The organism is Roseinatronobacter sp. NSM, from assembly GCF_052379845.1.
GTDB lineage: Bacteria > Pseudomonadota > Alphaproteobacteria > Rhodobacterales > Rhodobacteraceae > Roseinatronobacter.
On the sequence record NZ_JBQTCF010000029.1, the window covers coordinates 1 to 56,489 of the forward strand.

Sequence of the window (56,489 nt, forward strand, 5' to 3'; positions counted from 1 at the left end):
CTCGAAAACGCTTCCCAATCTTGAGAAATCAGCTTTAGAAGCTGCCCGCAGCAACTCCTCACAGACGCTTTGCCCGTCAGGTTTTGGCAGCAGTTGAACACAGACGACAGGTAAGCCCATGACACCTAGACTGCCTAAGCAAGCGGAATTTCGTGCTTTTTCGCTTTGGCCCTTATATGTTTTGTGCCGATGAGTGCCGCCAACGACACGAACACGCTACAAATGCACGCAAAAGGACGCTTGAAATGGCCGAGATCGGGCTTGTAACACCGCTTGTCGATGATATGCAGATAACCGCCGCGTCCTTTATCGTAACAGTTTATGGCGATGTCGTTGTGCCGCGTGGCGAGGTGCTGTGGATGGGCAGCCTGATAGAGATCTGCAACCGCATCGGGATCCGTGAAAACCTTGTCCGTACGGCGGTTTCACGCCTGGTGGTGGCAGGGCGTTTGCAGGGCGAACGACAGGGCAGGCGCAGCTTTTACCGCTTGGCACCAACTGCGCGAGCCGAATTTGCACAAGCTACGGCGCGCCTTTACACACATGGTGCACGCCCTGTTGGTTGGCAGTTGCTTTCGGTAGACGAGCTACCGGATGAAACACGGCGGCAATTTCATATGGCGCAGGTCGGCGGCGGGTGCTGGCTGGCCCCTGATTGGGGCCAGATGCCTGATGGCGCGCGTCTGATTATGCGCGTGCCCGATTCTCAGCCCGACGCCATGCCCGGCATAGCGGCATTTTGGGAACTGAAACCACTGCAAGATAGATATGACACATTTTTGGCACGGTTTCTGCCTGTCGCAAACGCGCTTGAACAAGGTCATACCCTTGCCCCTGCGGATGCCCTGACGCTGCGGTTATTGCTGGTCCATAGCTATCGCGCTGCGGTGTTGCGTGATCCGTTCCTGCCGGCGTCGCTATTGCCACAGGATTGGTCAGGCACGCGCGCGCGCGAATTGTTCCGCGATTTATACTTGGCGCTGACCCCTGCCGCTGAACTGGACATCGCTACGATGCTGGATTCTTCGGGCTTCCTTCCTGCATCAACGCCAGAAAGCATGCAACAAATTAACAGGTTACGCTGATTCCAAACGATTAACCCAAAAGCATTATCGCAAACATTACAGAAATTTCAAAAATACCTTTGAACTGTAATGTATTCGATGTTATACCATTCCTATGGTTACGGCGCTGCAACGCATCCGCAACCGGAGGAAGATTCGGGGGAATTCGGGAATGCAGGACGCGTTTATCTGCGATGCAGTTCGCACGCCAATTGGCCGTTATGGCGGGGCACTATCTACAGTACGCGCGGATGATCTGGCAGCGGTGCCACTGGCCGCGCTGATGAACCGCAATCCTGGTGTGGATTGGTCGGCGGTCGATGATCTGATCTTCGGTTGTGCCAATCAGGCGGGCGAGGATAATCGCAATGTGGGCCGGATGGCCGTGCTTCTGGCGGGAATGCCTGTCGATGTTCCGGGCACCACAATCAATCGTTTATGCGGGTCGGGCATGGATGCCGTTGGCATGGCGGCCCGCGCGATCAAGGCTGGTGATTGTGATTTCGTTCTGGCCGGTGGTGTCGAGAGCATGAGCCGCGCGCCCTTTGTGATGCCAAAAGCTGAAACCGCATTTTCGCGGACAAATGCGATTTACGACACCACCATCGGTTGGCGGTTCGTGAACCCCGTGATGAAAGCGCGGTTTGGTGTGGATAGCATGCCGCAAACTGCTGATAACGTGGCAAGCGATTACACAATCAGCCGCGAAGATCAGGACGCATTCGCAGCCCGTAGTCAGGCCCGATGGGCGGCAGCCCAACAGGCCGGACTTTTTGCAGATGAAATTGTCCCTGTCACGATCGCCCGCAAAAAGGGGGATCCACTGATCGTGGATACTGATGAACACCCCCGGCCCGGCACATCTGCAGAACAACTGGCCAAATTGCGCGGCGTGAACGGCCCTGATCTAAGCGTGACCGCAGGGAATGCATCGGGTGTCAATGATGGCGCTTGCGCTCTGGCAATCCTGTCGGGCCGCGCAGCACAGGCGCATGGCCTGACGCCCAAGGCGCGTATTGTTGCAATGGCCGCCGCCGGTGTGGCCCCGCGCATAATGGGGATCGGCCCGTCGCCCGCCGCCAGCAAGGTTCTGGCCCGCGCGGGGCTGACGATCGACCAGATGGACGTCATCGAACTGAACGAAGCATTCGCCGCGCAGGCGCTGGCCACATTGCGCGAATTGGGCCTGCCCGATGACGCGCCCCATGTAAACCCGAATGGCGGCGCGATTGCGCTGGGGCATCCCTTGGGCATGTCCGGCGCGCGCTTGGTCACCACGGCTATGTATCAGCTACACCGCACCGGTGGCCGTTACGCGCTTTGCACAATGTGCATCGGCGTGGGTCAGGGCATCGCACTTATCATTGAACGAGTCTGAAAGGAAAACTTGCCATGTATGCACAGCTTGTAAAATCCGAAGGCGCCAAATCCCGCGAACAGATGTCGCCCGAGGAAATCGCATTTCAGGACCGTATCGACCGGAATGAAAAAATCGAACCCAAGGAATGGATGCCCGAAGGCTATCGTAAAACGCTGATCCGCCAGATCGGTCAGCATGCGCATTCTGAAATCGTGGGTCAATTGCCCGAAGGCAATTGGATCACCCGCGCACCGACACTGGAACGCAAGGCGATCCTGCTGGCCAAGGTTCAGGATGAGGCGGGACATGGCCTCTACCTCTACTCTGCCGCCGAAACATTGGGCGTCAGCCGTGATGAATTGCTGGAAGGGCTTCATTCCGGTCGAATGAAATATTCCAGCATTTTTAATTATCCAACCCTGACTTGGGCCGATATGGGCGCAGTTGGCTGGCTGGTTGATGGGGCCGCGATTATGAATCAAGTGCCGCTGCAACGTACCAGCTATGGCCCCTATAGCCGCGCGATGATCCGGATCTGCAAAGAGGAATCGTTTCATCAGCGGCAGGGCTATGACATCATGATGAAGATGTGCGCGGGCACGCCTGAACAAAAAGCCATGGCGCAGGATGCGCTGAACCGCTTCTGGTATCCGTCGCTGATGATGTTTGGACCTTCGGACAAAGACTCTGTCCATTCCGCGCAATCAATGGCGTGGAAGATCAAAATGAACACCAATGATGAATTGCGCCAGAAGTTTGTGGATCAGACCGTTCCACAAGCCGAGTATCTGGGCCTGAGCATTCCCGACGAAAACCTGAAATGGAATGAAGAAAAAGGCGGCTATGATTTCAGCGAACCCGATTGGTCGGAATTCTTTGCTGTGATCGCGGGCAACGGCCCATGCAACGCAGAGCGTCTGGGCGCACGCGTCAAGGCATGGGAAGACGGCGCGTGGTATCGTGACGGCCTGATGGCGCATGCCCAAAAAGCCGAGGCACGTCGCCGCAGCGCGCGGATTGCTGCTGAATAAATATCCAATGATCCTTGGGTGGGGGCATGCGCCGCCCACCCCAGCCAGACCTATGAAATGGGAGGAAGGGCATTATGTCCAGCGAATGGCCCCTTTGGGAAATCTTTATCCGTGGCCAACATGGCCTGAACCATCGCCATGTTGGCAGCCTGCACGCACCTGATGCAGAAATGGCGATCAACAATGCCCGCGATGTTTACACCCGCCGGAACGAGGGCGTGTCGATCTGGGTTGTGCCGTCCAATATGATCACGGCATCCTCGCCATCACAGAAGGGGCCCTTGTTCGAGCCGTCAAATGCCAAAGTGTACCGCCATCCGACATTTTTCGACATTCCTGAAGAAGTGGGGCATATGTGATGCCGTCGCTACCGGATGTGATGACCCCCGATGTCGAAAAACTGGCCGCCGATCAGGCCGACGCGCGGGACAAATCCGACGCCGCACCCGCGGTTATGCCCCATCGCGATGCGCTGTTTGAATGGCTGCTGCGCACAGGCGATAATGCCCTGATCCTGGGCCACCGTGTATCCGAGTGGTGTGGTCTGGCCCCTGTTCTGGAAGAAGATATTGCGCTGGCAAATCAGGCGCTGGATCTGATTGGCCAATGCCAGCTATGGCTGGAATACGCAGGTGAGATCGAAGGTGCGGGCCGCACCGCTGACAATCTCGCCTATCTGCGCGATGCTGGTGCGTTTCGCAACCTCCTGCTGGTCGAGCGCCCCAATGGTGATTTTGGCAACACTTTGATGCGGCAATTCCTGTTTGATGTGTTCCATCTGGAACTCCTGACCGCCGCGCGCGATTCCGGCGATGCGCGCGTCGCTGAAATCGCGGCCAAGGCATGGAAGGAAGCCGCCTATCATCTGGAACGGTCTGCCGATCTGGTGGTGCGTTTGGGTGACGGCACTGCCGAGAGCCACGAGCGGATGCAAAACGCGCTGAACGGTCTGTGGTCCTATACTGGTGAAATGTTCACTGATGACCTGCATGATGTGGCCTTGGCGGATGCGGGCATTGTGCCTCTGCCGTCCAGTCTGCGCGCACCATGGGAGCGGACCGTTGCACAAGTGCTGGAGGAAGCCACGCTAAAGCATCCTGGCGCTGTCTGGCAACAGGGCGTCAGTGGGATGGGCGGCGGGAAACGCGGCGTGCATAGCGAACATCTGGGGTTCATTCTGGCCCAGATGCAGTTTTTGCAACGCGCCTATCCCGGTGCGCGCTGGTAACATCATGCAAACGCGACCCAATACCGCGCAGGTCTGGGATTGGCTGGCAGAAGTCCCAGACCCTGAAATCCCTGCGATTTCGCTGACCGATCTGGGCATCATCCGCGATGTCGCATGGCAGGGTGACACGCTGGTTGTGACGGTAACGCCCACCTATTCGGGCTGTCCCGCGACCGGCGTGATCAATCTGGATATCGAAACCGCCCTGCGCAACCATGGCATTGAAAAGCTGGAACTGAAACGCCAGTTATCGCCGCCATGGACAACAGACTGGATCACGGATGTGGGGCGCGAAAAGCTGCGCGCCTATGGCATCGCGCCGCCTGTTGACGGAACGGCAGCCGACGGTCAACTGGCGGGTCGGATCTCGCGTTTGGCGGGCAATTCCAATCTGGTAATCGCATGCCCGCGCTGCGGATCGAATGCGACTGAAAAGGTCAGTCAATTCGGTTCGACCCCGTGCAAGGCCAGCTATCGCTGCACGGACTGCCTTGAACCCTTCGACTATTTCAAATGCATCTAGGCATGCAAAGGACACCCGCAATGGCACGATTTCACCCCCTGACAGTTACAGAAGTGCGACGCGAAACACGCGATGCTGTGGTCGTTACTCTGGCCCCGCGCGAGGAAGACAGCGCCCTTTTTGATTTCATCCAAGGGCAGTATCTGACATTCCGCCGTGATTTTGACGGTGAAGAATTGCGCCGCAGCTATTCTATTTGCGCCGGCAAGGACGAGGGATTTTTGCGTGTTGGAATAAAGCGTGTCGATGGCGGAGCATTTTCCACATGGGCCAATGAAAATTTGGCCCCGGGGGACCAGATTGATGCGATGCCGCCCATGGGCCGTTTCTTCACACCGCTGAATGCCGATTCCGCACGTCATTATCTGGGATTTGCAGGTGGGTCGGGTATCACGCCGGTATTGTCGATTATCAAGACCGTTCTGACCCGCGAACCCAAATCGCGGTTCACGCTGGTCTATGCCAACCGCCAGATCAACACCATCATGTTTCGTGAAGAACTGGAGGATTTGAAAAACACATATCTGGGTCGGTTATCTGTTATTCATGTGCTTGAACAGGAAGGACAGGAAATCGATCTGTTCACGGGCCGTATTGACGCTGATAAAATGGCGCATCTGTTCAGCGGCTGGATTGATCCTGCATCAGTCGATACCGCCTATATTTGTGGCCCCGAACCCATGATGCTGACAATCGCGGCCTCTCTGCGCGAACATGGGCTGAGCGATGAGCAGATCAAATTTGAACTCTTTGCCAGCAGTCAGCCGGGCCGCGCCAAAGCGCGCGCTGTGTCTGCTATGGCAATCCCCGAAGGCGCAGGCGTGCAGGCCACAGTTACGCTTGATGGCACGACCCGCAATCTGACTTTGCCGCGCGAGGGGCAATCCATTCTCGAGGCCGCACTGGCGGCCGACATGGATGCCCCCTATTCATGCAAGGCTGGCGTCTGCTCTACCTGCCGCTGCAAAGTGTTGGAGGGCGAGGTGGAAATGGCCATCAACCACGCCCTTGAAGATTACGAAGTGCGCGCAGGCTATGTTTTGTCATGTCAGGCCTTCCCAATCAGTCAGAAAGTGGTGGTCAGCTATGACGAATGATACAATTCCCGTAGAGGAATATCTGGCACAGGGCGGTGTCCTGACTGCGCCCGGCAATGTCCCCCCGCGCTATCGTGGCGAGCTGTTGCGCCTGATGGGCTCATTCGTGGACAGTGAATTGGCAGCTTCTGCCGGGTTTGCCAGTGCGATAAATTGGGCGCCAGGTATAAAGGAACGGATCGCAGCCTGCCGCATCACCTTGGAAAAGGCTGATCATGCCGAACGTGTTCTGGCGGTGATGGCTGAGTTTGGCACCGCAACTGCGCGATATCAAGCTCAGCATGACTGGGCCGCGCGTGTATCGCGGGTCGATGATCTGGGCCAAGCGCGCCAATCGGGCGATATGCGCCTGTCAGTGTTTCATTACCCGATCACCGACTGGACAGATGCTGTTGTGATGAATGTGTTGCAAGGGCTGGCAACCACTGTGCAGATGACCGAGCTGTCGCAGATTTCCTATGCACCGCTTGCCGATACATTCCGCCAGATCGCCCCGCGTGAAGCACGTCATGCCGAATTGGGTCTGGAGGGCTTGGCGCGGCTGGTCGTATCCGACCCCGGTGGCGTGCGCGATAGTATCAGCTACTGGATGCCCCGCGTGGCCGCCGGTTTCGGTATGGCGCATTCACCGCGTTTCGATCTGCAGGCCCGGTTTGGTTTGCGCCGCCGCCCGAATGAGGCTTTGCGCGACGCATGGCAGAGTTTGGCCAACACCCGATTGGCCGCCTGCGGCCTCTGAACGGCCACGGCTGCAGCCCGCTAAAGCATGTCGCGCAAAAATGGGAACCGGTTTTGCGCAAAAAGACACGTGACAACATAAGGTTAGTGTGGGTCGTGTGAATGCGAATGAACGCGACACCGTCTAGAATAACAGGAATATTATGACCATGACCGCCTCACCGGCCCCGCGCCGTCTTGAAAGTCTGATTTGTGGGCGCTGGATACGCGGCGACCGCGACGGCCAGCCCCTGCTGGATGCAGCAACAGGTGAATTGGTCGCTCATATTGATGCCACTGGCATTGATATGGCGGCAGCATTGGATTGGGGGCGAAAAACCGGCGGTCTTGCCTTGCGGGCCATGTCATTTCACGACCGCGCCCTGATGCTCAAGGCGCTGGGCTTGGCGCTGATGGAACATAAGGAAGAGTTTTACACCGAAAGCTTCCGCACAGGCGCCACGCGCGCGGATGGTTGGGTTGATATCGAGGGCGGCATCGGCACGATGTTGGCCTATGCCTCCAAGGGGCGGCGCGAATTGCCCAATACCCGCGTCCTGACAGAGGGTGATGTCGAATTGCTGTCGCGCGATGACAGCTTTTCGGCACAGCACATCCTGTCGCCCTTGCGGGGTGTAGCCGTGCATATCAATGCGTATAATTTCCCTGTCTGGGGGATGCTGGAGAAAATCGCACCCACCTTGCTTGCGGGGGTACCGTGTATCGTTAAGCCAGCTTCGCAAACGGCCTATCTGACCGAACTGGTCGTGCGCCGGATAATGGATACGGGAATATTGCCTGATGGGGCGCTTCAGCTGATCTGCGGGTCAGTGGGGGATCTTCTCGATCATGTCACGGGGCAGGATGCGGTGACATTTACCGGATCGGCATGGACCGGGCGCAAATTGCGCGCCCATCGCGCAATTGTTGAAAACTCGACGCGCTTCACAATGGAGGCGGACAGCCTGAACGCATCGATACTGGGGGCCGATGCGGCGCCGGGCACGCCAGAATTCGACCTGTTTGTCAAAGAGGTTGCGCGCGAAATAACCGCAAAGGCCGGACAGAAATGCACAGCCATTCGCCGTGTCATGGCACCGGCTGGTTATATCGAACCGCTGATTGCCGCACTCAGAACCCGTCTCGAGGCGGCAACTCCCGGCTTACCCGCAGATAGCGCTACACGTCTTGGGCCGCTCGCCAGTATGGATCAACGCGAAGAGGTACGCGCGCGCATCAGCGAGTTGCAAACTGTGGCGCGTATTGTTGTGGGTGATCCTGATGTCACCCCGGACGGGTTTGACCAAGGGGCCTATCTGAACCCGGTTCTGTTGCTGGCCGATGACCCCATGAATGCAGCCGCCGTGCATGATTGCGAGGCCTTCGGTCCCGTAGCTACGCTGATACCCTATGAGGACGCAGATCAAGCGGTCGCGCTGGCCGCGATGGGCAAAGGGTCGCTGGTGTCCTCCGTATTCACGAATGATCCCGATATCGCACGGAACATGGTTCTGGGGCTGGCCCCCTATCACGGTCGTATCTTGATCGGGAACCGCGCCTCGGCCAAAAGCTCTACCGGGCATGGCTCGCCGCTGGCCGGTCTGGTGCATGGCGGGCCGGGTCGCGCTGGCGGCGGCGAGGAAATGGGCGGCATGCGCGGGGTCAAACACTATATGCAACGCACAGCGGTTCAGGGCGCGCCCGGACTGCTGTCTGCTGTCACAGGCCGCTGGATCGAGGGCGCGCCCGCGCAATCGGACATCCATCCTTTTCGCAAATCCTTGGCGGAATTGCGCATCGGTGATCAACTGGTCACAGCCAGCCGCCAGATCACGCAAGCGGATGTCGAACATTTCGCAGAATTTACCGGCGACACATTCTACGCACATATGGACAGCGAGGCCGCGCGCGCAAATCCGTTTTTCGAGGATCGCGTGGCGCATGGCTATCTGATTGCCTCATTTGCGGCGGGGCTGTTTGTCGATCCGGCCCCCGGCCCGGTTCTGGCCAATTACGGTGTTGACAACATGCGCTTTCTGACGCCGGTCTATTTTGGGGATACATTGCAAGTGCGGCTGACCTGCAAAGACATAAACCCGCGCGCAAATGCCGAACATGGTGAGGTGCGCTGGGATTGTCAGGTCTCCAACCAGAATTCCGAAATCGTAGCGCAATATGATGTTTTGACCATGGTTGCCAAAACGCAAGAGGCCGCAGAATGAGCATATGGTCATGGGATGGCATCCGCCCGGTGATCGACCCTGCCGCATTCGTTCATCCAGACGCTACAATCATTGGGGATGTAATTGTAGGGCCTGCGGTCTATGTGGGGCCGGGGGCAGTGCTGCGGGGTGATTTTGGGCGCATTATGCTGCATCGAGGCTGCAATGTGCAGGAAACCTGCGTTGTTCACAGCTTTCCTGACAAGGATGTCGTGATCGAGGAAGGCGGCCATATAGGACATGGCGCGGTGCTGCATGGCTGCCATGTGGGCCGCAATGCGATGGTGGGAATGAACGCAGTTGTCATGGATGAATGCGTGATCGGTGAAAACACCATCATTGCGGCAATGACCTTCGTCAAGGCGGGGGAAAACATTCCCGCAGGCGCGCTGGTGGTGGGGGCGCCCGCACGCGTTGTGCGGATGCTGACAGCGGATGAGATTGACTGGAAACGCCGTGGAACCGCAATTTATCAGCGCTTGGCGCTAGAAGCACGCGACCGGTTGGCACCGACAGAGGCGCTAGACGCACCAGAACCCGAACGCCCCCGTGCGCAGGCCCCACAATACAGCCCGCTGGTGCTTGAGCGGGCAGGTATCACCGCACCGATTTGATGCCTTCCAGAATCAGCGTCGTGGCGACATCGGCATAATCCTCTCGGGAGATGCGCCCCCCGTCCTTGAACCACATATAAACCCAGTTCATCATCCCGAATAAAGACATGGTGACCGGCATCAAAAGGGGACGTTCCGTCGAGTTCAGATCAGGGTTGATCTGTTCCAGCACAGCTGCAAAACGCCGCACAATCCTGCGCTCCAAAGCCGTGATCTGGGTTTTCTGTTCATCCGACAGGGCTGCAGTCGCATTCAGCTGAACCTTGTGCTCGTTGTCGGCGCCACGATAGCTTTCCAGCACGGCCCCCACCAGACGACGCAAGCGTTGGTCGGGCGCAAGATGGGGGTCATCGTCGACGTCTTCGATGACGGTATCCAACTCTTCCAGATGCGTGGTGATGATGGCAAAAATCAAGGCATCTTTGCTGGGATAGTAATGATACAGCAGCGGTTTTGACACCTGCGCGCGCGCCGCCACTTGCGCCATTGATGCTTTCTCCATGCCCTGTTCGGCAAAGACTTCGGCGGCACTGTCTAAGATAACGCGTTGTTTTTCTTCAAAATCCTGTGCGCGTGTTCGGGCCATGGTATGCTTCCTGTTGTCAGGACGAATTCAATTTACTCCGCGAAAAGGCGCATTTCTGCGCCTTTCCTCGATATAAGTGCTGCACACAGGCTTGTCACCTGCCCTGTGCCAGAGCAGCCTATTCCTTGGGTCGATTGTCGATCACCCGTTTGGCTTTGCCCTCGGAGCGAGCAATTCCTGCAGGATCGCAAACCTCGACGCGCGTCGAAACACCGACCACCGATTTGATGTGATGCGCCAGTTCCTTCGCGGATTTCGCGCGCGCGTCATCATTCGCCATATCGGGGGTGCATTCGACATGGACTGTCATGTTATCCATGCGCCCCGACCGCCCCAATTCTATCTGAAAATGCGCTGAAAGACCCGCACATTTCAGGATCTGTTCCTCGATCTGGGTTGGAAACACGTTGACACCGCGCAGAATAATCATGTCATCGCTGCGCCCGGTGATCTTTTCGATCCGGCGCATAGATCGCGCCGTTCCGGGCAAGAGGCGCGTCAGGTCGCGGGTGCGATAGCGAACCATCGGCAGCCCCTCTTTGGTCAGGGTGGTGAATACCAATTCGCCCATCTGGCCGTCGGGTAATACCTCGCCAGTGACGGGGTCTATGATTTCTGGATAGAAATGATCTTCCCAGATGTGCAGTCCGTCTTTGGTTTCAACACATTCTTGCGCCACGCCCGGTCCCATAACCTCGGACAGGCCATAGATATCTACGGCCTGCATATTGAACGCCTGTTCTATTTCCTCGCGCATGGCATTTGTCCATGGCTCGGCTCCGAAAATCCCGACCTCCAGACTGCTTTCGCGCGGATCAATCCCCTGACGACGAAATTCATCCAGAATCGACAGCATATAGCTTGGCGTCACCATGATGACGCGCGGCTTGAAATCGTCGATCAATGAAACCTGCCGTTCGGTCATACCGCCTGAAATCGGCACGACAGTACATCCCAGACGTTCAGCGCCGTAATGCGCGCCCAGCCCGCCGGTGAACAAACCGTAACCATAGGCATTATGCAAGATATCACCGCGCCGCCCGCCTGCTGCCCGGATAGAGCGCGCAACCAGATTTGCCCAGTTGTCAATATCGCTTGCGGTATAGCCCACAACAGTAGGTTTCCCGGTGGTCCCTGAAGATCCGTGAATCCGCACCAGTTTTTCGCGCGGGACCGCAAACATGCCAAAAGGATAGGTTTCGCGCAGGTCCTGTTTCACCGTGAAGGGGAATTTTGCGATATCGGCCAGTGTTTTCAACTCTTCCGGGTGGACGTCATATTCGATGAAGCGTTTCCGATAGAAGGGCGAATTTTCATAAGCGTGTTTCAGGGAACGCTTCATGCGGTGAAATTGCAGCGCCTCGATTTCATCGCGCGAAGCGATTTCGATAGGGTCGAGGCTTTGCTTTGATGGGGTAAGATTGTCCAAGATTTCCTCCCTCGGATTGTCGGTCTGGGGCTAGTTACCCAACAGACGGCCCTTGACTGTGCGGGAATGCCCGCGAAATTCTGCGATAAGCGCGCCGTTTTGGTTAGTGACTGTGACATCATAGAGGCCACTGCGGGTCTGTCGGGTGCGCTCGGTCGCGCTGGCAGTCAGCACATCCCCGCAAAATGCCGGTGCCAGATAGGTGATGGACGCCTGCTGGCCCACTGACCGCTGATCGACAGTGTTGCACGCAAATGCAAATGCACTATCGGCGAGTGTAAAAATATACCCGCCATGGGCCGTGCCGTGACCGTTGACCATTGCAGACGTGATTTCCATGCGCATCACCGCTTGCCCCGGTCTGGCATGTTCCAGCACCATCCCCAAATTCTGCGAGGCCAGGTCTTCGCCCCACATCGCAGCGGCGCAGGCTTGCGCGAGTTCCAGAGCATTCATGTCATTCCCCCCAGAATTGTGCAGGCCGCTTTTCCAGAAACGCTGTCACGCCTTCGGCATAGTCGCGGGTGCACCCCGCCTCTCGCTGAGCATCGCGTTCCATATCAAGCTGTTCATCCAGGCTGTTGGTGGCGGCGGCCTGTATCAGGCGTTTGGTCAATCCCAGCCCGCGCGTTGGCCCAAGCGCGAGGGATTGCGCCAGTTCGCGCGCGTCAGTCAACAGGGTTTCATCCTCTACAGCTTTCCAGATCAGGCCCCAGTCAGCGGCCTGTTGCGCGCTCAGCGCTTCAGCGGTAAAGGCAAGCGCCTTGGCGCGTGGCTCGCCCAGAATATGGGTCAGCGACCAGCTGCCACCTGCATCGGGCACCAGCCCAATTTTGGAAAATGCCTGAATGAAGCGCGCCTTTTGTGACGCCAGCACGATATCACAGGCCAGTGCGATATTCGCCCCTGCCCCGGCCGCCACACCATTCACCGCGCAGATAACCGGCTTCTCCAATGCCCGAATCAGACGTAGCGTAGGATTATAAAACCGCTCCAGCGTGGCCCCCAGATCAGGTGTGCCAGTGCCCTTGCGCGGATCACGGTCGCCCAGATCCTGCCCCGCACAAAAGGCCCGGCCTGCGCCCGTTAGCAAAATCGCGCGCACATCGGCATCTTCAATCGCACGCTGAATTGCTGCGCGCAGCGCCAGATGCATCTCCTCATTGAAGGCATTCAGCTTGTCAGGACGGTTGAGCACGATTGTAAGCACGCCCGCGGCCAAGTCCGTCAAAACAGTGTCCGTCATAAGATTCTCCATTCCAGCAGGGGTTCCTACGCAATAAGCGGAAAAATTTCGGCAGCTTCAAAAAATATGTTGCATAAATCGACCGGTCGGTCAATGTTATTAAGTATGTCGAGAGGACGGCCATCGCGGTTGCGGCAGGGGGAACAAATGACAGAGTTTTTTGATCGTCACATAGGGCTTCTGGATGCAGCACAGGCTGCACTGGGCGCGCGCGGATATTGGGCGCCGTTTCAAGAAATTCCAAGTGAAAAGCTTTATGGCGAGGGATCGCGCGCAGCGGGCCAGGCCGCGTTTGATGCGCTGCTGGGGCAGCGCTTTGAACTGGATGGCCATCCCGAATCATACCGTTTAGGCGCTGAAGAATCGCCCTATGGTCTGGCGCTTGATATCTGCTACCCGGCAGCGAGCCCGACAGATCTGATCACCGCCGCCCAGGCAGCGGCCCCCGCCCTCGCTGCAGCAAGCCCCGCCGCGCGAGTAGGTGCGCTGATAGAGGCCCTGGTGCGATTGAACGCACAATCCTTTCTGATCGCACACGCGACACAGCATACCACTGGGCAGGCATTCGCCATGGCCTTTCAGGCTGGTGGTCCCCATGCACAGGATCGCGCGCTGGAGGCCGTCGCGCTGGCATGGCAGGAAATGAAACGCTATCCGCAAAGCGCGATCTGGGAAAAGCCACAGGGCAAGGCCGCGCCGCTACGTCTGGAAAAACACTGGGCCTTGGTGCCCGCAGGTGTGGCGCTAAGCATCGGGTGCAACACATTCCCGACATGGAACAGCTACCCCGGCCTGTTTGCCAGCCTTGCAACAGGCAATCCGGTCATCATCAAACCGCACCCGCGCGCAATCCTGCCGCTGGCACTGACAGTTGCCACGCTCAGGCAGGTTTTTGTCGAAGCCGGCCTGCCTGCGGATGCAATTTTGCTTGCTGTCGATGCACCCGAAGGGGAAATCACGCAAACACTGGCCACAAACCCCGCAATTCGCCTCATTGATTACACCGGCGGCAAGGCATTCGGCGACTGGCTGCGCGAGAATGCGCGCCATGCGCGCCTCTTTACCGAAGAAGCGGGGGTAAACACCGTTACACTTCTGGGGGCGCCGGATTTCAAAGGCATGTGCGATAACCTGGCCTTCTCGCTGGCGCTCTATTCTGGGCAGATGTGCACATCCCCCCAGACACTGATCATTCCGCAAGGGGGCCTTGAGAGCGATCAAGGCCACAAATCCCCCGAGGATGTGGCGAAGGGCATTGCTGATGCGCTGGATCGGTTGCTGGCCGATCCAGCCCGCGCGAGCGCTGTGACTGGTGCGATTGCCAATCCGGCCACACGGGCGCGGCTGGAGCAAGCCTGCAAACAGGGCCGCGTGCTGCGGGATGGAACGCCGCTTATGCTGTCGGATGCAGATGATTTGTCAGCGCAGGAATATTTTGGCCCTGTCAGCTTTATCGTGCAGACGCCAGACGCGGCATCGGCCATTGCCCGCGCCACAGGGTTGGCCCGCGAGCAAGGCGCCATTACCGCTGCACTTTATGACACAGATGAGGATCGCATTGCCCGTGCCATTCCGGAATTTGCCCGCGCGGGCGTTAACCTGTCGATCAACCTGACCGGCAATATCTTTGTCAACCAATCCGCAGCATTCAGTGATTTCCATGTCACCGGTGCGAATCCGGCAGGGAATGCCTGCCTGACCGACCCTGCGTTCGTCACACCGCGATTTACCCGCGCGATGTGGCGACGTCAGATTTCCTAATCCCATATCAACCAGTCTCGGGGAGGAGACACTCATGAAGAGCACGACAAAAGTTATCGTTACACTGGCCGCCTTCGGTCTGGCCGCGCCTGCAATGGCCGAAATACGCATCGGGGCCAGCATCTCGGCTACTGGCCCTGCAGCGTTTTTGGGGGACCCGCAGGTCAAGACACTTGAAATGCTGGTCGAAGAGCTGAACGCAGCCGGGGGCATAAATGGCGAAACCGTACGTCTCATTCATTACGATGACGGCGGCGACCCGAACCGCGCACGCACCTTTGCCACACGTCTGATCGAGGATGACGAGGTCGTGGCGATCATCGGCGGCACCACCACCGGGGCTACCATGTCGATCTTGTCGGTAGCCGAGGATGCGGAAATTCCGTTCATCTCACTGGCCGGTGCAATCGAAATCATCGATCCGGTGCGTCCTTTCACCTTCAAGACGCCGCACACAGATAGAATGGCCTGCCAGAAAATTTTCGAGGATATCGTGGCGCGCGGTTTTACCAATGTGGCCATGATTTCCGGAACAGACGGTTTTGGTGCCTCTATGCAGGCGCAATGCCGTGATGTGATTGGCGATTATGGGCTTAATCTGGTGGCCGATGAAAATTATAATCCCACCGATGTAGATATGACCGCGCAATTGACCAATATCCGTGCCGCGCAAGGTGTCGAGGCATTGATCAATCCCGGTTTCGGTCAAGGCCCCTCCATTGTGACCCGCAACTACGCTCAACTTGGTCTGGAAATCCCCTTCTATCAGTCGCACGGTGTGGCATCGAACGGGTTTATCGAATTGGCAGGCGCAAGTGCAGCGGAAGGCATTCGCCTACCGGGAACCGCGCTGCTGGTGGCCGATATTCTGGAAGATGATGACCCCCAGAAGGAAATCGCACTGGCCTATAAGACTGCGTTCGAAGCCAAGACAGGTACACCCGTAAGCACCTTTGGCGGCTATGCCCATGATGCTTTCCTGATCCTGACCGATGCAATCGCGCGCGCTGGATCAAGCGACCCGCAGGATATCCGCGACGCGATCGAGGCGACCGAGGCCCTAGTGGGCACCACAGGCACCTATACATTCGCCCCCGATGATCACCTGGGCCTCGATCTGAGCGCGTTCCGCATGCTTGAAATCCGCGACGGTGCTTGGACGCTCGTGGAATAATCAACGGCGTTGATACTGATCCCGGCGTTCGCGCCGGGATTGTTCCGCCGCATCCAGCTAGAGGTCGAAATGTCCGAACTTTTGCAATTCCTGTTCTCAGGGGTGACCGTTGGTGCGGTTTACGCCCTGGTCGCGCTTGGCTTCACGATCATATACAATGCATCCGACGTGGTGAACTTTGCCCAGGGTGAATTCGTCATGCTGGGCGGCATGATCACGGTGGCGGGTTATGCTGCGGGTTTGCCGTTGCCATTAGCCGCGCTGGCGGCGATTGTCCTGACCGCCAGTTTGGGCGTTGCTATGAACAAACTGGCAATCGAGCCCGCGCGTGGCGCGCCAGTCGTATCACTGATCATCATCACGATCGGCGCGTCAATTTTCATTCAGGGTGCCGCACAGGTTCTATTTGGCAAGCAAATTCATAGCTTTCCCGCCTTTTCGGGCGATGCGCCTTTGCGCGTGGCGGGGGCAACAATCCTGCCGCAAAGTCTGTGGGTTATCGGGGGCGCAGTGGCCGTGTTTGTTGGATTGTATCTGTTTTTCACGCGCACCTTGCTGGGTCGGGCGGTTCTGGCCACATCCAACAACCGATTGGCCGCGCAGCTGGTCGGGATCAATACCAATTACGTCATGACATTGTCCTTCGCCCTCTCCGCTGGCATTGGCGCGCTGGCTGGCGTTCTGGCCACACCCATCACACTGACTGCCTATAATGTCGGCATTGCCTTCGCGTTGAAGGGTTTTGCAGGCGCGATGCTGGGCGGCATGGGCAATCCCAAGGGCGCGCTGGTAGGCGGTTTTACCATCGGCCTGATCGAGGCGATGACAGCAGGCTACCTGTCATCCACCTATAAGGACGCAGCCGCGTTCGTCGTGATTCTGGCAGTGCTGTTTTTCATGCCGCAGGGTCTGTTTGGCCGCAAATCCACAGATCGGGTGTGACTATGAAACTGACTCCGAAATCTGCGACGTTGATTGTGCTGATCCTGCTGATTGTGCTGTCGCCATTCCTGTTTCCTTCGAACTTCTATTACCGCATTGGGGCGCTGATTTTCGTGAATGCCATCGCGGTTACCGGCATCGTGATCCTGACGGGCTATGCAGGCCAGGTCAGTCTGGGCCATGCGGGTTTTGCGGGCATCGGGGCCTATGCCTGTGCGCTGGCTCCCATACATCTTGGCCTGCACCCATCCTTGGCTATTTTACTGGGGGCGGCCATATCAGGAATACTCGCCTATCTGGTTGGGCGCCCCATCTTGCGGCTGCACGGGTATTATCTGGGTGTCGCCACGCTGGGTTTCGGGATATTGGTAACGATGGTCCTGACCAACGAGCGCTGGCTGACGGGCGGGCCTGATGGGATGTCGGTGCCGGATCTGGGGTTGCGCAGGGTGCTCAATGATATGGGCCTGTCGATAAGCAATGGGCAGTTCTGGTATTTCTTCAGCGGATTTGCGATGCTGATTGGCGCATGGATTGCACTTAACCTATATGACAGCCCCACCGGGCGCGCCCTGCGTGCGCTGCACGGGTCTGAGGTTGCCGCGCGCACTGTGGGTATTGATGTCGCGCGGCTGAAATTGCGGGCATTCGTGATTTCGGCGATTTATGCGTCAATCTCCGGATCGCTGCTGGCGCTGCAGAACCGCTTTGTCACCCCCGATATTGCAGGCTTCATGCATTCGATTGAAATGGTGACTATGGCCGTTCTGGGCGGCGTGGGTTCTGTGCTGGGCGCCATACTGGGTGCGGCCATCTTGACGCTATTGCCACAGGTGCTGACGGTGTTTGCCGAATATGAGCATATGATCCTGGGCTTGGTCATGATCCTTGTCATGATCTTCCTGCGCGAGGGGCTGCTGCCCTCTATCCTCAAGAAACTGCGAGGCAAAGACGAATGAGCGGGCTTCTTTCAATCGAAGGGCTGGGCATCGGCTTTGGCGGAATTCGCGCCGTCAATGATGTCAGCTTTTCTGTCAAACCGGGCGAAATCCTCTCGGTCATTGGACCCAATGGCGCTGGCAAAACAACACTGTTCAACATGATCTCGGGTATTTATCAGCCTGATGCGGGACGGGTGTTGTTAAATGGTCGGGATGTGACAGGCGTGGAGCCGCATTTGCTGGCGCGTCAGGGCCTGTCGCGGACATTCCAGAACCTGCAGATTTTCCAGTCCATGACTGTGCTGGAAAATGCCATCTCCGGGTATCATCTGCGCGAAAGCGGGTCAGTGATGGCGGATCTCCTCTCACTCCCCGCATCACGGCACCGCGCCCGTGAGGCTCAGGAAGGCGCGCGCGCTCTTCTTGCGCGTGTGGGCCTGGAGCGCGCGGCAGAACGCGAAGCGGGCAACCTGTCCTATGGCGCGCTAAAACGTCTGGAAATCGCGCGCGCGTTGGCGCTGGAGCCCAAGGTCCTGCTGCTGGATGAACCCGCCGCGGGCTGCAACGCGGTCGAGACCGAAGAAATCGACAAGTTGATCGCCGAGGTTGCGGCATCGGGTGTGGGCATCTTGCTGGTCGAGCATGATATGAAGCTGGTCATGAAAATTTCCAATCATATCGTTGTGCTGGATCGTGGCGAGAAGATCGCCGAAGGCGATCCCGCTACAGTAAGCCGCAATCCGGCGGTGATTGCCGCCTATCTTGGCACCGAGGAGGCATCCAATGCTGACGGTTGAGGGGCTGCGGTCGCGCTATGGCCGCATCGAGGTTCTGCACGGTATCGACTTGCAGGTAAATAGTGGCGAAATCGTTACAGTGGTGGGCGCGAATGGCGCTGGCAAGACCACGCTGTTGCGCTGCCTGTCGGGTGTGCAGCCAGTCTCTGGCGGGACAATTACCTTTCGCGGAGATATTCTGACCGGTGTGCCCGCGTGGAAACGCCCTGCGCGCGGTCTGACCCAATCCCCCGAGGGGCGCCAGATTTTCACGAATTTATCGGTCGAGGAAAACCTGCGGCTGGGCGCTTATGCCTTTCGTGACGACCGCGTGGAACGCGACATGGAAGACGCCTTCACGATGTTCCCCATCCTGCGGGACAAGCGCAACCTTTCGGCGGGGGGATTGTCGGGCGGGCAGCAGCAAATGCTGGCCATGGCGCGTGCCTTGATGGGCCGCCCATCCTGCTTGCTGCTGGATGAGCCATCCATGGGGCTGGCCCCGATAATCGTTTCGCAGATTTTCGAGGTTGTGCGCGGATTGAAAGCGCTGGACGTGACTGTCCTTCTGGTGGAGCAAAACGCCTTTGGCGCGTTGAAAATCGCAGATCGTGGATATGTGATGGAAACGGGGCGTATCATCATGGATGGCCCTGCCGAGGATCTGATCGCCGATCCGCGCATCCGCGAAGCTTATCTGGGCATATAAAATTATGACACTTATCCAAATCCGCCATGACAATGGCATTGCCATCGTGACTGTTGACAATCCGCCCGTAAATGCCCTGTCACAAGCCTTGCGACAGGGTTTATCAGATGCAGTCAACCAACTGGATCACGACCCCGCAGTGCAGGCGGTGGTTCTGGTCTGCGCCGGGCGCACCTTTATTGCGGGTGCGGATGTCAGTGAATTTGGCAGCCCACCCCAGCCCCCGCATTTGCCAGATATTGTCGACCGGATTGAGGGGGCGCGTAAACCCTGGATTGCGGCGATCCATGGCGCGGCGCTTGGCGGCGGGTTTGAAATCGCCCTGGGCTGCCGCTTTCGCTTAGCGACCGAAAACGCCACTTTGGGCCTGCCCGAAGTAAACCTTGGCGTCATCCCCGGTGCATCGGGCACGGTGCGCACACCGCGCTTGATTGGGATCCCTGCTGCCGTAACGTTGGTGACAACCGGCAAGACAGTCAAGGCCCGGGCCGCCTTGGAGATGGGGCTGATCGATGCTGTCACATCCAGCGACCTGCTGGAAAACGCCATCCAATTCGCGCGCGATGCTCTGACGCGGCCCCTGCCGCAACCCATATCACAACGCCCAATCGCGGCCCCGGAACCCGGCTTCTGGCAAGAGGCGGACGCGCGCGTCCGCAAATCCGCCAAAGGGGCTGACGCCCCATTGCGCGCTCTGGACTGTCTGCGCCGCGCGTGTGACGCCCCCTTTTACGAAGCATTGGCCTTTGAGCGTCAGACATTTCTGGAATTGCGCGCATCGCCCCAAGCCGCTGCATTGCGCCATGTATTCTTTGCCGAACGCGCTGCCCCCCGCCCCGCCCACCTGAAAGGCATATCTCCGCTGCCCCTGAAAAAAGTGGGCGTGATTGGCGGTGGCACCATGGGCGCAGGCATTGTGGCGGCCTGTCAAGGCGCTGGACTGGCTGTGACCCTTGTCGAACGCGATGACGATGCACTGGCACAGGGCGTGGCCAATGTTGCCCGTATTCATGACGGTGCGGTCAAGCGCGGGCGCATGACACAGGCCGTGCGCGATGCCCATCTAGACGCACTGACAGCCTCGAGCGATTATGCGGCACTGGCGCAGGCGGATCTGCTGATTGAAGCCGTATTTGAAAAGCAGGATGTGAAACGAGACGTTTTCGCCAAGCTGGCGCGTCATGCCCGTGCCGATGCGGTTCTGGCAACCAACACGTCCTATCTTGACCCGCGCGAGATTGCAGCTGACCTGCCACATCCTGAGCGCTTTATCGGGTTGCATTTCTTCAGTCCAGCCAATGTGATGCGTTTGCTTGAAATTGTGCCTATCCCGCAGACGGCACCAGAAACGCTGGCCACAGGCTTCGAATTCGCCCAACGCCTGGGTAAAATTCCGGTGCAATCGGGGATTTGTGACGGTTTTATCGGCAATCGTATCCTTAAACGCACCCGCGCCGAGGCGGAAGCGTTATTGCGCCAGGGGGTGCCCATTGCCGCAATTGACGCGGCCATGCGCGGTCACGGGCTGGCAATGGGCCCTTTCGAGGCACAGGATCTGGGCGGGCTAGATATTGCTTATCTCCAGCGCGAGGGCGCGCGCGCGCAGGGCCATGATGTTCCTGAAACGCTGGGCGATATTCTGGTGCGCGCAGGTCGAAAGGGCCAGAAAACCGGTGGCGGATGGTATGATTACCCCGATGGTTCGCGCCAACCAAAGCCATCCGATACCGTCGCCGCATTGCTGGCACCTCATGTTGCGCGCAATCCTGCCATGGATGCTGGCGAGATCGTGGCCCGTATCACCAATGCAATAGCCGCTGAGGGTCACGCAATTCTCAACGAAGGGATAGCCGCCTCGGCCACAGATATCGATCTGGTCAAGATTCACGGTTATGGCTATCCGCGCTGGCGCGGCGGGCCTATGTTCTATGCGCGTGGTAAAAGCGACTGATCCATCCGCGCGCCTCTCCCCCTTGTTCCATTGCCGCCTTACGAGGCTGGAGCGAGCAGCGTTCATTCGCATTCACACCACAGCCTCTAATTTATTGATTTCGCGGGGGCAATTAGCACAAAATCGGTTCCCACTTTTGCGCAACCTGCACTCGGTCGCGCTCGGACAAACGCCCAATCAGATCGCGGCTGATATCCTTGCCAAGAATATCTTTCATCCCATCACGATTGGTCGTCTGGTGATAGGCAATTGCAGCCAGAACCGCGATGTCATACGGGCCCAGGTCACGCACCTGAGCCCTGATAGCTGCGCTATAAGCTGTCCATGTCCAAATCAACCCAGACCAGCCTGTGCCGTGTCGGTGGGGCGTCAGGGGGGCCAAGCAAGGCCGCTTCGGGCGCGTCCGGCACGGGCCAGAACACCCCCGACGCCGTGATCCGCAGGCCCCGCGCAGGCAAGATGTAGCTGACGCGCAAATTGCCCGGCCCCGGAACCTGTGGCCAATCCACAGTGTCATGCGCATGTGGCCCTTGATGGTCGCGGCTGATGCCAAACTGCGCCGCGCGCACTGCACCTTCACTGCCGGGGCGCGGGTCCTGCACCGCAGGGTGGGCCAGCAAATCTTGCATCGCGCCGTGCATCCCGTCACCATCAAACGGATCGAGGTTGCTGCCCCCCATCACCACAAAAGGCGCGTCTGGCGGCAGCATGGGCAAAGTCCCATCCAGAAAATGCGTCCAGAACGCTGTTTCATCATGGTTGCGGTGCAAGTTCCGGTCACTGCTGCCACCAAACACAGGCGGCCCGGCCTGATAGGCCAGAATATGTAACCTACGCTGTTCAGGAAGTGCCACCGCCACATCCCAATGCCCCGTGCTGGACAACCGCTGCAGGGCATTGCGCACCGGGTCGGGCATGGCCCCGCTATCAGCATATGGACTAAGGCTGTCAGGAAGATCACGCCAAAGAAAACCGCTGAAGTCGCGGCTATGGTCGGGAAGAATCGGAAAGCGCGACAGGATGGCAAGCGCTTTCTGGCCCGCGAAGTCACCATAGCCTTGGGTGTCATCCGGCCCCGCGCTGCGCCCGTCCCCGGTCATGTCCAGCCCTGTGCGCACACCCGCATTTGTGGGAAACGCAAACACATGCGCCATCATGTGGCCCTGTGCGGCAATCAGGTCCCGAAAGGCGCGCAAGGTCACATCGCCATGGTCATGGTCCAGCCCCGACAGAACCAGCACATCAGGCGCGACATGGGCAATCAACTTTGCCTTGGTCACGGGCGCGGGCGCAGCTTCCAGCACATCGCGCAATGCCAACCCCGGACCGCGCCCACCCAGATCAACACGCCAAAAGGCAAGGCGCAGATCGGTGGTAGGGCGTAGTATTTGGGCTGCGGCACCGCTGGCCGCAAGCCCCCATATCAGGAATATGCAGACCGCGCAGGCAACGGCACCGAGGCTTCTGCATCCGCGATGCGCCGACGCTGCACGCGGATAAGCTGCGCAACCCGATACATTGCGACCCCGCGCATCACCAGACTGACCGGCACAAAGGCCCATAATGCGACACCCCAAACCAGTGACAACGGCGTTTCAAGGGTCAAGGGCTGCACCAGCAGGCTGGAAATATGCAGCAAGACCGGCAATGAGAATGGCAGGATAATCCCTACCAAAATGTTAATTTGCCCCTCCCGTTCCAGACGGTGGACAACATCAATACCTTTGGTCGGGTCAAAATTGGGCAAGTTCACCCACACATTCAACACCGAACTGCGATTGGGCCAGTAGCGCAGGTAAACAGCCGCCAGAAACCCGACCAAACCCGTTTGTGCCAGAATAAATGCCACCGAAGCCGCGGCCTGAACATTCGCTTCATGTTCCAGCGTCAGGCCCGCAGGCAAGGCAGCGCGCAGCATGCGGACCGGGCTGAAATTGAAATCAAGCGCCATGCCCAGCCACATTGCCACCTGCGGCACATGCTGGCCATCTTGCAAACTGACGGCGCGCTGCATCAGCGTCAGGGCCAGCACAATGGCGAATAGCAGGCCGAACCGTCCGCGATTATAGGGTTTGGCATCACGAAACTCGATAAGTCCGGGGTGGCGTGCCGTGTATTCCACAACGACCACCACACCCGCGATCAGCGCAATCAACGTCAACCCCTGCGATATATCAGGCGAGATACCGGGCAACAAAAGCGCAGGCACCAGAATGAGAACGACTACCGAGAACCCGCGCAAAAATGCGCCTGCCACTTGGGACATGGACGACCTGCTACCTTGCCTAATTCCGCGCTTTTCCGACGATGCGGAGCGCTTCTTTCCGACGGGGCGCGAAATTTCCAGCTTGTCCGGAAGCGCCCGCCTTATTTTTGCCACAAAATTGCCCATTTATCGCCACCCTAGCAAGTGCCTTTTGAATATTGTGCATTGCTGTGGCTATTTCACGGTCTAACTGTCACGACTTTGCATCAAATTTGTGGAAAAAAAGCGGCACCCGCTGAGGGCGCCGCCTGTAAAAAGCCATATTCTTCAGGATTTTGTGCGATCAAACCCAGGGACGGGACTGATTTGCCTGTGCCTCAAAGCTGTCAATTGCAGATACTTTTTCCAGCGTCAGGCCAATGTCATCCAGACCATTCAGCAGACAATGCTTCTTGAACGGGTCAATCTCAAAGCGGAATTGCTGCCCGTCCGCACTGGTGACTGTTTGCGATTCGAGGTCGATTGACACGCGCGCATTCTCGCCTTTACGGGCATCATCCATCAGAATATCAACTTGCTCCTGCGGCAGCACGATCGGCAAAATGCCGTTCTTGAAGCAGTTATTGTAGAAAATATCGGCAAAGCTGGTGGAAATGACACAGCGAATGCCGAAATCCAGCAAAGCCCAGGGCGCATGTTCGCGCGATGAACCACAGCCGAAATTGTCACCGGCAACCAGAATTTGTGCCTGACGATAGGCGGGTTGATTCAGAACAAAATCCGGGATCTCATTGCCGTTATCGTCAAAACGCATTTCATCAAACAGGTTCTTGCCCAGCCCCGAACGCTGGATTGTTTTCAGGAACTGTTTGGGGATAATCATATCCGTGTCGATATTGACCAGCGGCATAGGGGCTGCAACACCGGAAAGCGTGGTGAATTTGTCCATCGTCTTCTACCTTTCATTCATTATTGCTTGGGAAGGCGGCATATCAGCCATGTCGCCAATTTGAACTTGGAACGGTTGCGGGCGCGTATCGCGTTTGCCCGTCACCCATTCATAGACTTGCGCAATCTGGTCGGCCTTGCGCGCCCATGTAAACTGCGTGCGCACCAGATCGCGCGCATTCGCGCCCATTTGCGGCAGGTCGCGCGGGTTGTCGCAAATCGCCGTCACTGTCTGACGAAATCCGGCAATCACGTCAGACCGCCCCGCCATTGGCACCTTGAAACCAGTCCCGTCGGTGACCAATTCGCCGGGGCCCGCATAATCACACACAACGGGAACAACGCCCAGCGCCATGGCCTCAATCACCACACCGCCGCCAAATTCGCGCACCGAAGGAAAGGTCAGCAAATTGGCCTGCGACAGGACCACCCCGACACTGGCATGGTCCAGCCAGCCATGCAACGTGACGGCCCCTTCCAGCGCGTTGTCCTGCACCATCTGACGCAGGGTCTGTTCCAGCGGGCCACTGCCCACCACATCAAGTGTCACGCGCCCGGCCTGCAACAGCGGCAACAACGCCTCAATCAGCATGTCAGGGCCCTTGTAGGGAACCAGCCTGCCAACGAAACAACACCGCAGCGGGCCTGAAACATCCTGTTGCGACGGGGTGCCCAGCGTATCGGGGTTCACACCGTTTTCAGGGATATAGACGCCCCGTTCCTGCCCGTGCCCCCCCAGTTCGGCCAGCGTGTGGCGCGACCCGGCGATAAGCGCTGCAGTGTTGCGCAGCATTCGCGACCGCCCCGGCAACAGACGATAGATACCGCGCACATAAGACAACCATTCGCGTTCGCGCCTGCGCTCCGCATCGAACCCAGCAGGCCAGGGCACACCGCCATTCAACGGCCCCAACACGAACGGCACCCCCGCATGCGCGCATTTTGCCGCCAGCGCACTGTTTGCCGTCGGGCTTAGGGGGGTGACGCGGTGCACAATGTCATATTCCCCGGACCGGATAGCCGCGCCGAATTGCTTCCACACCAGCCGTTCGAAATAAGGATAGCTAAGCGATGCAAGCGCGGTCAGCATTGTCCAGCCCTTCCCTTCGCCCATGCGCAGCCATGACGCCAACGCCCAGACAGGCCGCGCCAGCGCTTCGCTGTCAATGGCGGTGAAATCCTGCCCTTCGACCAGACCGGCACGCAAAACAGCTTCGCGGTTGCGCACCTGTGTGACCAGATGCACATCGACCACGCGCCGCAGCGCGCTGGCAATCTGCCACCCCACAAGGGGCACGCTAACCCATTCGGGGTTAGCGGCTTCGGCAATGACCAGAACGCGCGGGCGCTGCCCGATGCGTGACATGGGACTCACCCGGTCAGAACCGGCTCGCCCGTCAGTTCGCGCACATCTGTCAAACGGCCCGTAATGGCCGCAGCGGCCGCCATCGCAGGCGACATCAGATGTGTGCGCCCGCCACGTCCCTGACGCCCTTCGAAATTGCGGTTCGACGTGGCCGCGCAGCGTTCGCCGGGGGACAGTTGGTCAGGGTTCATCGCCAGACACATGGAACACCCCGCAAGGCGCCATTCAAAACCGGCATCAATGAAAATCTGCGCCAGCCCTTCTTCTTCGGCCTGCGCGCGCACCAGACCCGAACCGGGCACAACCATCGCGCGTTTGACGGCGATTTTACGGCCCTTCAGAACCTCTGCAGCGGCGCGCAAATCCTCAATGCGGCCATTGGTGCACGACCCGATGAAAACCGTATCAATTTCAATATCGGTCAGCTTCTGGCCGGGCTTCAGGCCCATATAGTCCAGCGCCCGGCGCACGGCATCGACCTTGCCACCGCTGAAATCCTCGGCGGCGGGAACGCTTGCAGTGATGGGCAGCACATCTTCAGGGCTGGTGCCCCATGTGACGACCGGCGCAATATCTTCGCCGCGCAGGGTGATAACCTTGTCCCAATGCGCGCCCTCATCCGATTGCAGCGTTTTCCACCAGGCCAATGCCGCATCCCATTGGGCACCTTTGGGGGCATGGGGGCGGCCCTTGACATACGCGAATGTCTTTTCATCCGGCGCAATCAGGCCCGCACGCGCGCCGCCCTCGATGGCCATGTTGCACACGGTCATGCGCCCTTCCATGGACAATTCCCGAATGGCCTGCCCGCAATATTCAATCACATAGCCGGTGCCGCCCGCTGTGCCCGTCACCCCGATCACCGACAGGGTAATGTCCTTGGCGGTCACGCCCGGACGCAGGGAGCCGGTGATTTCCACCTTCATATTCTTGGATTTCTGCTGAATCAGCGTTTGCGTGGCCAGCACATGTTCCACTTCCGATGTGCCGATCCCATGCGCCAGCGCCCCGAATGCGCCATGCGTCGCTGTGTGACTGTCACCGCAAACAACCGTCATGCCCGGCAATGTCCAGCCCTGTTCCGGCCCGACGATATGCACGATACCCTGACGAATATCATTCACCGGGTAGTAGTTCACCCCGAATTCACGCGCATTCTTGTCCAGCGCGTCCACCTGAATACGGGATTCCGGGTTTTCAATGCCGTTTTCACGGTCCGGTGTGGTGGGCACGTTATGGTCTGGCACCGCAATGGTTTTTTCCGGCGCCCGCACAGTGCGGCCCGTCATGCGCAGCCCCTCGAAGGCTTGCGGGCTGGTCACTTCATGAACCAGATGGCGGTCAATATACAACAGGCAGGTGCCGTCCTTGTCCTGATGGACAACATGGGCATCCCATATTTTATCATAGAGGGTTTTGGCTACAGTCATGGCGATCTCGCTTGCAATCAAGGGAATTGGCGGTGCTGAAAGGGGCAGCCCGAAGGCTGGAAAAGGCAGATCAGCGCAGTCGTGCCAGCACAGACCGGTTTTCACGCTGAAAGCGTTGCGGCAGGCGCGCATGGTCTGTCATGTCGAAATACCGTTTCATGGCCGTTGTCATACGCCCGAATCAAACCGTAAGCAACGCTTCACGCTTGCTGGCTTGTGCAATTTCTACGCAAAAAGTGACTGTATCGCCGCCACAGGGCCATCTGGATGATTGAGAAACCCCCCGCTTGGTGTTAAATTAGGATGGTCAACTTTTTACACATCAGGAGGACAGTTCTCTGTCTACCACAGAACCTACCGCACTTGCGGCCCGCACGGCACCCTCGGCACCTGCCACCCTAAGCAGTGATGCGCTTCTGGAACTGGTTCTGACCTCGCTTGACGATGATAAAGCCGAAGACATTGTAACCATCGACCTTCGGTCGAAATCGGCCATGGCCGATCATATGGTCGTGGCCTCCGGCCGCTCCACGCGGCAAGTGTCGGCCATGGCCCAGAAACTTATGGACCGGCTTAAGGAAACCTATCGCCTGACCGCCCGTGTCGAAGGTAAGGAAACAGGGGATTGGGTGCTTATCGACACAGGTGATGTCGTGGTGCATATTTTCCGCCCTGAAGTGCGGGAATTCTACCAGCTTGAAAAGATGTGGCAGGATGCAGGCCTTGTGCCCGCCACCTGATGCGCCTGCATATCTGCGCCATCGGACGCATAAGAAAGGGACCGGAACGCGCATTGATAGATGACTATCTTGCGCGCTTTGACCGCACAGGCCGCGCCCTGTCGCTTGGCCCCTGTCTGGAACACCAACTGGATGACCGCAAGGCAACCACAGCCGCCGAACAGGCAAAACTGCTGGATCGCGCTATTCCCGCAGGTGCTGAAGTTCTGGCGCTGGATGAACGCGGCACCGTCATGTCATCGCGCGACTTTGCCGCGCATATCGCGGCACGGCGCGATTCAGGCGTCAGCGACATGGCGTTTGTTATTGGCGGCGCGGACGGGCTGGACCCTGATTTTCGGGCGAAATCGCATACACTGCTGTCTTTCGGGGCCATGGTCTGGCCGCATATGCTGGCGCGCGTCATGTTGTCAGAACAACTGTATCGCGCGGCAACAATTCTATCCGGCAGCCCCTACCACCGCGATTGAAACACAGTCGGCCCGCGCTGGCACTAAAGCAGGTTGCGCAAAAGTGGGAGCCGGTTTTGAGCTTCTCGAACCAGCGAAATCAACAAGTTAGAAAATGTGGCGTGAACACCCATGAACGCTACATGCGCCAGCGCCACGGCACTTACCATTCATTCCCGTTGCGCTTGCCCAGTTTTTCGACAAGGTAATCGATCAACGCGCGCACCTTCGGCTGGGTATAGCGCCCGGCGGGAAACACCGCATGCATGCCCTGAACATCGCGCGGCAGGTCCGGCATGACATCCTGAACCAGCCCGTTTTTCATGGCCTGCGCATACAGGAAACTGGGCAGATACGCGATTCCAAGTCCGTTGACAGCCGCATTCAACAAGGACTGCCCGTCATTCACTGAAAACCATGTGGCCGAACGCACCTGACGCACCTCGCCGGACGGGGCGGTGATCCGCCACACCGAACTGGCGGCGTTATGCGAATAATACAACAAGCGGTGATCATTCAGATCATCAATGCGTACAGGCTGCCCATGCTCCGCCAAATAGGCAGGCGACGCAATAAGGCGCTGTGTCGTTTCACAAATCTTGCGCGCGCGCAGGCTGCTATCATCCAGATCACCCATGCGGATGGCCAGATCAAACCCTTCGGAAATCAGTTCGACATACCGGTTCTTCAACACCATATTGACCGACACATCAGGGTAACGTTCCAAAAACTCACCCAGCAAAGGCGACACATGCGTCGCCCCGAAATCCGTTGGAACCGCGATACGCAATATTCCCGACGGCGCCGATTGCATCGATGTAACCAGGTTGTCCGCCTCGCCGGCATCATTCAGGACACGCCGCGCCCGATCATAATAGGCAAGGCCAATATCCGTCGGGCTGACACGGCGCGTGGTGCGGTTCAGCAGCCGCGCCCCAAGACGCGCTTCCAGCGCCGACACATGCTTGGAGACCGCCGATTTCGAAATCCCCATTTTCCGCGCGGCATCTGTGAATCCGCCCTGATCCACCACAGTGGCAAAGGCTTCCATCTCGGTCAGTCTGTCCATCATCACGCCCCGTATCACCAATTTACACCCACCCTACATTGCGGGCAAATCGGGCAAGAATGGGGTAGCGGCGGGACATAACCGCGACAATGAGGCGATTTCACGCCAATTTCCGCGCTCGCAGCAACAAATCCGCAAGCGGTCTGCAAATCAGGGGCCGCGTGTGGCCTAGCCGGGCACTTAATGTGCCCGGCGGGGTGGGTGGGCGGGGCCTCACGCGGCCCCTGTTCCGTCCAGCGCCGCCAGTAACGCCGCAGAATGCCCCGCGCCCAATATCCAGCCTTCCTCGCGCAAAATGTCAGGCGCGGCGTCTGGCGCAAACAACGGTGCCAAATCGGCCTTGTGCAACGCCTGCGCCAGCAAATCCACCTGCGCTGCATCCTTGCATGCGTATCCCTGCGCCACGCGCACGGCAGCATCAATCAGCGACAGGTATGTTTCCACCAACACCACCGGCGCATCTGCGCGCTGCATGGGCCACACGGCCAGCGCAGTGCCATATTCCGCGCGCAATCCGGCCAGATGCGCCATTCCCAACAGGCTTTGTGACCCGACCGAGCCGGTGGTGTACAGCTTCCACATCGGGTGCGCCCCCGAACATCTTGCTTCGGCGGCGCGCAACTCTGCCAGCCCGTGCCCGTGCCGCGCAGTGCCTTTTTCCGGCAGATCAGGCAAATCGCGTCCCGAAGGTCGGCCCCAGAACGGGCCTGTTCCCGGAAATTTGCGGTTGATCCCGGCTGCCACCTCGAAACGGTTATTGCGATTGCGCACATCATCGATGATATGCCGCGCCAGCCAGTCCCAGACCGCCAATGCACTGGCCTGTCCCGTCAGGTGCTGCGCAAACCCGCGCGGAAACCCGAACCCGATGTCAAACGCCACCAGAATGCGCGCGCCTGCCGCCAACCCCGCATTAATGTGCAGGCGCAACATATCCATGGCCTGCGCCCGCGTGGCCAGGTTTTCAGGCGCCCCGCCCCCTGCGCCCGCAGTGCCAATCCAAATCGAATCCGCGCCGCGTTTGGGGGTGGAATTGGCGGACCAGTCCACCACCACAACCCGGTCAAAACGCGGTGCCGCACCAGCTGTTTCGGGTGCGCACATCATCGCGCCGCCAGACCTTCTGCCACAATCAGGTCCTGCGGCGTATTGATGTTGAAAAACGGGTCGAACGGGTGGCTGTCAAACTGCGCCACGCCGCCCTGATGGCTGTCCACCCAGCGCGAAACCCGCCGCACCCCGCCCGTCACGGCCGCGCGCAAATCATCGCGCAGGCTGACGGGCCACAGACCAAATGTCGGGTGTCGTTGCAGCACCCCATCCTGCAGTGTGGCAGCAACCGCCATGCCCGCCCCCGCCGCCGCATCGCACAGGCGCACCACCAGATCGTGCGGGAAAAACGGTGTATCGACTGCAACTGTGACGATCTGTGACGCCCCCATCTGCGCGCCCCAATCCAACCCCGCCAGAATGCCCGCCAATGGACCGGGGTAATCAGGCAACGAATCCTGCCGCACCGGCACACCAAAGGATGCAAAGCGCGCGGGATCGCCATTTGCATTCAGCGCCACCCCCGCCACTTGCGGCGTCAGCCGGTCCAGAACATGCACCAACAAGGGCTTGCCCGCGACATGGCGCAATCCCTTGTCACCGCCACCCATGCGCGTGGCCTGCCCGCCCGCCAGCACAACACCCAAAATCATGCGTCGCAGTCCTTTCAAAACGCTATCTGAACGGCAACGCATATCCAGCCTATGGCCCTGACACGCGCCGCAGTATACATGCAATGTAACATGGTTCTCAAAGAAGGGCAGGCAGATGCTCGGGTATATTTCGGCACCGGGGCGCGGGGTGACTGACAGGGTGCTGGCGGAACTGGCGGGCGGGTTGGGCGCGGCGGGCTGGTCCTTGGCCGGTGTTGTCCAGACAAACCGCGAAACCACGCAGGACCGCCCTTGCGATATGGACCTGCACATCATCGGGCAGGCCCATCAGGTGCGCATCAGCCAAAATCTGGGACCCCATGCCAACGGATGTAGACTTGATGCGCATGGGCTGGAAACTGCCGTGGGGCTGGTGGCTGCTGCGTTGCATCGCAACCCGGCCCTGTTGATTTTGAACAAGTTTGGCAAGGCCGAAGCCGAAGGGCGGGGCTTCCGTTCCATTATCGGGCAGGCCTTGGCACAAGGCATTCCCGTTCTTACCGCAGTGCGCCCCCCGAATCTTGACGCGTTTCTGACCTTTGCGGATGGTATGGCCGACCCTTTGCCTGCGAAGCTTGACGCGCTTCAAGTCTGGTGTTGCGAACAAACGGGTCTGTGCGGGCCTACTGTGGCGGCAGCGCAGATAATCCGTTAAAAGGCCGCGCCGATCACGAAAATGTTGCGCTACATCTCCCTGACCGGGCGCGAATGCCTGCCTATCTTGTTAATCAGGATCGGAGGGCACTTACCCATGACGCAGACACAACGCACTCACGCCCCGCCATTGCGGGATATTCCCGACACGCTGCGCGGCAAGCGGATCAACGCCTTGACGCTGACACCACCGCCGGAAACCTTGCAAAGCATGTTCCAGTTTCGCAGCTGGCATAGCGATGATGCCCCTGTCTACAAGCGCATGCTGGACGATCCCGCGCTTTGGCAGTTCATGCCCGAAGACTACCCTGCCCCGATGACACTTGATCTGGCGCAGGACCTGATTGCCCTGTCCCAACACGCCACGCACCACAAGGTGCGGGCCGTGTTGTGGAACGGCCAAATCGTGGGGCAAATGCGGCTGGAATGGGCGCAGGGGGCAACCCCGCCCGCATCAGGGGAAATAAGTTACTGGCTGGGCAGGGCGTATTGGGGCCAAGGCTTGTCCACGCGAATGGTTGCGCTGTTTGCTTATCGTTGCTTCTCGAATTTTCCGGCATTGCAACATTTACACGCCCGCATTCACCACGAAAACACGCCTTCCTTGCGCATTATCCATAAGCTTGGGTTTCAGCCGACACCAGAACCGGACCCACACACACCAGATTGGGGGCAGTTTGTCTTGCCGCGCGGCGCTGGCCCTGATTGGGCGGCGCTGGCGGGGGACGGTGCCTGACGGTTTTTCGGCCCTTTCGACTGTGCCCATCTTGCAACAGCCCTTGTGCCATCCCAAATAAGCTTCAAGGCCCGACATGGACCGCGCTGCATGGCAGGCGGCACCCGCATTTCAGGGCGCTTATGAAGGAGAGCACAGATGAACCTTGAAAAATTCACCGAACGGGCGCGCGGTTTCCTGCAAGCCGCCCAAACCATTGCCCTGCGCGAAGACCACCAGCGCGTCACGCCCGCCCATTTGCTGAAGGCCCTGCTGGATGATGATCAGGGCATGTCCGCCAACCTGATTGCACGCGCAGGCGGCGCCCCCGACCGTGTTGTGCAAGCCAATGACATTGCACTGGCAAAAATTCCCAAAGTATCCGGCGGCGATGGCCAGATTTACATTGACCCGCAAACCGCCAAGGTGCTGGATCAGGCCGAACAGGTCGCCAACAAGGCCAATGACAGCTACGTTACCGTTGAACGGCTGCTGACCGCGCTGGCCTTGGTGAAATCTGACGCCAAGGACGCGCTGGATGCGGGTGCCGTGACCGCGCAAAAACTGAACGCTGCCATCAATGACCTGCGCAAGGGGCGCACGGCGGACAGCGCGTCTGCCGAAGACAGCTTCGAGGCGCTGAAGAAATATGCCCGCGACCTGACACAGGCCGCGCGCGATGGCAAGATCGACCCCATCATCGGCCGGGACGAGGAAATCCGCCGCTCCATGCAGGTGCTGTCGCGCCGCACCAAGAACAACCCCGTTCTGATTGGTGAACCCGGTGTCGGGAAAACCGCCATTGCCGAAGGGCTGGCGCTGCGCATCGTCAATGGCGATGTGCCCGAATCCCTGCGCGACAAGAAACTGATGGCGCTGGATATGGGTGCCCTGATTGCCGGTGCGAAATACCGGGGCGAGTTCGAAGAACGCCTGAAGGCCATCTTGTCCGAAGTCACTGCCGCAAATGGCGAAATCATCCTGTTCATCGACGAAATGCACACCCTTGTGGGCGCTGGCAAGTCCGAAGGGGCGATGGATGCCGCGAACCTGATCAAGCCCGCCCTTGCGCGGGGGGAATTGCATTGCGTGGGGGCCACCACCCTGGATGAATACCGCAAGCATGTCGAAAAGGACGCGGCCCTTGCGCGGCGCTTCCAGCCTGTTCTGGTGCAGGAACCCACTGTGGAAGATACAATTTCCATCCTGCGCGGCATCAAGGAAAAATACGAATTGCACCATGGTGTGCGCATCGCGGACAGCGCGCTGGTCACAGCGGCCACACTGTCACATCGCTACATCACGGACCGCTTTTTGCCCGACAAGGCGATTGACCTGATGGACGAAGCCGCCAGCCGTCTGCGGATGGAAGTGGACAGCAAGCCCGAAGAACTGGACGCGCTGGACCGTGACATCTTGCAAAAACAGATCGAGGCTGAAGCCCTGCGCAAGGAAGATGACGCCGCATCCCGCGACCGGCTGGAAACACTGGAACGCGAATTGTCCGACCTGCACGAACGCAGCGCCGAACTGACCGCGACATGGCAGGCCGAACGCGACAAACTGGAAGAGGCCCGCAAGATCAAGGAAGATCTGGACCGCGCGCGCATTGATCTGGAAACCGCAAAACGCACAGGCGATTTTGCCGCCGCAGGCCGGTTGCAATATGGCGAAATCCCGGAACTGGAACGCAAACTGGCCGACGCCGAGGCAAGAGAGGCCGAGAAGATGGTCGCAGACGCCGTGCGCCCCGAACAGATTGCCGAAGTCGTGGAACGCTGGACGGGCATTCCCACATCGAAAATGCTGGAAGGGGAACGCGACAAACTGCTGCGCATGGAAGATGAGCTGCACAAGCGTGTCATCGGCCAGCATACGGCGGTGCGCGCCGTGGCCAATGCCGTTCGCCGTGCGCGCGCAGGGCTGAACGACGAAAACCGCCCCTTGGGCAGTTTCCTGTTCCTTGGGCCGACGGGCGTGGGCAAAACCGAACTGACCAAGGCCGTGGCCGAATACCTGTTCGACGATGACAGCGCGATGGTCCGCATCGACATGTCCGAATTCATGGAAAAACACAGTGTCGCACGCCTGATCGGTGCCCCTCCGGGGTATGTGGGGTATGAAGAAGGCGGCGTCCTGACTGAAGCCGTGCGCCGCAGGCCCTATCAGGTTGTGCTGTTCGATGAGGTTGAGAAGGCACATCCCGAAGTGTTCAACGTGCTGTTGCAGGTGCTGGATGACGGGGTGCTGACCGACGGGCATGGCCGCACCGTGGATTTCAAGCAAACGCTGATCATCCTGACATCAAACCTTGGGTCACAGGCACTGTCGCTACTGCCCGAAGGCAGTGACGGCACGCAGGCCCGCGAACAGGTGATGGACGCGGTGCGCGCCCATTTCCGCCCCGAATTCCTGAACCGGCTGGATGAAACGATCATCTTTGACCGGCTGGCACGGGCGGATATGGATGCGATTGTCGACATTCAGATGGCGCGGCTGCTGAAACGGCTTCTGGCACGCAAGATCACGCTGGAACTGGATGACGCGGCGCGCACATGGCTGGCCGACAAGGGCTATGATCCCGTTTATGGCGCGCGTCCGCTGAAACGGGTGATCCAGCGCTACTTGCAAGACCCGCTTGCCGAAATGCTGCTGGGCGAGGCCGTGCTGGACGGCAGCACTGTTGCTGTAACAGCCGGGCCAGAAGGGCTGATCGTCAACGGGCATGTTTCCCCCGATGACAGCGCGCCCCGCGCAACGTTGGTGCATTAACCGTTTCCCTGCACCCCGCACCCCGCGACGACCAAAGGCCCGCCGATCAAGGCGGGTCTGTTTTATATTTGGCATCATCCGCAAAATGGCCACGTCAGGGGAAAATGGCCTGAAGCAGTCACCCAAGGCGCGGAGTAAAGGCCGCAGGCCGCCGCGCCATCGGCGGCCCGTCCCGCGGCCTGCCGATGACCCAAGGCTACCTCAAGCCTTTGAAGTCAGGAATATACCGCGTGGATAAAGTGCATTCCTATACCGTCGGATCGGCAGACCCCGGCCCGCCGAGTGCGCGGGCTTACTCCAAGGGCGAAGGGCGGCTTCAGGCCCATCTCAACCAACGCTTGCGCTATGTTCTGACAAGACGCCGCCATATCGCATGACGATGCATTTGCATATTGCGCCGGCAAGATTGACATTCGCGCCGTCACCCTTGACATAGGTGGTCGGCTAATATTCCAGTTTCAGCACCCCCTGCGGGACACCACGAAATACCTCAAGATGGGACATGACACATGACAAAACCCCTTATTCTGTCCATCGGCGAAGCAATGGTGGAACTGTCGCAATCCCCCCAGCCCGACCAATGGCGGCTTGGCATTGCGGGCGACACGTTGAACACAGCATGGTATCTGCGCCGCCTTCTGGGGAATGACTGGCGCGTGGGGTATATGTCGCGTGTGGGCCAAGGGGATTTTTCCCAACGTATGCTGGATTTCCTGACCACCGAAGGTATTGACACCACCCATGTCAGCCGCGACCCTGTGCGCGAAATCGGCCTGTATGCCATCAGCCTGAAAAATGGCGAGCGCAGTTTCAGCTATTGGCGCGACACATCTGCAGCCAGGGCACTGGCAGATGATCCCGCACGCCTGCAGGACGCGCTTGCGGGCTGTAAAATCGCCTATCTGTCCGGCATCACAATTGCGATTTTGGCACCTGCAGCGCGTGACGCCTTATGGACCGCCCTGCAAGACGCGTGCAAAGCAGGAACGCACATTATATTCGACCCCAATTTGCGCCCCCGCCTATGGGACAATGCAACCACCATGCGCGCGGGTATAGAAGCAACAGCCGCGCTTGCCCATCTGGTCCTGCCCAGTTTCGATGACGAAGCCACCCATTTCGGTGATGCCACCATGCAGGCCACCATCGCGCGCTACCTGTCACTCGGGGCAGGGCATGTCGTCGTCAAGAACGGGGGCGGGCCAATGTGCTTTGGGGGTGCAGAAGGGCACGGGGACATCACCGACCTGACCCCTGAAACGCCCGTTGACACCACATCGGCCGGCGACAGTTTCAATGCGGGCTATCTGGCTGCATGGTTAACAGGCGCCGATTGCGCGACCGCTATTCGGGCTGGTCATGCCCTTAGCCGCGAAGTTATCGGCCATCGTGGTGCACTGGTCCCGCAGGCTGTTGCAGCTGTCACCACGCGGTGAAACCGCCAGCCCTTAAACAAAAAACTCCTGCCCGAGGGGCAGGAGTTTTTTTATGGCGCGGTTGACGGGGCTCGAACCCGCGACCCCCGGCGTGACAGGCCGGTACTCTAACCAACTGAGCTACAACCGCGCTATGGCGTCCAATTATGCCAAGCGCCTGCCCGCGTCAAGCAGGTATCGGCAAAAAAGACCCGCTAATCCGCGCCTTTTTCTTTACGCAAATGCCGCAAGGCCAATGTGCCCAAAACACTTAGATACACCAAATCCGCAACAACCAGCGTAATCCATGTCCGCAAGAACAGGAAACCCACAAAAACGCTCATCCCGACCAGCACCCATATTGCATATTCACGCTTGATCCTGATCCCCTTCAAGGAAGGGGTTGGCAAGCGCGATACCATCAGCAACCCCACCACCGACAAGTAAAACGCAGTCAGAACCGGAAAACGTGACGGGTCCGCCAGACCGGCAAGACCCGCATAGACCGGAAGCAAACCCAGCATTGCACCGGCAGGCGCCGGAACGCCCACAAAATGGCGTGTCGCCGCCCCGTCAGGCACTGCCCGGCTTATGTTGAACCGCGCCAGCCGCAGACAGGCGCAAACAGCAAAAACCAGCACAAACACCCAGCCGAAACCGGCCATTGGCCCAGTCAGCGCATAGCCAAAAACCAAAATTCCGGGGGCAACCCCGAAACTGACAAAATCCGAAAAACTGTCCAGTTCCGCGCCAAAGGAACTTGCGGCGTTCAGCTTGCGGGCAAGCAACCCGTCCATGCCATCCAGAATAGCCGCAAGAATAATAAGGGCGGCGGCCAGTTCAAACCGACCATCAAATGTATACCGAATCGCACTAAGCCCTGCACACATGCCCATAATCGTTACAAGATTGGGCACCAACTGCACGAATGACAGGGTATCGCGGCGGTATGGCATGTCAGCGAATCGCGGCCATACGGCGCGACTCCGTGCTTGTCAGGTCGGCAATTACGGTTTCTGCAGAAATCATCGTCTGGCCAAGCGCCACCAATGGCTCCACCCCGTCGGGCAAATACACATCCACGCGCGACCCAAACCGAATCATCCCGAAACGCGCGCCGGTATCCAGCATCTGCCCTTCTTCAACCTCGCACAGGATACGCCGCGCCACCAGTCCGGCAATCTGGACAACAGCAATCTTGCGCCCGTCTGCCATTTCCAGCGCCATGGAATTTCGCTCATTGTCAACCGACGCCTTGTCCAGTGATGCATTCAGGAACTTGCCGGGCCGATAGGCAATCTTGGCCACCCGCCCGGCAATGGGTGCGCGGTTCACATGGCAGTTAAACACATTCATGAACACTGAAACGCGTGTCAGGGGCTGGTCGCCCATCTCCAGTTCAGTGGGCGGCACAGCGGGTTCAATCAACGAAATCACGCCATCGGCGGGGCTGACGAACAACCCCTCGCGCACAGGGGTCTGGCGGTCAGGGTCCCGAAAGAAATAGTAACACCACACTGTCAGGCCAACGCCCACCCAGCCCAGCGGCTGCCAGATCAGGAACAAAACCAGCGTGACCACCGCAAAAATGGGGATGAACTTGTATCCCTCCTTGTGGATCGGCTTTACCACGGTCGAAAGCATGTCAGCGGCCATTCGGCCCTCCTGTTATGTCAGATGGGGTCTATGTCACCCTCGGCGCGCCTTGCATGAAACGACGCGGCAAACCCGTCAAGGTCACTCGCCACGATAGCGCTCCGCAACCCCTGCATCAACCGCTGGTAATAGGTCAGATTATGCCATGTCAGCAGCATGGAGCCGATGATTTCATCCGCCTTGATGACATGGTGCAGATACGCGCGGCTGTAGTTGCGGCAGGCTGGGCAGGTGCAGCCATCTTCCAGCGGGCGCGGGTCATCACGGTGGCGCGCATTGCGCAGATTGACCGGCCCGCGCGCAGTCCATCCCTGCCCGGTGCGCCCCGACCGCGACGGCAGCACGCAGTCAAACATGTCCACCCCGCGCTGGACCGCGCCCACAATATCATCCGGCTTGCCCACCCCCATCAGGTAGCGCGGCTTGTCGTCAGGCAGTTGCGCGGGGGCATAATCCAGCACATCGAACATAACCTCCTGCCCCTCGCCCACGGCCAGCCCGCCAATGGCATAACCGTCAAATCCGATCTCGCGCAGTTTCTCGGCGCTTTCGGCGCGCTGGTCACGGTAGATGGACCCCTGCTGTATACCAAACAGCGCATGACCGGGCCGGTCCCCAAACGCGGCCCGCGACCGCGCCGCCCAGCGCATGGACAGTTCCATGGACGCGCGCGCCACTTTCTCATCTGCGGGAAAGGGCGTGCATTCATCGAAGGACATGACAATATCGGACCCCAGCAAACGCTGGATTTCCATCGAGCGTTCAGGGCTAAGCATATGACGCGATCCGTCAATATGGCTGGCAAAACGCACGCCTTCTTCCGTCAGCTTGCGCAGGCTGGCCAGCGACATGACCTGAAATCCGCCCGAATCCGTCAAAATGGGCCGGTCCCAGTTCATGAAGCTGTGCAACCCGCCAAGGGCTGCAATGCGTTCGGCGGTGGGGCGCAACATCAGATGATAGGTATTGCCAAGCAAAATATCCGCACCCGTTTCGCGCACCGACTCGGGCATCATCGCCTTGACCGTCGCCGCCGTGCCCACCGGCATGAACGCAGGTGTACGAATCTCGCCGCGTGGCGTGTGAATTGTGCCGCTGCGCGCGCGCCCGTCACGGGCGGATATGTCAAAACGGAATGTCATCTGTCTGGCCCCTTGCTCGGACATGCCCCTTTGCCGCAAATCCGGCCAGTTGCCAAGGGGCCGCCCTGCCCCTTCATCTTGCAAAAAATACTCAAATCCGACATCACGGCCGCGCCTTGCGCAAATATACATAATACGCGCCGCTGCCCCCGTGGCGCAAATGCGCTTCGCGCAATTCCAGCACTGCACCTGCCAGTGGCGCCATGCGCAGCCATTGCGGCACGTCATGTTTCAATGCCCCGCGCCTGCGCGGGATGGGGCCGTCATCCTCGACAGATTTTCCCTTGCCGGTGATGACCAGCACCAATCGCAAGCCTTGCGCCTGCGCGCGCAGAATAAACCCGTTCAACGTCGCATGTGCCTGGGCCAGCGTCATGCCATGCAGGTCAATACGCGCATCAGGCTGCAGCTTGCCGCGTGTCATGCGCTGGAACTTCCGCTTGTCCATGCTGACAGGGGCACCCGCCAGCGCATCGGACAACGGGCGCACAAGATCATGCGTCACAGGGCGGGGCTGGGGGGTTGGCCGCATAACCGTGCTGCCATGTCGTGTAACCTTTGGCTGCGCTTTGCCGGGTGCGGGCGCAAACGCCTGTTCCACCTTTTCGGGCGCATCAAACGCATTCATCAAGTCCGATTTCAAAGGCCGCGCGCTTTGTGCGACGCGGCCCCATAATTCCAGGTCTTCGGGATGCAACCTGCGGGATTTGCGGGTCATCCCCCTGCCTCCGAGTTGTCACTCGCCAGTGGCGACAAGTTTCCAGTTCGGGCTGTCTGACGTCATATCGCGCGCAAAGGTCCAGACATCGCGCTGACGCTTGATCTCGTTCGGGTCCCCTTCAACAATCTCGCCACTGTGAAGCTTGCGCACCACAGATGTCAGTTCACCAAGGAACTTGATCGTAATTTCGCCTTCGCGGGTGTTTTCATCAAAACTGGCGCCCACAAGATCCAGTTCCCGCAACCCCACAAAGGACGCATCCACGCGCACGCCCTGCTGTTCACGCAATTGCACAACTTCGTCAAAACTGTTGAACACATCGCGCGACAGGAACGGCAGGATTGAGTCCATGTCCGACGATTCAAACGCCATCAGGATCATTTCATAAGCGCCGCGCGCGCCTTGCAGGAAATCCCCGACACTGAAATCGGGATCAACCGCTTTCATCCGTGCAAGGGCCTTGGCCATGTCGGACCCTTCGGGCACATGGTCGGTGATGTCGGTGTCAGGGCCACCGTCAATCACCTCGAATCGGGGTTTTGACAGCGGTTCAGACGCCCCGTCGCCGCGTTGCACAGGTTTTGACTCGAACCCGTCGCGCGTTCCAAGAACAGCGCGCAGGCGCAAAATAAGAAAGACAGCAATGCCTGCAAGAATAAGAAGCTGGATCACGGCGGGTTCCATTGTTACCTCGGCCAGGGGTTGGTATGGCGGTTCAAATGCTTATGTAAGGCGCGATGGCGGGCAAGTCTACCTTCCGCAGTAACATCATTTCAGACGAAAGGCCGAAAGATGTGGATTCTGATAGCCATTCTGGCCGTTCCGGTCATTGAAATTGCCCTGTTCGTTCAATTTGGCAGCGAAATTGGCGTGATTGGGACCTTGGCTTGGGTTTTTGCCAGCGGGGCTGTCGGTATTTTGCTGATGCGGCTGGAACCCTACAGAAATGCCGAAGGCGTGCGGGCAGCACTTGCGCAGGATTCCAGCCCGGCCAGTCCCATGGCACATTCGGCGCTGCGCATGATTGGCGCCTTGCTGCTGGTGCTTCCCGGTTTCTTTACTGACGCGATGGGGCTTTTGCTGTTGCTGCCGCCGGTGCGCAATGTGCTTCTGGCGCGTCTTGTCCTGCATGTGCGCACGGCGCGGCCGCGTGACGACATTATTGATGGAGAGTATGTCCGCCAACCTGACATGGCAGATGACACCACCCCCCTACCCCGACAGGAAAAGCGGGATTGAGCCACCCGCCCCCCCCTGCTACAAGCGCGCGCAAGAATAACTGACCCACAACAGGAGCCTGGGAAACATGGCAGAAGAAACCAACGGCGCACAACCCGCCGAAGCACCAAAAGTCAACATGCGCGTTCTGGCGCAATTTGTCCGCGACCTTTCATTTGAAAATGTCGCTGCGCAAAAAAAGCTGCAGGGCAGCAATGTTCAGCCTGACATACAGGTTCAGGTCAGCCTTGATGCCAACAAGCGCGACGTTGAAAACCAGTATGAAGTCGCCACCAAGTTCAAAATCACATCCAAGAACAAAGAAGACGGCCAGGCGCTGTTCATCGTGGAGCTGGACTATGTCGGCGTTTTCCTGATTGAGAATGTGCCCGCTGAGCAGCTGCACCCGTTCTTGCTGATCGAATGCCCGCGCATGATTTTCCCCTTCGCGCGCCGCATCATTTCCGATGTCACACGCGATGGCGGCTTCCCGCCGCTGAATCTGGACACAGTTGATTTTCTGGCGCTGTATAAACAGGAAATCCAGCGTCAAGCCGCATTGCGCGCCCAGCAGGGCGAAGCGCCCGTCGCCAACTAAGGCACGACCTGCCCACAAGATTTGCCCCTGCGCACCGCGCGGGGGTTTTTCCATATTCGCCTTGTCCCGCTTGCAGCATGGTCCATCCATACGCTAGGGAAGGCAAAACCCCCATTTCACACGAAGGAAAGCACATGGCGTCCTATCAATATGTTTACCACATGGATGGTGTGTCCAAAACCTATCCCGGCGGCAAGAAATGCTTTGAAAATATCCGCCTGTCCTTCCTGCCGGGGGTGAAAATCGGGGTTGTGGGCGTGAATGGCGCGGGGAAATCCACGCTTCTGCGCATCATGGCGGGCACCGACAAGGATTTCACCGGCGAGGCATGGGCCGCCAAAGGGGCCAAAGTGGGCTACCTGCCGCAGGAACCTGACCTTGACCCCAATCTGGACGTGCGCGGCAATGTCATGCTGGGTGTCGCGGAAAAACAGGCAAAACTGGACCGCTATAACGAACTGGCCATGAACTATTCGGATGAGACCGCCGATGAAATGGCCGCCCTTCAGGACCAGATCGACGCAGAAAACCTGTGGGACCTGGACAGCCAGATCGATGTCGCCATGGAAGCGCTGCGCTGCCCGCCCGACACTGCCAATGTCGACACCCTGTCAGGTGGCGAAAAACGCCGCGTGGCGCTGTGCAAGCTGTTGCTGGAAGCGCCCGACATGCTGCTTCTGGACGAACCGACCAACCACCTTGACGCCGAAACCATTGCATGGCTGCAAAAACACCTGATCGAATACAAGGGCACCATCCTGATTGTCACCCATGACCGCTACTTTCTGGATGACATCACCAGCTGGATTCTGGAACTCGATCGTGGGCGCGGCATCCCCTATGAAGGGAATTATTCCGCATGGCTGGAACAAAAGGCAAAACGCCTGGCGCAAGAAGCGCGCGAAGACAAGTCGCGCCAGAAATCGCTGGAACGCGAGTTGGAATGGATCAGGGCAGGCGCGAAGGCGCGGCAGACCAAATCCAAGGCGCGAATTGCCGCCTATGAAGAAAAGGCAGGCCAGTCCGAGCGCGAAAAGATTGGCCGCGCGCAGATCATCATTCCCAATGGTCCCCGCCTTGGCGGCAAGGTCATCGATATCCAGAACCTGCAAAAAGGCTATGGCGACCGGCTGCTGATCGAAGACCTGTCCTTCGCGCTGCCACCGGGTGGCATTGTCGGTGTGATCGGTCCCAACGGCGCGGGCAAATCCACGCTGTTTCGCATGCTGACCGGACAGGAACAGCCCGACGCGGGCAGTATTGAATTCGGTGACACCGTGCAACTGTCCTATGTCGACCAGTCGCGCGACGCGCTGGACCCGAAGAAAACCGTGTGGGAAGAAATCAGCGACGGGCTGGACATCATCCAGCTGGGCGATGCCGAGGTGAATTCCCGCGCCTATGTCGGTGCCTTCAACTTCAAGGGGGGTGACCAGCAAAAGAAAGTGGGCCTTCTGTCAGGGGGTGAACGCAACCGCGTGCATATGGCCAAATTGCTGCGCGCGGGCGGCAATGTGCTGTTGCTGGACGAACCGACCAACGATCTGGACGTGGAAACCCTGCAAGCACTGGAAGCCGCGCTGGAAGATTTCGCAGGCTGCGCCGTGGTCATCTCCCACGACCGCTTCTTCCTTGACCGGCTGTGCACGCATATCCTGGCGTTTGAAGGCGAGGCGCATGTCGAATGGTTCGAGGGCAATTTCGCGGCCTATGAAGAAGATAAAAAACGTCGGTTGGGGCCTGATGCGCTGGAGCCGAAGCGGGTGAAGTATAAGAAGTTTACGAGGTGAGAGGATTATGAGTGAGCAACGTGGCCGTTCAGTAAGACTCTTCCTAGCTGAGGGTTCCGCAACAGGAATACTAACTGCTGAAATAGTAAACTGGACTGGCCACATGTTGGCAGCCCCACGAACTAGACTTGAAATCGCACTAAAGCGGGATGAACTCAAGAAAACCGGCGTCTATATCCTTTACAGTGATGCATTCGGGGGCGATTTACCGTCTGTCTATGTCGGCGAAGGCGACGAGATCGCCTCGCGCCTACGGTCGCATGCCAGAGACGACTCCAAAGACTTCTGGGATCGCTTCGTTGCGATAACGAGCAAAGACCTAAACCTTACAAAGGCCCATGTGAAGTATCTGGAAGGGCGTTTAATCAGGTTTCTACTCGACGCTAAAAAATGCAGCCTGATGAATCGCACTGAACCTACGTTTGAAAGGCTTCCGGAAGCAGACATATCCGATATGGAGAGCTTCTTAGATGAACTCCAGCTTTTACTTCCTGTGGTTGGAGTGGATTTTTTGCGTAGGCCAAAATTGAAAGTTCGTGAACAACGTGACGATGATACCCAGATCTTCTTTTGTGTTAAAAATGCAGGCAAGGGCATTTCAGCGAAAGCCACTGAAATTGACGGGGAGTTTGTGGTGCTTGCAAATTCGATTGGGCACCTAAATGAAGCTCCATCGTTTCATGAACGAATAAAAACATTTCGGGATCAAGCGCTTGAAAGCGGGCGCTTGTCCAGAATTGATAACGAGCACTTTAAGGTATTAGAAGATATTGCATTCAATAGCCCAAGTGCTGCGGCAGTGTTCCTATTTGGAACCAGCCGCAACGGGCGAACCGATTGGCTGGTAGATGGGAAGAACATTTCCTATGGTAGCTGGAAAGATATCCAGCTTGAGTCCTCCGAACGTGAGATTTTGATTTAGCGATTCCTAACTCACCGCCGCCGTTGTTCGGTTTCTGCCACCACATCGAACAACCGCGCTGACAACTGCCCGCCAAAGCGCATATTGCCCAGAATAACGGTGGTTTCCGCGCCGGTGTCGTCGCGGATGACCCATTGGCGCAATTCCGTGGGGTTGGCGGAAAAATTCAGGCGGATGGACCCGTATTGCGGGTTGTCGGGGTCCTGGGCGACTACGGTTGTCACATCACCGTCGACCGTGTGGCCCACAACCATGCGCGCGCGCTGGAAATCCACATTCCGTTCCAGAATGATGTTCAGCGGCGTCTGGCGCAACGGGTATTGGTTTGGCCCCTGATTGGACCGCCCGTCAAACACCGACAGCTGACTGCCGCCCGCCATGACCAACGCGTTTTCGGGCGGGTCATATTCAAACCGCATGCGCCCCGGACGGCGGATATATAACCGCCCTGTCACCAGCGACCCGTCAGGGTTTATCTGCGTAAACTCCCCTTCTGCAGTGGTGAAGCTGTTGAAATAGCCCGAGATTTCCGCAAGCGGAATAGCCTGGGCCATGGCTGGCCGGACCAGCGCAAGCGCTGGCAGGGACAGAAGAAGGGAACGGCGTGTGATACTCATGACACCCTAAATAATGCACGATACGACAAGGGCAAAGCCACGATCTGTTCACGCGCCCTGACAAGGCAGAGAGTTGCCTATCAAGACATGTTACCCCTGTTCGGGAATCAGGATTTCGCGTTTTCCGACATGGTTTGCAGGCGTGACAAGCCCTTCATCTTCCATCTGTTCAACCAGACGCGCGGCCTTGTTATAACCGATGCCCAGTTTGCGCTGAATGTAGCTGGTGGAACATTTGCGGTCCTGAATGACCACCTGCACCGCCTGATCATACAGCGCATCTTCGCCGGTGGTATTGCCGCCAAGGCCAAGAACCGCATCAATATCGGCTTCCTTGTCGGATTCGGGCCCATCGACCACGCCTGATTTATAATCCGGGGGACCAAAGGATTTCAGGTGGTTGACGATCTCCTCCACCTCCTCGTCGCTGACGAAGGGACCATGCACACGGGTAATGCGCGACCCCCCCGCCATATACAGCATGTCCCCCATGCCCAGCAGCTGTTCCGCCCCCTGTTCGCCCAGAATGGTGCGCGAGTCGATCTTGCTGGTCACCTGAAACGAAATCCGTGTGGGGAAGTTTGCCTTGATGGTGCCGGTGATCACATCAACCGAGGGGCGCTGCGTGGCCATGATCAGGTGAATACCCGATGCACGCGCCATCTGCGCAAGGCGCTGGATGCAGGCTTCAATCTCCTTGCCTGCAACCATCATCAGGTCGGCCATCTCATCCACAATGACAACGATATAGGGCAGCAATTCGGGCGCGAATTCCTCGGACTCGAACACCGGATCGCCGGTTTCATCGTCAAAACCCGTCTGGATGGTGCGCTTGAACATCTCGCCTCGTGCCAGCGCTTCGCGCACGCGGCCGTTGAACCCTTCGATATTGCGCACACCCATCTTGGACATCTTGCGATAGCGCTCTTCCATCTCCCCCACGACCCATTTCAGCGCGACAACCGCTTTCTTGGGGTCCGTCACAACCGGCGACAACAGGTGCGGAATGCCATCATAGACGGACAGTTCCAGCATTTTGGGGTCAATCATGATCATGCGGCATTCATCCGGCGTCAGACGATACAGCAGCGACAGGATCATGGTGTTGATGGCCACTGATTTGCCCGAACCTGTGGTCCCCGCAATCAGCAAATGCGGCATCTTGGCCAGGTTGGCGACAACGGGTTCGCCGTCTATTGCCTTGCCCAGCGCCAGCGGCAGGCGCATTTGCGTATCGCCAAAATCGCGCGCCGACAGAATTTCGCGCAAAACCACCTTTTCGCGGTGGGCATTGGGCAATTCAATCCCGATGATGGACCGCCCCGGAACCGTCGACACCCGCGCCGACAGCGCCGACATGGACCGCGCTATGTCATCGGCCAGACCAATGACGCGGCTGGCCTTAAGGCCCGGTGCGGGTTCCAGTTCATATTGGGTGACAACCGGGCCGGGGCGAACGCTGACAATTTCACCGCGCACGCCGTAATCATCCAGCACCGATTCCAGCATCCGCGCGTTTTCTTCCAACGCCTCATCGCTCAGGGAATAGCGCTGAACATTGGCGGGGCTTTCCAGCAATGACAGGGGCGGCAGTTCATAACTTTCCACTGCGCCATGGTCGAAGGGGAATGTTGGTTCTGCCTCGGCGCGGGCCTGACGCGAGGTTTGGGGTTTCACAGGCTGGGCGGCCACAACGCGGCGTTGCAATACCTGACCGGGGCGCACGGCCATTGCAGGGTCATGTGGCTGTGGCGCGGACTGGGCGGGGGGTGTCCAATCAACGGGGGCCACAGGGGTTTGAACGCGGGCAACGGGCGCGGCAGGCTGTGCCGCAAGCATCCAGTCGGGCATATGAATATTACCCATCACTGGCGCGTCCATCTGGGTGGTAAAGGTGGCGCTTGCAAGCGGTTGCTGCGGCTGCAGGTGGTCATCAAGGCGCGACGCGGGCGCCTGCAAGGGTGGTTCCTGCACTGCGCGCGGTCCTGTCGCGGCAGGGGCGGGGCGCAGGTTCGGGTTAAACACCTGCACAGGTTTTGCATGCCTGCGATGGCGCACCGCATCTGCAATTCGGTTGCTGATCTGGTCTGGCGCGGGGGCAGTTGCGGCCATGGCGGCGTTGCGCAATTGCGGTTCCACCAGTTCGGGTTCCGGCATGGGGGCCGGTTCAGCGCCGCGCATGCTTAGGGATTTCAACTTGGACAACAAACCGCCTGCGCGCGCCTCGGCTTCTGGTGCGTCGTCATAGGGCAGGGGCGCAGGCTGCTGCATGCCGGTGCGCTGGGGGGGTCGCGCCCGCGCAGGAGGGGGCGGCATATCTGCAACCAACGGGTCGATCAGCACATGTTCATCCCCGTCCCCGTGCCAGTCATCGGGCGCATACCCTGCAGGCCGGATCACGGGCGCATTGCGGCGTGTCAAAACCGGCTCGGGGGCTGTCGGGTGCGCGCGCGAAAGCACGGGGGCGCGGTCGTGGTGATAGGCATCTGGCGCATGCTGCGCGCGCACAGCGCCTTGCGCAGCGCGGGCCTGCTGATAGTCTTGCGCCCTGCGCGCCACAGCACCGCCCGCAACCCTGGCCCCGCGCAGCCCGCCGGACACGCCGCCGCGCAACACGGCCATGGCCCCGGCATAGGTCAGGATGACACCCGTAAGCAGGAACCGCGCGAAGCTCAGCGCTTCGCGCTGGCTGACACCCATCACGAACCCCCAAACCGCAAGACAGGCGAACAACATAAACAGCGACATGAACCCGACACCCGCAGCGGGCGACATGGGCAATGCGTTGACCACAGCACCCAGCACCGTGTCGCCAAACACGCCGCCCATGCCATACAGCCTGTCCCAGCTTTCAGCGGGCACAAAGCTGGCGCACCAGATCGACGTGACCGCAACAGCCAATGGCAAGAATACGCCGCGCGCCATAACCGCATCATGTCCGCGCCCCGACACCAGCCGCAGGCCCCAGCCCGCCAGAAACAACACAACCCCCCAAGACGCCATTCCCGCAATCACCATCAGCGGTTGCGCAATTGACGCGCCCACGCGCCCCAAGGAATTCTGGACCGGCGCATCACTGGCAGCCATCCAGCCAGGATCTGCCGGCGAATAAGATCCCAGCATCAGCGCAATGGCAAACGCCAGCGCCACCAACCCAAGGCCCGCCAATTCGCGCCCGCGTTTTTGCAACACGGCCTGCAATTTGCTGTCCAGAAGCGGATCGCGCTTGTCCATATTGTAAGATGCCATCTGACGCGCCCTTTGGGTTTAACTATACAGGCAGGTGCGCAACCGGATCAGCGCGTCCTGCATTTCATCAATCAAATTCACCATCGCCACACGAATAAATCCCTGACCGGGGTTAAACCCGTCCACGTCGCGCGACAAATACGCCCCCGGCAACACGCGAATGCCTGTTTCCGTCCACAGCTTCAGGGCGGCCGTTTCGCCGTCCGCCACGGGCAGCCACAGGAAAAACCCGCCCGCTGGCCCCGCGTAACCGGGCACATTGCCGAAAATACGATCTGCAAGCGCATATTTCTGCTGATACAACGCACGAGAGCGGTTCACATGCGCCTCATCCGCCCAAACGGCGGCAGCGACATGTTGCAACGGTTCGGGCAGCGGCGCCCCGCTATAGGCGCGCAACTGCCGGATCCGGCGGATACATTCCACACCGCCCGCCACAAAACCCGACCGCAGCCCCGGCAGGTTTGACCGCTTGGACAGCGAATGAAACGACAAGACGCGTTCAAGGTCGGCACCCATTTCGGCCGCAATTTCCAGCGCACCGGGCGGCGGCGTGTCGCGGTAAATTTCAGAATAGCATTCATCTGCGAAAATACGGAAATCATACTTTTCGGCCAGCGCGATCAGGCTGCGCCAATACGCGGCATCAGCAACCGACCCTTGCGGGTTGGCGGGTGAACAGACATAGGCAATCGCCACGCGGTCCAGCACATCAGCGGGCAGGCTGGCATAATCGGGCAAATGGCCAGTGGCTTCGGTTGCCGCGACAAAACGCGGTTCCGCCCCCACAGCAAGCGCCGCCACGGCATAGACCTGATAAAACGGGTTCGGCGTCAGGATAACAGGGGTCTGCCCGTTCTTGCGTTCAGGGCATAGCGCAAGCGCCGCGTTGAACAACCCTTCGCGTGTGCCGTTCAGAACCATCAGGTTCTGTGGTGTCAAGAAAACACCGTAACGTCTTGAAATCCAGTCTTGAATCGACTGCAACAAGGGGGGTATGCCCTCATTCGCGGGGTATTTTGCAAAACTGCCGATATTCGCATTCAACACATCCGCCAGAAAGGGCGGCATGTCGTGGCGCGGTTCGCCAATGGTCATGGCGACAGGGTCACCACCGGGTTGGTGATGATCCAGAAGCGCGCGCAGGCGCGGGAATGCGTATTCAGGCAGGTTCGAAAACCGCTCTGGGTATGCCATGGAATGCCTCGACTGCTCGGGGTCTTTTGCCCCATTATGGGGTGCAGGATAACGCGCAGGGGCCGCCCCGTCCAGAAAAACGACTGAAGTTTTGCCAATAACCCCGCGATATTGTGGCATTTTCGCAGGTCCCTACAGGGCGCTACCATATATGGCGGTAACCCGGCAAGTTAGCCGCTATTGGTTGGGTCCAACACGCTGGATACCCCCTATCGCAGGGACAGCGCCGCTTCCGCCGCGGTCCCAAGGCGCAACAGCCGATCTTCGGCCATGGGCGGACACATCAGGCTTAGGCCCGCTGACGGCACAGCCGTGGGCAGTGTCAACGCACACAGACCCAACATATTGCCAATACGCGTATTGCGCAGCGTCAGCAGGTTTTCAGCGGTGAAATAGGCATGATCCTCCAGCAGGCGCCGTGCATTGGGCGGCATGTTGGGCGCTGTTGGCAGCAGCACTGCATCATATCCGGCAGTTTCCGCAAGATAGCTGGCACGGTGGCGCATCAGCGCATCCCATGCTGCAATATAGTCAGTGGCCAAATGGTCCCGGCCCGACCGGAAGCGTTCCAGCACTGGCGGGAACATGATTTCGGGCGCCGCTTCAATCTGCTCTCGCCAAGTGCTGTAGCATTCCGGTGTATAGATAATGGCTGCCAACGCCAGCGCCTCGCTGACGCAGGACAATGATTTGCGCGAAATCTTCGCACCGGCCCTTGCCAGCTTATCGACCGCGCCATCGAACGCTTGTGCAGGCGTGTCGCGGATGCCGTCAAACGGGGCGCCGTCCAGAACCAGAAACCGCCGCCCCGACAAGCTGGCACCGCGCAAATCCGGCGCGGGGCGGTTTTCCAGCGCGGACAGCATCAGCGCGCAATCCTCGACACTGCGTGCCAGCGGGCCGGCGGAGTCGAACTTCGGCGCAAGCGGCACCACACCTTGCAGGGTCAGCCGCCCGTGCGTGGTTTTCAATCCGACCAGATCATTCCATGCCGCTGGAATACGCACAGACCCGCCCGTGTCCGACCCCATCGCCACAGCTGCCAGCCCGAACGCCACCGAGGCCGCCGCCCCGGACGAACTGCCACCGGGCACGGCGTCAGGGTCGTTGACACATGGCGGCGTGGCAGTCACCGGATTTAGCCCCAGACCGGAATAGGCAAATTCGGTCTGATGTGTCTTGCCCAGACAGATTGTCCCCGCGCGCGTCATGATCTGCAACAGCGCCGCGTCATGGTCGGGCACACGGCCCTTGAGCACCGCTGACCCGCTTTCCGTGGCGACACCCGCCGTGTCGAACAAGTCTTTCCATGACAGGGGCACGCCGTCCAGCACATGGCGGCGCAACCCGGCGCGCGCCCGGTCGCGCGCGGCAATCGCTTCATCCAATGCGCGGCTTTCGGTCAGGCGCGCATAAATGCGCGCCCCTGAAGGATGTGCCGCAATGGCCGCCAGATACGCTTCGCTTAGCGCAAGCGGGCACAGATTGCCTGCAGCAATGGCGCGGCCCTGTTCTGCGGCGGGTCTGGTCAGCCAAGCTTCACTCATGATGCGGTTTCCCTGTTTTCTGGGGCCAGCCGGGGGCTGTCTGCCCCCGGACCCCCAGAGAGTATTTTGTGCAAGATGAAATGGGAACTGCAAATTTGTCCGCTTTGCCGCATGGACAAGTCTGTGCACCGTGCCATAATTGCAAGATGACATATGATGCAGATATCCTGATTGTGGGCGGCGGGTTGAATGGCCCGTCATTGGCACTGGCGCTGGCACAGGGCGGCTTGAGGGTCATCATAATTGATGCCCTGCCCCGCGATACGCGCGAAGGGGCGGAATTTGACGGGCGGGCCTATGCGCTGGCGCTGGCATCCGCCCGTGTGCTCGACGGGATCGGGATTTGGGATGCTGTGGCCGCGCATGCGCAGCCCATCTTGCAGATCAAGGCCAGTGACGGGCGCGCAGGCGAAGGGGCAGCGCCGTTTTTCCTGCATTTCGACCATGCCGAGATTGAAGAAGGCCCCATGGGCCACATGCTGGAAGACCGCTATTTGCGCCGCGCGCTTCTGGACGCGATGGACAGCACCCCCAACATTACCCAGATGGAAGGGCACCGCGTTATCGCGCAGGAGGTGGGTGCCGATGGCGTGAGCGTCACCACAGATGACGGGCAGACCCTGCGCGCGCGTGTTCTGGTAGGCTGTGACGGGCGCGACAGCGCCGTGGCGCAGCGTGCAGGTATCAAGCGCACTGGCTGGGATTATGGCCAGACCGCGCTGGTATGTGCCATTGCGCATGATCGCCCGCATCAGGGCTGCGCGCATCAGTTCTTCATGCCTGCCGGACCGCTGGCCATACTGCCGCTGCCGGGCAACCGGTCATCGATTGTGTGGAGCGAACGCACAGACACTGCCGCCATGATTCATGCCATGACGGATGCCGAGTATCTGGCCGCGCTGCGCCCGCGTTTTGGCGATTTTCTTGGGGATATTGCGCTGGCGGGCAAGCGATTTGCCTATCCTTTGCGCCTGACGATTGCCAACAGCTTCATTGCGCCGCGTCTGGCGCTGGTGGGTGATGCTGCCCATGGCATGCACCCGATTGCGGGTCAGGGGTTCAATTTCGGGCTGCGCGATGTGGCCGCCCTGGCGGAGGTGGTGATTCTGGCGGCCCGCAGGGGCGAGGATATTTCCAGCCCCCTTGTTCTGGAACGCTACCAGCAATGGCGACGGTTTGACACCATGATGATGGCCGTGGGCACTGACGGCGTGAACCGCCTGTTTTCCAACGATTCCGCATTGATGCGCGGGGTGCGGGGCCTCGGCATGGGGGTTGTTCAGTCGCTGCCGGGGCTGCGCCGCCGGTTCATCCGCGAAGCCGCAGGGCTTACGGGTGATCTGCCGCGCCTGATGCGGGGCGTGCCGATCTGAGCGGGGTCACTTCGGGTCAGCCAACGCCAGTAATGCGGCTACGTCCAGCCGGGAATTGCCCATGTTCAACTGGCCTGCGCCATCGCGGGGCCAGTCCTTGCGGGGTCGGTCGACATATATTTCAACGCCGTTTCCGTCGGGGTCGTTGAAATACAGCGCTTCTGAAACACCATGATCGGCGGCGCCATCCAGTTGCACACCCGCCTGAAGCAGCTTGTGCAACACCTGCGCCATGGCCACCCTGTCAGGATACAGCACCGCCAGATGATACAATCCCGTATGTCCGGCAGGGGCCGGGCGCGCGCCTGCGCTGTGCCATGTATTCAACCCGATATGATGATGATATCCGTCCGCACCCATAAAAACCGCCTGCGTGCCGTATCGCTGTGTCACCCCGAACCCAAGCAAGCTGTAGAAAGCAACGGCGCGGTCCAGATCGGCCACTTTCAAATGAACATGGCCAATCATGGGGCCGGCGCGGGGGGTGGTTTGGCTGGGCATATCCTGTCCTTTCAGTTCCAGATAAGTATAGGATCGGGCGATGGGCGCGGAAACTCGGCAATTTCACGCAGGTATTGTGCGGTTTTCACCCCCTTGTGATAACAAAAACTGACCAAATTCAGCCGTTGTGACGTATCATCCCGAAATAAACCCAAAGGATTCTGCACATGAAGCGATACGCTTTTGCATTCTGGTTGATCGCACTCTTTGCGCCAGCCCTGCCCGCCACCGCGCAACAAATCCAGACCGCCATTGTCGCAGGAGGGTGTTTCTGGTGCGTGGAATCAGATTTCAGGCGCGTTGATGGGGTGGTGGATGTGCGTGTGGGATTCACCGGGGGCACAACACCTGATCCCATCTATGAAGATGTGGCGCGCGGGCGCACTGACCATATAGAAGCGGCCATCATCAGCTTTGACCCTGCGCGCGTGAGCTATGACCAGATACTGCATATGTTCCTGCGGTCGATCGATCCGCTGGACGCTGGCGGGCAATTCTGTGACCGTGGTGCGCATTACACCACGGCCATTTTCGCCACCCCCGCACAAACCGAACAGGCGCAGGTCGCCATAGCCGAGGCAGAGGCCGAACTGGGCCAAAGCATTGTCACCCCCGTGCGCGAAGCGGCCACATTTTATGAAGCTGACGACTTTCATCAGAATTACGCCAATTCTGCCGAACGCACATTGACGCGCTTTGGCTGGATCGAACGGCGCGACGCATATAAAGCTTACCGCGAAGGTTGCGGGCGCGACCAGCGCGTGCGCGAAGTCTGGGGGAATTCAGCCGCCTTCACGGGCTAAGGCGTCAATTTCTGCGCGGGCGGGCATGGCACTGGCCGCCCCCGCGCGGGACACCTGCAATGCCGCGGCGCTGGTTGCAAACTGCATTGCGGGTGCTGCCTCCATCCCCTCGGCCAGTGCGGCAATCAGGGCACCTGCGAAGCAATCTCCTGCGCCGGTGGTGTCCACGACAGGCACGCGCAATGCGGGAACAAAAATTTCCGGCGCGCCCTTTTCATGGCAACTTGCCCCTTTCGCCCCTCGCGTTACCACCACTGTTTGAACAGGCAAATCCGCAATCGCCACGCCCAGCGCGTCCTGCAATTGCTGGGCTTCAACCTCGTTCATCATCAGTATGGCTATGAACGGCAACACTGCCTGCACCGCATCCGGCGCAAAGGGGGCTGCCGAATAGACAACCTTCATGCCGCGCGCGGCCGCAGCTGCGGCAATTTCCGGCTGCCATGCGGTTTCATTCTGCATCAGCAGGTAGTCGCCCGCTTGCGCAGCATCCAACGCCTGCAGCACAGGATCAAGCGCCAGCGCATGATTGGCCCCGCCATGCAGCAAAATGGCATTCTCGCCGCTGCGGTCGACCATTATGATGGCATGGCCTGTCGCGGCATCCGTCACCTGCACGCCAGCGCAATCCACGCCGGAAGCTTCCATCACATCACGCATGGCCAACCCGTCCGCACCAACGGCGCCCAGATGGCACACTTGCGCCCCCGCACGCGCTGCCGCCACTGACTGGTTTGCGCCCTTGCCGCCCAATTGCACACGGTAGTCATGGCTTGCCAGCGTTTCGCCCGCTGCGGGCAGGTGGTCAAGCGTATGAACATGGTCAATGTTGATTGACCCAAACCCCCAGATGCGCGATTTGTCTTCCATGCGTCAGACAATCTCGCAACTGGCCATTACGGCCATATTCAGAATATCGCTGACGGTGGACCCTGTCGAACATATCTGAATGGGTTTGGGCGCCCCTGCCAGAATTGGCCCGATCACTGTCGCGCCTGCCATTTCCTGCATCAACTTGACACTGATGGACGCGGAATGCCGCGCAGGCACCACCAGAATATTCGCTGGCCCTGTCAAGCGCGAAAACGGGTAATGCGCAGCAGCTTTCGGGTTCAGCGCAACATCCACTGTCATCTCGCCCTCATACTCGAAATCCACGCCGCGCGCGTCCAGAATACGCGGCGCAAGATGCATCTTCTCGGCGCGTTCGGACACCGGATACCCGAATGTCGAGAAGCTGACAAAAGCCACGCGCGGTTCCAGCCCCAGATGCCGCGCCACTGATGCCGCGCGCGTGGCAATATCGGCCAGATCAACCTCTGACGGCCATTCATGCACCAGCGTGTCCGCAATCAGCACAATCCGGCCCTTGTGCAACAGCGCCGTCACGCCAACCGCTCCATCTTGGGCGCGCGCATCAAACACATGGTTGATAAGGCCCAACACATGCGCCGATTTGCGCGTGGCCCCGGTTACCAGTGCATCGCCGTGGCCATGGGCCAGCATCAGCGCCGCAAACACATGGCGGTTACGCGCCGCCAGCCGATGAACATCTTTCAGGTCATGGCCCTGCCGTTGCAAGCGCTCATACAGATACTCCTTGTAGACACCCAGATGTCGCGTATTGCCCGCATTCACCACTGTCAGCTCGCGCACCGCATCGCCCAGGCCCTCTGCCTCCAGCTTGGCCTTCACGTCATCCTCGCGCCCCACAATCAACGCCTGCCCATAGCCGCCACGCTGATAGGCAACTGCGGCCCGCAACACGCGCTCATCATCGCCTTCGGCAAAAATCATGCGCGATTGCGCCTGTTTTGCCCGCGCATGAATGGATTGCAGCACACTTGCCGTAGGGTCCATCCGCGCCTTCAGCGATTGCACATAGCCGTCCATATCCACAATCGGGCGACGTGCCACACCTGTTTTCATCCCCGCCTTGGCCACAGCAGGCGGGATGGTGTAAATCAGGCGCGGATCAAACGGCGTGGGAATAATGTAATCGCGCCCGAAACTCAGCTTGCGCCCGTAAGCCATCGCCACCTCATCGGGCACATCCTCGCGGGCCAGTTCCGCCAGCGCATGCGCGCAGGCAATCTTCATCTCATCATTGATGGCGCGCGCATTGATATCCAGCGCACCCCGAAACAGATACGGAAATCCCAGAACATTGTTCACCTGATTGGGGTAATCACTGCGGCCCGTCGCAACAATCGCATCAGCGCGCACAGCATGGGCTTCTTCGGGTGTAATTTCAGGGTCAGGGTTGGCCATGGCAAAAATGACCGGATTATCCGCCATGGCCGCCACCATTTCAGGC

The 56,489-nt window shown here is 59.0% G+C and carries 55 protein-coding genes and 1 tRNA gene (1 of these 56 running past the window's edge); 30 read left to right on the top strand and 26 right to left on the bottom strand.

Annotation, left to right across the window (positions count from 1 at the left end; genetic code table 11):
• Positions 1 to 245: 245 nt before the first annotated feature.
• The 10 genes from ACTZWY_RS14920 (at position 246) to ACTZWY_RS14965 (ending at position 9,856) form a co-directional block, all read left to right on the top strand.
• Positions 246 to 1,085 (top strand): PaaX family transcriptional regulator C-terminal domain-containing protein, encoded by an 840-nt coding sequence (locus tag ACTZWY_RS14920; protein WP_444791501.1) that lies wholly within the window; start codon positions 246 to 248, stop codon positions 1,083 to 1,085.
• A gap of 151 nt (positions 1,086 to 1,236) precedes the next feature.
• Positions 1,237 to 2,442, top strand: coding sequence for a 3-oxoadipyl-CoA thiolase (gene pcaF, locus ACTZWY_RS14925; protein ID WP_444791502.1), 1,206 nt, complete (start codon positions 1,237 to 1,239; stop codon positions 2,440 to 2,442).
• A 14-nt stretch (positions 2,443 to 2,456) separates the two neighbouring features.
• Positions 2,457 to 3,455 carry a 1,2-phenylacetyl-CoA epoxidase subunit PaaA gene (gene paaA / locus ACTZWY_RS14930; protein WP_444791503.1) on the top strand — a complete coding sequence of 333 codons (999 nt, stop codon included), beginning with the start codon at positions 2,457 to 2,459 and terminating at the stop codon, positions 3,453 to 3,455.
• Between the two features lie 74 nt (positions 3,456 to 3,529).
• The gene (paaB, locus tag ACTZWY_RS14935; protein WP_444791504.1) at positions 3,530 to 3,814 is read left to right on the top strand and encodes a 1,2-phenylacetyl-CoA epoxidase subunit PaaB; all 285 of its coding nucleotides are present in this window, start codon (positions 3,530 to 3,532) and stop codon (positions 3,812 to 3,814) included.
• The gene (gene paaC / locus ACTZWY_RS14940) at positions 3,814 to 4,683 is read left to right on the top strand and encodes a 1,2-phenylacetyl-CoA epoxidase subunit PaaC (RefSeq protein ID WP_444791505.1); all 870 of its coding nucleotides are present in this window, start codon (positions 3,814 to 3,816) and stop codon (positions 4,681 to 4,683) included. The genes paaB and paaC overlap by 1 nt, the downstream gene beginning before the upstream one ends.
• A gap of 4 nt (positions 4,684 to 4,687) precedes the next feature.
• Entirely contained in the window at positions 4,688 to 5,206 is a 519-nt protein-coding gene (gene paaD, locus ACTZWY_RS14945; RefSeq protein ID WP_444791506.1) for a 1,2-phenylacetyl-CoA epoxidase subunit PaaD, read from the top strand.
• A 20-nt stretch (positions 5,207 to 5,226) separates the two neighbouring features.
• On the top strand, positions 5,227 to 6,303 hold the full coding sequence (gene paaE / locus ACTZWY_RS14950) for a 1,2-phenylacetyl-CoA epoxidase subunit PaaE (protein ID WP_444791507.1): 1,077 nt from the start codon (positions 5,227 to 5,229) through the stop codon (positions 6,301 to 6,303).
• Positions 6,293 to 7,042, top strand: a complete 750-nt coding sequence (locus tag ACTZWY_RS14955) for a Phenylacetic acid catabolic protein (RefSeq protein WP_444791508.1) — start codon at positions 6,293 to 6,295, stop codon at positions 7,040 to 7,042. Before paaE ends, ACTZWY_RS14955 begins: the two co-directional genes overlap by 11 nt.
• A gap of 148 nt (positions 7,043 to 7,190) precedes the next feature.
• Positions 7,191 to 9,242 (top strand): phenylacetic acid degradation bifunctional protein PaaZ, encoded by a 2,052-nt coding sequence (gene paaZ, locus ACTZWY_RS14960; RefSeq protein ID WP_444791509.1) that lies wholly within the window; start codon positions 7,191 to 7,193, stop codon positions 9,240 to 9,242.
• The gene (locus tag ACTZWY_RS14965) at positions 9,239 to 9,856 is read left to right on the top strand and encodes an acyltransferase (RefSeq protein ID WP_444791510.1); all 618 of its coding nucleotides are present in this window, start codon (positions 9,239 to 9,241) and stop codon (positions 9,854 to 9,856) included. The genes paaZ and ACTZWY_RS14965 overlap by 4 nt, the downstream gene beginning before the upstream one ends.
• Here the strand turns inward: ACTZWY_RS14965 and ACTZWY_RS14970 are convergent.
• From ACTZWY_RS14970 to paaG, 4 genes are all read right to left on the bottom strand, one after another.
• Positions 9,840 to 10,442 (bottom strand): TetR/AcrR family transcriptional regulator, encoded by a 603-nt coding sequence (locus ACTZWY_RS14970; RefSeq protein WP_444791511.1) that lies wholly within the window; start codon positions 10,440 to 10,442, stop codon positions 9,840 to 9,842. The two genes, ACTZWY_RS14965 and ACTZWY_RS14970, sit on opposite strands and share 17 nt — an antisense overlap.
• A gap of 118 nt (positions 10,443 to 10,560) precedes the next feature.
• Positions 10,561 to 11,871 carry a phenylacetate--CoA ligase PaaK gene (gene paaK, locus ACTZWY_RS14975; RefSeq protein ID WP_444791512.1) on the bottom strand — a complete coding sequence of 437 codons (1,311 nt, stop codon included), beginning with the start codon at positions 11,869 to 11,871 and terminating at the stop codon, positions 10,561 to 10,563.
• 30 nt (positions 11,872 to 11,901) lie between these two features.
• Complete coding sequence (gene paaI, locus ACTZWY_RS14980; RefSeq protein ID WP_444791513.1) at positions 11,902 to 12,327, bottom strand: hydroxyphenylacetyl-CoA thioesterase PaaI; 426 nt, start codon at positions 12,325 to 12,327, stop codon at positions 11,902 to 11,904.
• 1 nt (position 12,328) lies between these two features.
• Positions 12,329 to 13,117, bottom strand: a complete 789-nt coding sequence (gene paaG / locus ACTZWY_RS14985; protein ID WP_444791514.1) for a 2-(1,2-epoxy-1,2-dihydrophenyl)acetyl-CoA isomerase PaaG — start codon at positions 13,115 to 13,117, stop codon at positions 12,329 to 12,331.
• Positions 13,118 to 13,264: 147 nt separating this feature from the next.
• Here paaG and paaN point away from each other — a divergent pair, with 147 nt between their 5' ends.
• The 7 genes from paaN to ACTZWY_RS15020 all read left to right on the top strand — a co-directional run bounded on the left by paaN (position 13,265) and on the right by ACTZWY_RS15020 (position 21,371).
• On the top strand, positions 13,265 to 14,878 hold the full coding sequence (gene paaN / locus ACTZWY_RS14990; RefSeq protein ID WP_444791515.1) for a phenylacetic acid degradation protein PaaN: 1,614 nt from the start codon (positions 13,265 to 13,267) through the stop codon (positions 14,876 to 14,878).
• Between the two features lie 34 nt (positions 14,879 to 14,912).
• Positions 14,913 to 16,052, top strand: a complete 1,140-nt coding sequence (locus ACTZWY_RS14995) for an ABC transporter substrate-binding protein (protein ID WP_444791516.1) — start codon at positions 14,913 to 14,915, stop codon at positions 16,050 to 16,052.
• A gap of 69 nt (positions 16,053 to 16,121) precedes the next feature.
• Positions 16,122 to 16,994 carry a branched-chain amino acid ABC transporter permease gene (locus tag ACTZWY_RS15000; protein WP_444791517.1) on the top strand — a complete coding sequence of 291 codons (873 nt, stop codon included), beginning with the start codon at positions 16,122 to 16,124 and terminating at the stop codon, positions 16,992 to 16,994.
• Positions 16,995 to 16,996: 2 nt separating this feature from the next.
• Entirely contained in the window at positions 16,997 to 17,953 is a 957-nt protein-coding gene (locus ACTZWY_RS15005) for a branched-chain amino acid ABC transporter permease (protein ID WP_444791518.1), read from the top strand.
• Entirely contained in the window at positions 17,950 to 18,732 is a 783-nt protein-coding gene (locus ACTZWY_RS15010) for an ABC transporter ATP-binding protein (protein ID WP_444791519.1), read from the top strand. Before ACTZWY_RS15005 ends, ACTZWY_RS15010 begins: the two co-directional genes overlap by 4 nt.
• Complete coding sequence (locus tag ACTZWY_RS15015; RefSeq protein ID WP_444791520.1) at positions 18,719 to 19,420, top strand: ABC transporter ATP-binding protein; 702 nt, start codon at positions 18,719 to 18,721, stop codon at positions 19,418 to 19,420. The genes ACTZWY_RS15010 and ACTZWY_RS15015 overlap by 14 nt, the downstream gene beginning before the upstream one ends.
• 4 nt (positions 19,421 to 19,424) lie before the next feature.
• Positions 19,425 to 21,371 (top strand): FAD-dependent oxidoreductase, encoded by a 1,947-nt coding sequence (locus tag ACTZWY_RS15020; RefSeq protein WP_444791521.1) that lies wholly within the window; start codon positions 19,425 to 19,427, stop codon positions 21,369 to 21,371.
• A 112-nt stretch (positions 21,372 to 21,483) separates the two neighbouring features.
• Here ACTZWY_RS15020 and ACTZWY_RS15025 read toward each other — a convergent pair whose 3' ends face one another.
• From ACTZWY_RS15025 to leuC, 6 genes are all read right to left on the bottom strand, one after another.
• Positions 21,484 to 21,663 (bottom strand): hypothetical protein, encoded by a 180-nt coding sequence (locus ACTZWY_RS15025; protein WP_444791522.1) that lies wholly within the window; start codon positions 21,661 to 21,663, stop codon positions 21,484 to 21,486.
• Between the two features lie 19 nt (positions 21,664 to 21,682).
• Entirely contained in the window at positions 21,683 to 22,675 is a 993-nt protein-coding gene (locus ACTZWY_RS15030) for an endonuclease/exonuclease/phosphatase family protein (protein WP_444791553.1), read from the bottom strand.
• A gap of 119 nt (positions 22,676 to 22,794) precedes the next feature.
• A complete protein-coding gene (locus ACTZWY_RS15035; protein WP_444791523.1) occupies positions 22,795 to 23,637 on the bottom strand; it encodes a hypothetical protein in 843 nt (280 codons plus the stop codon).
• A 283-nt stretch (positions 23,638 to 23,920) separates the two neighbouring features.
• On the bottom strand, positions 23,921 to 24,526 hold the full coding sequence (gene leuD, locus ACTZWY_RS15040) for a 3-isopropylmalate dehydratase small subunit (protein WP_444791524.1): 606 nt from the start codon (positions 24,524 to 24,526) through the stop codon (positions 23,921 to 23,923).
• Positions 24,527 to 24,532: 6 nt separating this feature from the next.
• Positions 24,533 to 25,891: a glycosyltransferase family 4 protein gene (locus ACTZWY_RS15045; protein ID WP_444791525.1), complete on the bottom strand. Its 1,359-nt coding sequence runs from the start codon at positions 25,889 to 25,891 to the stop codon at positions 24,533 to 24,535.
• Between the two features lie 5 nt (positions 25,892 to 25,896).
• Positions 25,897 to 27,321, bottom strand: a complete 1,425-nt coding sequence (leuC, locus tag ACTZWY_RS15050; RefSeq protein WP_444791526.1) for a 3-isopropylmalate dehydratase large subunit — start codon at positions 27,319 to 27,321, stop codon at positions 25,897 to 25,899.
• Positions 27,322 to 27,737: 416 nt separating this feature from the next.
• On the opposite strand from leuC, the gene rsfS reads away from it, so the two are divergent.
• Both rsfS and rlmH read left to right on the top strand, forming a co-directional pair.
• Positions 27,738 to 28,061: a ribosome silencing factor gene (rsfS, locus tag ACTZWY_RS15055; RefSeq protein WP_444791554.1), complete on the top strand. Its 324-nt coding sequence runs from the start codon at positions 27,738 to 27,740 to the stop codon at positions 28,059 to 28,061.
• The gene (gene rlmH, locus ACTZWY_RS15060) at positions 28,061 to 28,531 is read left to right on the top strand and encodes a 23S rRNA (pseudouridine(1915)-N(3))-methyltransferase RlmH (protein ID WP_444791527.1); all 471 of its coding nucleotides are present in this window, start codon (positions 28,061 to 28,063) and stop codon (positions 28,529 to 28,531) included. The genes rsfS and rlmH overlap by 1 nt, the downstream gene beginning before the upstream one ends.
• A gap of 142 nt (positions 28,532 to 28,673) precedes the next feature.
• Here the strand turns inward: rlmH and ACTZWY_RS15065 are convergent, their stop codons facing one another.
• The 3 genes from ACTZWY_RS15065 to mobA form a co-directional block, all read right to left on the bottom strand.
• Positions 28,674 to 29,579, bottom strand: coding sequence for a LysR family transcriptional regulator (locus ACTZWY_RS15065; protein WP_444791528.1), 906 nt, complete (start codon positions 29,577 to 29,579; stop codon positions 28,674 to 28,676).
• A gap of 213 nt (positions 29,580 to 29,792) precedes the next feature.
• On the bottom strand, positions 29,793 to 30,686 hold the full coding sequence (locus ACTZWY_RS15070; RefSeq protein WP_444791529.1) for a molybdopterin guanine dinucleotide synthesis: 894 nt from the start codon (positions 30,684 to 30,686) through the stop codon (positions 29,793 to 29,795).
• On the bottom strand, positions 30,683 to 31,282 hold the full coding sequence (mobA, locus tag ACTZWY_RS15075) for a molybdenum cofactor guanylyltransferase MobA (protein WP_444791530.1): 600 nt from the start codon (positions 31,280 to 31,282) through the stop codon (positions 30,683 to 30,685). The genes ACTZWY_RS15070 and mobA overlap by 4 nt, the downstream gene beginning before the upstream one ends.
• Before the next feature lie 115 nt (positions 31,283 to 31,397).
• On the opposite strand from mobA, the gene ACTZWY_RS15080 reads away from it, so the two are divergent.
• From ACTZWY_RS15080 to ACTZWY_RS15100, 5 genes are all read left to right on the top strand, one after another.
• Positions 31,398 to 31,937 (top strand): DUF2478 domain-containing protein, encoded by a 540-nt coding sequence (locus ACTZWY_RS15080; protein ID WP_444791531.1) that lies wholly within the window; start codon positions 31,398 to 31,400, stop codon positions 31,935 to 31,937.
• 96 nt (positions 31,938 to 32,033) lie between these two features.
• Complete coding sequence (locus tag ACTZWY_RS15085) at positions 32,034 to 32,672, top strand: GNAT family N-acetyltransferase (RefSeq protein ID WP_444791532.1); 639 nt, start codon at positions 32,034 to 32,036, stop codon at positions 32,670 to 32,672.
• 138 nt (positions 32,673 to 32,810) lie between these two features.
• Positions 32,811 to 35,423 carry an ATP-dependent chaperone ClpB gene (gene clpB / locus ACTZWY_RS15090; RefSeq protein ID WP_444791533.1) on the top strand — a complete coding sequence of 871 codons (2,613 nt, stop codon included), beginning with the start codon at positions 32,811 to 32,813 and terminating at the stop codon, positions 35,421 to 35,423.
• Between the two features lie 230 nt (positions 35,424 to 35,653).
• Positions 35,654 to 35,800, top strand: coding sequence for a hypothetical protein (locus tag ACTZWY_RS15095; RefSeq protein WP_444791534.1), 147 nt, complete (start codon positions 35,654 to 35,656; stop codon positions 35,798 to 35,800).
• Between the two features lie 132 nt (positions 35,801 to 35,932).
• On the top strand, positions 35,933 to 36,859 hold the full coding sequence (locus tag ACTZWY_RS15100) for a sugar kinase (RefSeq protein WP_444791535.1): 927 nt from the start codon (positions 35,933 to 35,935) through the stop codon (positions 36,857 to 36,859).
• 53 nt (positions 36,860 to 36,912) lie between these two features.
• Here ACTZWY_RS15100 and ACTZWY_RS15105 read toward each other — a convergent pair.
• The 6 genes from ACTZWY_RS15105 to ACTZWY_RS15130 all read right to left on the bottom strand — a co-directional run bounded on the left by ACTZWY_RS15105 (position 36,913) and on the right by ACTZWY_RS15130 (position 41,041).
• A tRNA-Asp gene (locus tag ACTZWY_RS15105) sits at positions 36,913 to 36,989 on the bottom strand.
• Between the two features lie 64 nt (positions 36,990 to 37,053).
• Positions 37,054 to 37,794: a CDP-diacylglycerol--serine O-phosphatidyltransferase gene (gene pssA, locus ACTZWY_RS15110; RefSeq protein ID WP_444791536.1), complete on the bottom strand. Its 741-nt coding sequence runs from the start codon at positions 37,792 to 37,794 to the stop codon at positions 37,054 to 37,056.
• Between the two features lies 1 nt (position 37,795).
• Positions 37,796 to 38,494 (bottom strand): phosphatidylserine decarboxylase, encoded by a 699-nt coding sequence (locus ACTZWY_RS15115; RefSeq protein ID WP_444791537.1) that lies wholly within the window; start codon positions 38,492 to 38,494, stop codon positions 37,796 to 37,798.
• A gap of 17 nt (positions 38,495 to 38,511) precedes the next feature.
• Positions 38,512 to 39,636 carry a tRNA guanosine(34) transglycosylase Tgt gene (gene tgt, locus ACTZWY_RS15120; protein ID WP_444791538.1) on the bottom strand — a complete coding sequence of 375 codons (1,125 nt, stop codon included), beginning with the start codon at positions 39,634 to 39,636 and terminating at the stop codon, positions 38,512 to 38,514.
• Positions 39,637 to 39,739: 103 nt separating this feature from the next.
• Complete coding sequence (locus ACTZWY_RS15125; RefSeq protein ID WP_444791539.1) at positions 39,740 to 40,354, bottom strand: Smr/MutS family protein; 615 nt, start codon at positions 40,352 to 40,354, stop codon at positions 39,740 to 39,742.
• Between the two features lie 18 nt (positions 40,355 to 40,372).
• Entirely contained in the window at positions 40,373 to 41,041 is a 669-nt protein-coding gene (locus ACTZWY_RS15130; RefSeq protein ID WP_444791540.1) for a Tim44/TimA family putative adaptor protein, read from the bottom strand.
• Positions 41,042 to 41,149: 108 nt separating this feature from the next.
• On the opposite strand from ACTZWY_RS15130, the gene ACTZWY_RS15135 reads away from it, so the two are divergent.
• The 4 genes from ACTZWY_RS15135 to ACTZWY_RS15150 all read left to right on the top strand — a co-directional run bounded on the left by ACTZWY_RS15135 (position 41,150) and on the right by ACTZWY_RS15150 (position 44,885).
• Positions 41,150 to 41,596, top strand: a complete 447-nt coding sequence (locus tag ACTZWY_RS15135; RefSeq protein WP_444791541.1) for an FxsA family protein — start codon at positions 41,150 to 41,152, stop codon at positions 41,594 to 41,596.
• 67 nt (positions 41,597 to 41,663) lie between these two features.
• Positions 41,664 to 42,173 carry a protein-export chaperone SecB gene (gene secB, locus ACTZWY_RS15140; protein WP_444791542.1) on the top strand — a complete coding sequence of 170 codons (510 nt, stop codon included), beginning with the start codon at positions 41,664 to 41,666 and terminating at the stop codon, positions 42,171 to 42,173.
• 134 nt (positions 42,174 to 42,307) lie between these two features.
• Positions 42,308 to 43,963 (top strand): energy-dependent translational throttle protein EttA, encoded by a 1,656-nt coding sequence (ettA, locus tag ACTZWY_RS15145; protein WP_444791543.1) that lies wholly within the window; start codon positions 42,308 to 42,310, stop codon positions 43,961 to 43,963.
• 7 nt (positions 43,964 to 43,970) lie between these two features.
• Positions 43,971 to 44,885, top strand: coding sequence for a GIY-YIG nuclease family protein (locus ACTZWY_RS15150; RefSeq protein WP_444791544.1), 915 nt, complete (start codon positions 43,971 to 43,973; stop codon positions 44,883 to 44,885).
• Positions 44,886 to 44,896: 11 nt separating this feature from the next.
• Here the strand turns inward: ACTZWY_RS15150 and ACTZWY_RS15155 are convergent, their stop codons facing one another.
• From ACTZWY_RS15155 to ACTZWY_RS15170, 4 genes are all read right to left on the bottom strand, one after another.
• Positions 44,897 to 45,502 (bottom strand): LolA family protein, encoded by a 606-nt coding sequence (locus ACTZWY_RS15155; RefSeq protein WP_444791545.1) that lies wholly within the window; start codon positions 45,500 to 45,502, stop codon positions 44,897 to 44,899.
• A 90-nt stretch (positions 45,503 to 45,592) separates the two neighbouring features.
• A complete protein-coding gene (locus tag ACTZWY_RS15160; RefSeq protein ID WP_444791546.1) occupies positions 45,593 to 48,751 on the bottom strand; it encodes a DNA translocase FtsK 4TM domain-containing protein in 3,159 nt (1,052 codons plus the stop codon).
• Between the two features lie 18 nt (positions 48,752 to 48,769).
• Complete coding sequence (locus ACTZWY_RS15165) at positions 48,770 to 49,948, bottom strand: aminotransferase class I/II-fold pyridoxal phosphate-dependent enzyme (RefSeq protein WP_444791555.1); 1,179 nt, start codon at positions 49,946 to 49,948, stop codon at positions 48,770 to 48,772.
• A 209-nt stretch (positions 49,949 to 50,157) separates the two neighbouring features.
• Positions 50,158 to 51,495: an amidase gene (locus tag ACTZWY_RS15170; protein ID WP_444791547.1), complete on the bottom strand. Its 1,338-nt coding sequence runs from the start codon at positions 51,493 to 51,495 to the stop codon at positions 50,158 to 50,160.
• Between the two features lie 146 nt (positions 51,496 to 51,641).
• On the opposite strand from ACTZWY_RS15170, the gene ACTZWY_RS15175 reads away from it, so the two are divergent.
• On the top strand, positions 51,642 to 52,868 hold the full coding sequence (locus ACTZWY_RS15175; protein WP_444791548.1) for an FAD-dependent monooxygenase: 1,227 nt from the start codon (positions 51,642 to 51,644) through the stop codon (positions 52,866 to 52,868).
• A gap of 6 nt (positions 52,869 to 52,874) precedes the next feature.
• Here ACTZWY_RS15175 and ACTZWY_RS15180 read toward each other — a convergent pair whose 3' ends face one another.
• Positions 52,875 to 53,369 (bottom strand): VOC family protein, encoded by a 495-nt coding sequence (locus ACTZWY_RS15180; protein ID WP_444791549.1) that lies wholly within the window; start codon positions 53,367 to 53,369, stop codon positions 52,875 to 52,877.
• 167 nt (positions 53,370 to 53,536) lie between these two features.
• Here ACTZWY_RS15180 and msrA point away from each other — a divergent pair, with 167 nt between their 5' ends.
• Positions 53,537 to 54,172: a peptide-methionine (S)-S-oxide reductase MsrA gene (gene msrA / locus ACTZWY_RS15185; RefSeq protein WP_444791550.1), complete on the top strand. Its 636-nt coding sequence runs from the start codon at positions 53,537 to 53,539 to the stop codon at positions 54,170 to 54,172.
• Here the strand turns inward: msrA and ACTZWY_RS15190 are convergent.
• Together ACTZWY_RS15190 and ACTZWY_RS15195 are read right to left on the bottom strand one after the other, a co-directional pair.
• Complete coding sequence (locus ACTZWY_RS15190) at positions 54,152 to 55,042, bottom strand: ribokinase (protein ID WP_444791551.1); 891 nt, start codon at positions 55,040 to 55,042, stop codon at positions 54,152 to 54,154. The genes msrA and ACTZWY_RS15190 overlap by 21 nt on opposite strands.
• Before the next feature lie 3 nt (positions 55,043 to 55,045).
• Positions 55,046 to 56,489 carry the 3' portion of an NADP-dependent malic enzyme gene (locus ACTZWY_RS15195; RefSeq protein ID WP_444791552.1) on the bottom strand. Its footprint extends 815 nt past the window's final position, so 1,444 of the gene's 2,259 nt are visible here — the last part of the coding sequence; the start codon falls outside the window, past its right edge — the gene reads right to left on this strand; it ends in the stop codon at positions 55,046 to 55,048.

Bases quoted from the DNA above. Each gene is read 5' to 3' on its own strand.
- ACTZWY_RS14920 (WP_444791501.1), top strand. From the start codon at position 246: ATGGCCGAGATCGGGCTTGTAACACCGCTTGTCGATGATATGCAGATA.
- pcaF (WP_444791502.1), top strand. From the start codon at position 1,237: ATGCAGGACGCGTTTATCTGCGATGCAGTTCGCACGCCAATTGGCCGT.
- paaA (WP_444791503.1), top strand. From the start codon at position 2,457: ATGTATGCACAGCTTGTAAAATCCGAAGGCGCCAAATCCCGCGAACAG.
- paaB (WP_444791504.1), top strand. From the start codon at position 3,530: ATGTCCAGCGAATGGCCCCTTTGGGAAATCTTTATCCGTGGCCAACAT.
- paaC (WP_444791505.1), top strand. From the start codon at position 3,814: ATGCCGTCGCTACCGGATGTGATGACCCCCGATGTCGAAAAACTGGCC.
- paaD (WP_444791506.1), top strand. From the start codon at position 4,688: ATGCAAACGCGACCCAATACCGCGCAGGTCTGGGATTGGCTGGCAGAA.
- paaE (WP_444791507.1), top strand. From the start codon at position 5,227: ATGGCACGATTTCACCCCCTGACAGTTACAGAAGTGCGACGCGAAACA.
- ACTZWY_RS14955 (WP_444791508.1), top strand. From the start codon at position 6,293: ATGACGAATGATACAATTCCCGTAGAGGAATATCTGGCACAGGGCGGT.
- paaZ (WP_444791509.1), top strand. From the start codon at position 7,191: ATGACCGCCTCACCGGCCCCGCGCCGTCTTGAAAGTCTGATTTGTGGG.
- ACTZWY_RS14965 (WP_444791510.1), top strand. From the start codon at position 9,239: ATGAGCATATGGTCATGGGATGGCATCCGCCCGGTGATCGACCCTGCC.
- ACTZWY_RS14970 (WP_444791511.1), bottom strand. From the start codon at position 10,442: ATGGCCCGAACACGCGCACAGGATTTTGAAGAAAAACAACGCGTTATC.
- paaI (WP_444791513.1), bottom strand. From the start codon at position 12,327: ATGAATGCTCTGGAACTCGCGCAAGCCTGCGCCGCTGCGATGTGGGGC.
- paaG (WP_444791514.1), bottom strand. From the start codon at position 13,117: ATGACGGACACTGTTTTGACGGACTTGGCCGCGGGCGTGCTTACAATC.
- paaN (WP_444791515.1), top strand. From the start codon at position 13,265: ATGACAGAGTTTTTTGATCGTCACATAGGGCTTCTGGATGCAGCACAG.
- ACTZWY_RS14995 (WP_444791516.1), top strand. From the start codon at position 14,913: ATGAAGAGCACGACAAAAGTTATCGTTACACTGGCCGCCTTCGGTCTG.
- ACTZWY_RS15000 (WP_444791517.1), top strand. From the start codon at position 16,122: ATGTCCGAACTTTTGCAATTCCTGTTCTCAGGGGTGACCGTTGGTGCG.
- ACTZWY_RS15005 (WP_444791518.1), top strand. From the start codon at position 16,997: ATGAAACTGACTCCGAAATCTGCGACGTTGATTGTGCTGATCCTGCTG.
- ACTZWY_RS15010 (WP_444791519.1), top strand. From the start codon at position 17,950: ATGAGCGGGCTTCTTTCAATCGAAGGGCTGGGCATCGGCTTTGGCGGA.
- ACTZWY_RS15015 (WP_444791520.1), top strand. From the start codon at position 18,719: ATGCTGACGGTTGAGGGGCTGCGGTCGCGCTATGGCCGCATCGAGGTT.
- ACTZWY_RS15020 (WP_444791521.1), top strand. From the start codon at position 19,425: ATGACACTTATCCAAATCCGCCATGACAATGGCATTGCCATCGTGACT.
- ACTZWY_RS15035 (WP_444791523.1), bottom strand. From the start codon at position 23,637: ATGTCCCAAGTGGCAGGCGCATTTTTGCGCGGGTTCTCGGTAGTCGTT.
- leuD (WP_444791524.1), bottom strand. From the start codon at position 24,526: ATGGACAAATTCACCACGCTTTCCGGTGTTGCAGCCCCTATGCCGCTG.
- ACTZWY_RS15045 (WP_444791525.1), bottom strand. From the start codon at position 25,891: ATGTCACGCATCGGGCAGCGCCCGCGCGTTCTGGTCATTGCCGAAGCC.
- leuC (WP_444791526.1), bottom strand. From the start codon at position 27,321: ATGACTGTAGCCAAAACCCTCTATGATAAAATATGGGATGCCCATGTT.
- rlmH (WP_444791527.1), top strand. From the start codon at position 28,061: ATGCGCCTGCATATCTGCGCCATCGGACGCATAAGAAAGGGACCGGAA.
- ACTZWY_RS15065 (WP_444791528.1), bottom strand. From the start codon at position 29,579: ATGGACAGACTGACCGAGATGGAAGCCTTTGCCACTGTGGTGGATCAG.
- ACTZWY_RS15070 (WP_444791529.1), bottom strand. From the start codon at position 30,686: ATGATGTGCGCACCCGAAACAGCTGGTGCGGCACCGCGTTTTGACCGG.
- mobA (WP_444791530.1), bottom strand. From the start codon at position 31,282: ATGATTTTGGGTGTTGTGCTGGCGGGCGGGCAGGCCACGCGCATGGGT.
- ACTZWY_RS15080 (WP_444791531.1), top strand. From the start codon at position 31,398: ATGCTCGGGTATATTTCGGCACCGGGGCGCGGGGTGACTGACAGGGTG.
- ACTZWY_RS15085 (WP_444791532.1), top strand. From the start codon at position 32,034: ATGACGCAGACACAACGCACTCACGCCCCGCCATTGCGGGATATTCCC.
- clpB (WP_444791533.1), top strand. From the start codon at position 32,811: ATGAACCTTGAAAAATTCACCGAACGGGCGCGCGGTTTCCTGCAAGCC.
- ACTZWY_RS15100 (WP_444791535.1), top strand. From the start codon at position 35,933: ATGACAAAACCCCTTATTCTGTCCATCGGCGAAGCAATGGTGGAACTG.
- pssA (WP_444791536.1), bottom strand. From the start codon at position 37,794: ATGCCATACCGCCGCGATACCCTGTCATTCGTGCAGTTGGTGCCCAAT.
- ACTZWY_RS15115 (WP_444791537.1), bottom strand. From the start codon at position 38,494: ATGGCCGCTGACATGCTTTCGACCGTGGTAAAGCCGATCCACAAGGAG.
- tgt (WP_444791538.1), bottom strand. From the start codon at position 39,636: ATGACATTCCGTTTTGACATATCCGCCCGTGACGGGCGCGCGCGCAGC.
- ACTZWY_RS15125 (WP_444791539.1), bottom strand. From the start codon at position 40,354: ATGACCCGCAAATCCCGCAGGTTGCATCCCGAAGACCTGGAATTATGG.
- ACTZWY_RS15130 (WP_444791540.1), bottom strand. From the start codon at position 41,041: ATGGAACCCGCCGTGATCCAGCTTCTTATTCTTGCAGGCATTGCTGTC.
- ACTZWY_RS15135 (WP_444791541.1), top strand. From the start codon at position 41,150: ATGTGGATTCTGATAGCCATTCTGGCCGTTCCGGTCATTGAAATTGCC.
- secB (WP_444791542.1), top strand. From the start codon at position 41,664: ATGGCAGAAGAAACCAACGGCGCACAACCCGCCGAAGCACCAAAAGTC.
- ettA (WP_444791543.1), top strand. From the start codon at position 42,308: ATGGCGTCCTATCAATATGTTTACCACATGGATGGTGTGTCCAAAACC.
- ACTZWY_RS15150 (WP_444791544.1), top strand. From the start codon at position 43,971: ATGAGTGAGCAACGTGGCCGTTCAGTAAGACTCTTCCTAGCTGAGGGT.
- ACTZWY_RS15155 (WP_444791545.1), bottom strand. From the start codon at position 45,502: ATGAGTATCACACGCCGTTCCCTTCTTCTGTCCCTGCCAGCGCTTGCG.
- ACTZWY_RS15160 (WP_444791546.1), bottom strand. From the start codon at position 48,751: ATGGCATCTTACAATATGGACAAGCGCGATCCGCTTCTGGACAGCAAA.
- ACTZWY_RS15165 (WP_444791555.1), bottom strand. From the start codon at position 49,948: ATGGCATACCCAGAGCGGTTTTCGAACCTGCCTGAATACGCATTCCCG.
- ACTZWY_RS15170 (WP_444791547.1), bottom strand. From the start codon at position 51,495: ATGAGTGAAGCTTGGCTGACCAGACCCGCCGCAGAACAGGGCCGCGCC.
- ACTZWY_RS15175 (WP_444791548.1), top strand. From the start codon at position 51,642: ATGACATATGATGCAGATATCCTGATTGTGGGCGGCGGGTTGAATGGC.
- ACTZWY_RS15180 (WP_444791549.1), bottom strand. From the start codon at position 53,369: ATGCCCAGCCAAACCACCCCCCGCGCCGGCCCCATGATTGGCCATGTT.
- msrA (WP_444791550.1), top strand. From the start codon at position 53,537: ATGAAGCGATACGCTTTTGCATTCTGGTTGATCGCACTCTTTGCGCCA.
- ACTZWY_RS15190 (WP_444791551.1), bottom strand. From the start codon at position 55,042: ATGGAAGACAAATCGCGCATCTGGGGGTTTGGGTCAATCAACATTGAC.